General features: G+C 40.1%; 47 protein-coding genes (1 of these 47 running past the window's edge). 33 read left to right on the forward strand and 14 right to left on the reverse strand.

The annotated features are described in order from the left end of the window. Positions 1 to 303 precede the first annotated feature (303 nt). The 3 genes from P8O16_RS14230 to P8O16_RS14240 all read left to right on the forward strand — a co-directional run bounded on the left by P8O16_RS14230 (position 304) and on the right by P8O16_RS14240 (position 4,145). Positions 304 to 1,590 carry a folylpolyglutamate synthase/dihydrofolate synthase family protein gene (locus tag P8O16_RS14230; RefSeq protein WP_300316106.1) on the forward strand — a complete coding sequence of 429 codons (1,287 nt, stop codon included), beginning with the start codon at positions 304 to 306 and terminating at the stop codon, positions 1,588 to 1,590. After that, positions 1,591 to 2,250 (forward strand): tRNA (guanosine(46)-N7)-methyltransferase TrmB, encoded by a 660-nt coding sequence (gene trmB / locus P8O16_RS14235; RefSeq protein WP_300316107.1) that lies wholly within the window; start codon positions 1,591 to 1,593, stop codon positions 2,248 to 2,250. It begins immediately after the preceding gene. Positions 2,251 to 2,807: 557 nt separating this feature from the next. Next, a complete protein-coding gene (locus P8O16_RS14240) occupies positions 2,808 to 4,145 on the forward strand; it encodes a DUF6090 family protein (RefSeq protein ID WP_300316108.1) in 1,338 nt (445 codons plus the stop codon). A gap of 207 nt (positions 4,146 to 4,352) precedes the next feature. Here the strand turns inward: P8O16_RS14240 and P8O16_RS14245 are convergent, their stop codons facing one another. Then, on the reverse strand, positions 4,353 to 4,934 hold the full coding sequence (locus tag P8O16_RS14245) for a hypothetical protein (protein ID WP_300316109.1): 582 nt from the start codon (positions 4,932 to 4,934) through the stop codon (positions 4,353 to 4,355). Positions 4,935 to 5,313: 379 nt separating this feature from the next. On the opposite strand from P8O16_RS14245, the gene P8O16_RS14250 reads away from it, so the two are divergent. The 13 genes from P8O16_RS14250 to P8O16_RS14310 all read left to right on the forward strand — a co-directional run bounded on the left by P8O16_RS14250 (position 5,314) and on the right by P8O16_RS14310 (position 21,224). Next, positions 5,314 to 6,984, forward strand: coding sequence for a S41 family peptidase (locus tag P8O16_RS14250; protein ID WP_300316110.1), 1,671 nt, complete (start codon positions 5,314 to 5,316; stop codon positions 6,982 to 6,984). Between the two features lie 392 nt (positions 6,985 to 7,376). Then, positions 7,377 to 8,540, forward strand: a complete 1,164-nt coding sequence (locus tag P8O16_RS14255; RefSeq protein WP_300316111.1) for an alpha/beta hydrolase-fold protein — start codon at positions 7,377 to 7,379, stop codon at positions 8,538 to 8,540. Positions 8,541 to 9,127: 587 nt separating this feature from the next. Next, positions 9,128 to 10,456 carry a Zn-dependent hydrolase gene (locus P8O16_RS14260; protein WP_300316112.1) on the forward strand — a complete coding sequence of 443 codons (1,329 nt, stop codon included), beginning with the start codon at positions 9,128 to 9,130 and terminating at the stop codon, positions 10,454 to 10,456. Between the two features lie 273 nt (positions 10,457 to 10,729). Beyond that, entirely contained in the window at positions 10,730 to 12,136 is a 1,407-nt protein-coding gene (locus P8O16_RS14265; RefSeq protein WP_300316113.1) for a redoxin domain-containing protein, read from the forward strand. Positions 12,137 to 12,211: 75 nt separating this feature from the next. Further along, positions 12,212 to 12,586 (forward strand): hypothetical protein, encoded by a 375-nt coding sequence (locus tag P8O16_RS14270; RefSeq protein ID WP_300316114.1) that lies wholly within the window; start codon positions 12,212 to 12,214, stop codon positions 12,584 to 12,586. 115 nt (positions 12,587 to 12,701) lie between these two features. After that, positions 12,702 to 13,400 carry an NAD-dependent deacylase gene (locus P8O16_RS14275; protein ID WP_300316115.1) on the forward strand — a complete coding sequence of 233 codons (699 nt, stop codon included), beginning with the start codon at positions 12,702 to 12,704 and terminating at the stop codon, positions 13,398 to 13,400. Between the two features lie 464 nt (positions 13,401 to 13,864). Next, entirely contained in the window at positions 13,865 to 14,803 is a 939-nt protein-coding gene (locus P8O16_RS14280; RefSeq protein WP_300316116.1) for a DUF5996 family protein, read from the forward strand. Positions 14,804 to 14,811: 8 nt separating this feature from the next. Beyond that, positions 14,812 to 16,155 carry an NAD(P)-binding domain-containing protein gene (locus P8O16_RS14285; protein WP_300316117.1) on the forward strand — a complete coding sequence of 448 codons (1,344 nt, stop codon included), beginning with the start codon at positions 14,812 to 14,814 and terminating at the stop codon, positions 16,153 to 16,155. A 9-nt stretch (positions 16,156 to 16,164) separates the two neighbouring features. Continuing rightward, entirely contained in the window at positions 16,165 to 17,271 is a 1,107-nt protein-coding gene (locus P8O16_RS14290) for a serine hydrolase (protein WP_300316118.1), read from the forward strand. A 10-nt stretch (positions 17,272 to 17,281) separates the two neighbouring features. Then, positions 17,282 to 18,616: a YfcC family protein gene (locus P8O16_RS14295; protein WP_300316119.1), complete on the forward strand. Its 1,335-nt coding sequence runs from the start codon at positions 17,282 to 17,284 to the stop codon at positions 18,614 to 18,616. 16 nt (positions 18,617 to 18,632) lie between these two features. Then, positions 18,633 to 19,652, forward strand: coding sequence for an L-glyceraldehyde 3-phosphate reductase (gene mgrA, locus P8O16_RS14300; protein ID WP_300316120.1), 1,020 nt, complete (start codon positions 18,633 to 18,635; stop codon positions 19,650 to 19,652). Then, positions 19,649 to 20,845 (forward strand): MFS transporter, encoded by a 1,197-nt coding sequence (locus tag P8O16_RS14305; RefSeq protein ID WP_300316121.1) that lies wholly within the window; start codon positions 19,649 to 19,651, stop codon positions 20,843 to 20,845. Before mgrA ends, P8O16_RS14305 begins: the two co-directional genes overlap by 4 nt. Positions 20,846 to 20,882: 37 nt before the next feature. After that, positions 20,883 to 21,224 carry a zinc ribbon domain-containing protein YjdM gene (locus tag P8O16_RS14310; protein ID WP_300316122.1) on the forward strand — a complete coding sequence of 114 codons (342 nt, stop codon included), beginning with the start codon at positions 20,883 to 20,885 and terminating at the stop codon, positions 21,222 to 21,224. 52 nt (positions 21,225 to 21,276) lie between these two features. Here P8O16_RS14310 and P8O16_RS14315 read toward each other — a convergent pair whose 3' ends face one another. Continuing rightward, entirely contained in the window at positions 21,277 to 22,068 is a 792-nt protein-coding gene (locus P8O16_RS14315) for a hypothetical protein (RefSeq protein WP_300316123.1), read from the reverse strand. Positions 22,069 to 22,268: 200 nt separating this feature from the next. Here P8O16_RS14315 and P8O16_RS14320 point away from each other — a divergent pair, with 200 nt between their 5' ends. After that, positions 22,269 to 23,393 (forward strand): histidinol-phosphate transaminase, encoded by a 1,125-nt coding sequence (locus tag P8O16_RS14320; RefSeq protein WP_300316124.1) that lies wholly within the window; start codon positions 22,269 to 22,271, stop codon positions 23,391 to 23,393. Beyond that, positions 23,393 to 23,953, forward strand: coding sequence for a GNAT family protein (locus P8O16_RS14325; protein WP_300316125.1), 561 nt, complete (start codon positions 23,393 to 23,395; stop codon positions 23,951 to 23,953). Before P8O16_RS14320 ends, P8O16_RS14325 begins: the two co-directional genes overlap by 1 nt. On the opposite strand, the gene P8O16_RS14330 is transcribed toward P8O16_RS14325, so the two are convergent. Next, on the reverse strand, positions 23,950 to 25,170 hold the full coding sequence (locus P8O16_RS14330) for an Nramp family divalent metal transporter (RefSeq protein WP_300316126.1): 1,221 nt from the start codon (positions 25,168 to 25,170) through the stop codon (positions 23,950 to 23,952). The genes P8O16_RS14325 and P8O16_RS14330 overlap by 4 nt on opposite strands. A gap of 91 nt (positions 25,171 to 25,261) precedes the next feature. Here P8O16_RS14330 and P8O16_RS14335 point away from each other — a divergent pair, with 91 nt between their 5' ends. From P8O16_RS14335 to P8O16_RS14360, 6 genes are all read left to right on the forward strand, one after another. Beyond that, positions 25,262 to 26,281, forward strand: coding sequence for an alpha/beta hydrolase (locus tag P8O16_RS14335; RefSeq protein WP_300316127.1), 1,020 nt, complete (start codon positions 25,262 to 25,264; stop codon positions 26,279 to 26,281). Beyond that, positions 26,271 to 27,515 (forward strand): DNA recombination protein RmuC, encoded by a 1,245-nt coding sequence (locus tag P8O16_RS14340; RefSeq protein WP_300316128.1) that lies wholly within the window; start codon positions 26,271 to 26,273, stop codon positions 27,513 to 27,515. The genes P8O16_RS14335 and P8O16_RS14340 overlap by 11 nt, the downstream gene beginning before the upstream one ends. A 155-nt stretch (positions 27,516 to 27,670) precedes the next feature. Then, a complete protein-coding gene (gene trkA / locus P8O16_RS14345) occupies positions 27,671 to 29,017 on the forward strand; it encodes a Trk system potassium transporter TrkA (protein WP_300316129.1) in 1,347 nt (448 codons plus the stop codon). Between the two features lie 3 nt (positions 29,018 to 29,020). After that, complete coding sequence (locus P8O16_RS14350) at positions 29,021 to 30,469, forward strand: TrkH family potassium uptake protein (RefSeq protein ID WP_300316130.1); 1,449 nt, start codon at positions 29,021 to 29,023, stop codon at positions 30,467 to 30,469. A 111-nt stretch (positions 30,470 to 30,580) separates the two neighbouring features. Continuing rightward, complete coding sequence (locus P8O16_RS14355) at positions 30,581 to 32,056, forward strand: sulfatase (RefSeq protein WP_300316131.1); 1,476 nt, start codon at positions 30,581 to 30,583, stop codon at positions 32,054 to 32,056. A gap of 130 nt (positions 32,057 to 32,186) precedes the next feature. After that, positions 32,187 to 33,203 carry a hypothetical protein gene (locus tag P8O16_RS14360; RefSeq protein ID WP_300316132.1) on the forward strand — a complete coding sequence of 339 codons (1,017 nt, stop codon included), beginning with the start codon at positions 32,187 to 32,189 and terminating at the stop codon, positions 33,201 to 33,203. Between the two features lie 2 nt (positions 33,204 to 33,205). On the opposite strand, the gene P8O16_RS14365 is transcribed toward P8O16_RS14360, so the two are convergent. Both P8O16_RS14365 and P8O16_RS14370 read right to left on the reverse strand, forming a co-directional pair. Then, positions 33,206 to 35,665, reverse strand: a complete 2,460-nt coding sequence (locus tag P8O16_RS14365; RefSeq protein WP_300316133.1) for a ligase-associated DNA damage response DEXH box helicase — start codon at positions 35,663 to 35,665, stop codon at positions 33,206 to 33,208. Beyond that, positions 35,652 to 37,247 carry an ATP-dependent DNA ligase gene (locus P8O16_RS14370; RefSeq protein ID WP_300316134.1) on the reverse strand — a complete coding sequence of 532 codons (1,596 nt, stop codon included), beginning with the start codon at positions 37,245 to 37,247 and terminating at the stop codon, positions 35,652 to 35,654. Before P8O16_RS14370 ends, P8O16_RS14365 begins: the two co-directional genes overlap by 14 nt. Before the next feature lie 128 nt (positions 37,248 to 37,375). On the opposite strand from P8O16_RS14370, the gene P8O16_RS14375 reads away from it, so the two are divergent. After that, a complete protein-coding gene (locus tag P8O16_RS14375; RefSeq protein WP_300316135.1) occupies positions 37,376 to 37,888 on the forward strand; it encodes a hypothetical protein in 513 nt (170 codons plus the stop codon). A 68-nt stretch (positions 37,889 to 37,956) separates the two neighbouring features. On the opposite strand, the gene P8O16_RS14380 is transcribed toward P8O16_RS14375, so the two are convergent. Together P8O16_RS14380 and P8O16_RS14385 are read right to left on the reverse strand one after the other, a co-directional pair. Next, the gene (locus P8O16_RS14380) at positions 37,957 to 38,523 is read right to left on the reverse strand and encodes a hypothetical protein (RefSeq protein ID WP_300316136.1); all 567 of its coding nucleotides are present in this window, start codon (positions 38,521 to 38,523) and stop codon (positions 37,957 to 37,959) included. A 44-nt stretch (positions 38,524 to 38,567) separates the two neighbouring features. Then, the gene (locus P8O16_RS14385) at positions 38,568 to 40,874 is read right to left on the reverse strand and encodes a TonB-dependent receptor (RefSeq protein ID WP_300316137.1); all 2,307 of its coding nucleotides are present in this window, start codon (positions 40,872 to 40,874) and stop codon (positions 38,568 to 38,570) included. Positions 40,875 to 41,092: 218 nt separating this feature from the next. Between P8O16_RS14385 and P8O16_RS14390 the strand changes: the two genes are divergently transcribed. Further along, on the forward strand, positions 41,093 to 42,457 hold the full coding sequence (locus P8O16_RS14390; RefSeq protein WP_300316138.1) for an exonuclease domain-containing protein: 1,365 nt from the start codon (positions 41,093 to 41,095) through the stop codon (positions 42,455 to 42,457). Here P8O16_RS14390 and P8O16_RS14395 read toward each other — a convergent pair. Continuing rightward, positions 42,454 to 43,353 carry a neutral zinc metallopeptidase gene (locus tag P8O16_RS14395; RefSeq protein ID WP_300316139.1) on the reverse strand — a complete coding sequence of 300 codons (900 nt, stop codon included), beginning with the start codon at positions 43,351 to 43,353 and terminating at the stop codon, positions 42,454 to 42,456. The two genes, P8O16_RS14390 and P8O16_RS14395, sit on opposite strands and share 4 nt — an antisense overlap. A 98-nt stretch (positions 43,354 to 43,451) precedes the next feature. Here P8O16_RS14395 and P8O16_RS14400 point away from each other — a divergent pair, with 98 nt between their 5' ends. Beyond that, on the forward strand, positions 43,452 to 44,225 hold the full coding sequence (locus tag P8O16_RS14400) for a DUF1080 domain-containing protein (protein ID WP_300316140.1): 774 nt from the start codon (positions 43,452 to 43,454) through the stop codon (positions 44,223 to 44,225). A gap of 23 nt (positions 44,226 to 44,248) precedes the next feature. Here the strand turns inward: P8O16_RS14400 and P8O16_RS14405 are convergent, their stop codons facing one another. After that, a complete protein-coding gene (locus P8O16_RS14405) occupies positions 44,249 to 44,716 on the reverse strand; it encodes a histidine phosphatase family protein (RefSeq protein WP_300316141.1) in 468 nt (155 codons plus the stop codon). A 154-nt stretch (positions 44,717 to 44,870) separates the two neighbouring features. Here P8O16_RS14405 and topA point away from each other — a divergent pair, with 154 nt between their 5' ends. Both topA and P8O16_RS14415 read left to right on the forward strand, forming a co-directional pair. Continuing rightward, the gene (topA, locus tag P8O16_RS14410) at positions 44,871 to 47,195 is read left to right on the forward strand and encodes a type I DNA topoisomerase (protein ID WP_300316142.1); all 2,325 of its coding nucleotides are present in this window, start codon (positions 44,871 to 44,873) and stop codon (positions 47,193 to 47,195) included. Positions 47,196 to 47,248: 53 nt separating this feature from the next. After that, positions 47,249 to 48,370 (forward strand): carboxypeptidase-like regulatory domain-containing protein, encoded by a 1,122-nt coding sequence (locus tag P8O16_RS14415; protein WP_300316143.1) that lies wholly within the window; start codon positions 47,249 to 47,251, stop codon positions 48,368 to 48,370. A 47-nt stretch (positions 48,371 to 48,417) separates the two neighbouring features. On the opposite strand, the gene P8O16_RS14420 is transcribed toward P8O16_RS14415, so the two are convergent. Genes P8O16_RS14420 through P8O16_RS14435 form a run of 4 tightly spaced genes read right to left on the reverse strand, consistent with a single transcriptional unit; the run spans position 48,418 to position 52,312 of the window. Continuing rightward, on the reverse strand, positions 48,418 to 49,296 hold the full coding sequence (locus P8O16_RS14420; protein ID WP_300316144.1) for a 3-hydroxyacyl-CoA dehydrogenase: 879 nt from the start codon (positions 49,294 to 49,296) through the stop codon (positions 48,418 to 48,420). Between the two features lies 1 nt (position 49,297). Beyond that, positions 49,298 to 50,326 carry a phosphotransferase family protein gene (locus tag P8O16_RS14425; RefSeq protein WP_300316145.1) on the reverse strand — a complete coding sequence of 343 codons (1,029 nt, stop codon included), beginning with the start codon at positions 50,324 to 50,326 and terminating at the stop codon, positions 49,298 to 49,300. Between the two features lie 2 nt (positions 50,327 to 50,328). Continuing rightward, entirely contained in the window at positions 50,329 to 51,540 is a 1,212-nt protein-coding gene (locus tag P8O16_RS14430; protein ID WP_300316146.1) for an acyl-CoA dehydrogenase family protein, read from the reverse strand. A gap of 4 nt (positions 51,541 to 51,544) precedes the next feature. Next, complete coding sequence (locus P8O16_RS14435) at positions 51,545 to 52,312, reverse strand: SDR family NAD(P)-dependent oxidoreductase (protein ID WP_300316147.1); 768 nt, start codon at positions 52,310 to 52,312, stop codon at positions 51,545 to 51,547. A gap of 212 nt (positions 52,313 to 52,524) precedes the next feature. Here P8O16_RS14435 and P8O16_RS14440 point away from each other — a divergent pair, with 212 nt between their 5' ends. Both P8O16_RS14440 and P8O16_RS14445 read left to right on the forward strand, forming a co-directional pair. Then, positions 52,525 to 53,493, forward strand: coding sequence for a zinc-dependent alcohol dehydrogenase family protein (locus P8O16_RS14440; RefSeq protein WP_300316148.1), 969 nt, complete (start codon positions 52,525 to 52,527; stop codon positions 53,491 to 53,493). Positions 53,494 to 53,634: 141 nt separating this feature from the next. Beyond that, positions 53,635 to 54,057: a hypothetical protein gene (locus P8O16_RS14445; protein WP_075350979.1), complete on the forward strand. Its 423-nt coding sequence runs from the start codon at positions 53,635 to 53,637 to the stop codon at positions 54,055 to 54,057. A 132-nt stretch (positions 54,058 to 54,189) separates the two neighbouring features. Here the strand turns inward: P8O16_RS14445 and trpS are convergent, their stop codons facing one another. Further along, entirely contained in the window at positions 54,190 to 55,164 is a 975-nt protein-coding gene (trpS, locus tag P8O16_RS14450; protein ID WP_300316149.1) for a tryptophan--tRNA ligase, read from the reverse strand. Between the two features lie 70 nt (positions 55,165 to 55,234). Between trpS and P8O16_RS14455 the strand changes: the two genes are divergently transcribed. Then, complete coding sequence (locus P8O16_RS14455; RefSeq protein ID WP_300316150.1) at positions 55,235 to 56,326, forward strand: DUF1573 domain-containing protein; 1,092 nt, start codon at positions 55,235 to 55,237, stop codon at positions 56,324 to 56,326. A gap of 46 nt (positions 56,327 to 56,372) precedes the next feature. Continuing rightward, a protein-coding gene (locus P8O16_RS14460; protein WP_300316151.1) for a T9SS type A sorting domain-containing protein crosses the window boundary here: on the forward strand, positions 56,373 to 57,671 show its start. 4,116 nt of this gene lie beyond the right edge of the window; only the first 1,299 of its 5,415 coding nucleotides appear in the window; its start codon is at positions 56,373 to 56,375; its stop codon lies beyond the right edge, outside the window.

Below are 57,671 nucleotides of genomic sequence, written 5' to 3' on the forward strand. Positions count from 1 at the left end.
CTGTAAAGCCGCTCTTTCAGCCGATCACTCGTCTGAGGATCACTAAATAATTCTTCAAGTGTTCGTTTCTTTGTCATCTATTTGTAAAATTAGCAGACACACTTAACTGAACACTCTCACGCTACTCTCTAATTCCCCAATCCCCATATTAAATTATTCATTCTCCCAATCTCTTATTCTCTTACTCTCTTATTCTCTCACTCTACAACTTCCCATTCATTTTCTCCCTCGATTTTATTCAGCCAAAGTAATCATTCCTTAGCTTTACGTTATTAACTTTAATCCTAGATTACGCTTCTCAATATGAACTTTCAGGAAACTCTGGACTATCTGTTCAATTCTTTGCCCAACTTCCAGCGAGTGGGTGCTCCAGCTTACAAAAACGACCTCAACAATACTTTGGCACTATGTGCACATCTGGGCAATCCGGAACGCCAATTTAAATCGGTGCATGTCGCCGGTACGAATGGAAAAGGGAGTTCTTCGCATAGCATCGCGGCGATTTTGCAGTCTGCTGGCTACAAAACGGGACTTTACACCTCACCACACCTGAAATCTTTTACCGAGCGCATCAGAGTAGATGGAATTGATATTCCTGAAGAAGAAGTCGTCAAATTTGTAGCGGAAAATAAGTCCTTTTTGGAGGATCTGAAACCTAGTTTCTTTGAGATGACGGTTGCAATGGCATTTTGGTATTTTGCAAAAGTTCAAGTTGACATCGCAGTCATTGAAGTTGGGATGGGAGGGAGATTGGACAGTACAAATGTCATCACTCCTGAACTGAGTTTGATCACCAATATAGGCTATGACCATATGCAGTTTCTTGGAGATACCCTTGCCCTGATCTCCGGTGAAAAAGCAGGAATCATCAAGCCAAATGTCCCTGTGGTGATCAGCGAAACTCATCCGGAAACCCGAAAAGTCTTTTTAGAAAAAGCAGCTTCTGGTGAATCACCAATCACCTTTGCAGATCAGGTATGGTTAATTTCAAATTCTGAATTGATAGATGGAAAGGCAGATTTTTTTGCAAAAAAGCATGGGTATGAACTCTCCATTCAATTGGATCTGATCGGAGCCTATCAGCGCTTTAATCTTCCAGGGATTTTAGAATCCATCGAAACCCTCCGAAGCTTGGGTTGGAAAATCACCGATGAGCAGTTGAAAGCAGGCCTTTCCAATGTGACTGGGCTAACTCATTTAAAAGGGCGATGGCAAATCCTACAGGAAAATCCGTTGATGATTGCAGATACGGGACACAATGAACCGGGAATGAAGGAGGTTTTGAAGCAGCTAAAAACCTATTCTTTCAATCAACTTTGGATGGTTATCGGCATGGTACAGGACAAGGATATTCATAAAATCCTTGAGCTTTTTCCTAAAACAGCAAATTACATTTTTGTAAAAGCGCAAATTCCAAGAGCAATGCCTGCCGAAACCTTGGCAGAAACTGCTGCTACTTTTGGATTGAAAGGCGAAATCATCCCGGATATCAATGAAGCGATTGCCTTTGCTCGAAAAAAAGCGAAGTCAGATGACCTTATATTTATTGGAGGGAGTACTTTTGTGGTCGCAGAAATCGACGAGATCTAAATGAGCAGAAAGAAACTGGTTCGCTTCAAGGAAAATGAAGAAAACCCCAATGTAGTACAGCACGGAAAAGCAATTTTTGAAACGATCAAAGGAAATTGGAATGAAAGCCAATTTAAAAATGATCATCCACTAGTCGTAGAACTTGCCTGTGGAAGGGGAGAGTTTACCGTTGGCTTGGCTCGGAATTTTCCACATCAGAATTTTATCGGTGTCGATATCAAAGGCAGTCGAATCTGGAAAGGCAGCTCCATCGCCACTGCAGAGGGCATCAGCAATGTGGGTTTTCTTCGCACGCAGATCGAGTTGCTGGATGCTTCCTTCGCTCCGGATGAAATCTCTGAACTTTGGATCACCTTCCCGGATCCTTTTCCAAGAGACGGAGATGAGAAGCGTCGATTGACTTCCCCTCGATTTTTGGAAATGTATAAACCCCTTTTGAAAAAGGATGGAATCATTCATTTCAAGACCGACAATACCGGCTTATTTGATTACAGCTTGGAGCTTTTTCAAAGTAGACCCGATATCGAACTGATCGGCTTTACCCATGATTTCTACCAAAGTGAGTGGAAGGACGATCACTTCGGGATCCAAACCCGATATGAGAAAATGTTTTCCGAAAAAGGCGAAAAGATCAAGTACCTGAAGTGCCGATTTGTCTAGTCCTTTTTCAAATTGAATTGAACCACAAGGACACATAAAAAATATAGTTTCTTAAACCACCAAGGCCACGAAAGTTTTCACGGAGGGCGCAAAGGGGTCTTTTTAACAACATAAAAAGCATAGGAAACATAGTTTTTTAATTTTCAAAAAATTGAAAGATTTTAAAATTGAAAAATTACCCAAAGGTTAGACTTTGAAACCATCCCAGCGGGGCAAGATATCGGTTGCCGAAAAAGAAAGGAATATTTCCCTCCTCGAGGGATGTCAAGTTGGAAAGTGGATGCCCCACTATTCGGGATTTGCAATCCCGAACTCTTATCCTAGGATTTCCAATCCGTAACAGCGCAAGAGCCCCTCGTGTTGTCTAGAAAACATGTTAAAGGTGTAGTCTAAGTCCTCAACAATTGCCTTGAGTAAAACACCTACCTACACAACCAAATATATTATTTGATTTACTTCCCCTCTCCTGCCATAGTATCCTAAAGAGATAAATCTTAGATTGCATAAGGCCCTTGGCTTCCTCCGAGAGCATGGGAGCCAGAATTAGAAGAAAAGCCATGATTAACTTATTTCGAAAAATTCGATACGAATTGATGGAGAAAAATAAAATGGGAAAGCCTGTCTCTCAGGTAGGCAGGTATCTGAAATATGCTTTTGGTGAAATTTTACTGGTAGTAATCGGAATCCTGATCGCTATCCAAATCAACAATTCCAATCAAAAGCGGCTGGACCGGGAAGCCTTGGAAGGCTATCTCAACAGTATTGCCCAAAACATTGACAGCGATCTGAAAAAGGCCGAAAAGATCAATGAAATACGCCTGGAGCTTTTCCCCAGAATTACTTCTGTCACTAGGCGGATGGCTCCAGACTATTATCAAACCCTATCGGAAGTGTATGGACAGAACATCACTCCAGACTACCGCTATAGCGTGGAAAACCTGGATTTTATGTCCCGGGCCATCAGTGATGCCTGGACCAATATCTATTTGACCCCCGATTTAAGTGGATTTGAATACTTGAAGAACTCGGGTTTCCTGAGTCAACTTCAAGGCACAGACTTGGAGAAACTGCTGTCTAATTACTATAATTTATTGGAAGAACTCACCACCCAGGAGAATAATTACAATACGACCCTTCAGGGTTCATTTGAGCAATTCATCAATGCGGACTTGCCTGGTACTTATGCTTTCTTCAGTCCAGGTATTCGGGATTGGGAACAAGAGTTAGGAGGGCAGCTACCGGCGATGGTAGATGGGATTATTGAGCATCCTACGTTACGACCGGTCTATTTTTGGCCCTATAAACTTATTGTGAAATACGAAAACCTCATGATCAAAGGTCAAGCCTTGCATGAAATGCTAATCACAGGAGAAAAAGACTTTTCAGAGGAAATCAAGCAGCAGCTTGAACAGGTTTTTGATGAATATGGAGAAGCTCCTTATTCTAAAGTCATGAGAAATGGTATTATCACGGATTCCTACAATTATGCAGCAGCAAGTGCATTTAACAATCAGGGGGTGAACATACAGTTCTTGGGAACTCATATGGCTGTGCAGTTTGATTTGGAACCCTGGGCCGTCGCCTACTGGTTTGTGGGTGATGGCGTAGTAGACCCCAATCGTGTCAAAGATTTCTCAAAGTTTAAGACCCTTCGACTCAAGCTGCGAGGTGTCAAAGGTGGAGAAAAAATAGCGATCAGCCTGAAAGACAAATCTAACCCCACGGATGGGAGCGAAACCAAAGTTCCGCTGACTTTAACCAATGAATGGGAAACGTATGATATCCCGCTCGCTAGCTTTGCACCAACCCGGTTGGAGGAATTGTTCATAGTCACCTCCATTATCGTAGAAAATCAAGCCTGTACCATAGAGGTAGAGACGATTGAGTTTTTGTAGGGTCGGATAGCTACAAATGTTTGTTGGCCTATTATTTTGGTCAAGGATGAAAGCCAGTTAATCCCTATAAACAAACTCAAGTAAGAGAGGTGATTATTGGAATGAGCTAACTAATAGTCGGTGAGGAAATCCACAGTAGAGATCAGACAGAATACAAGAGTTTACAATGAGACAGCGACCAAAATTGGATTTTGAGAACGATGAGTGTTAGTTATTTTTTACTCTAAGCTGAATTTCATCAAAGTATATTTTGCCATAAAGGAGCGAAGGCATAAACAGATATACTTGTACTGATTGCGCATCCTTTGGGAAGCTTTCCAACCTTGCAGTTAGTGGCGTCCAATCAAAGTTGCCTCCAAATTTAATCTGATTGCTGGCAGAATAGTTGGCTCCACTACCGTCACTTTTTGTAAATACTTTAAAATAAATAAAAATATTACGGTCTGGCGTAAAGTTCCTGATTTCTTCCCCCTTGAGAAAAGCCGTCAGCTCTAAGCTGCTTCCAGGAGCTGGCATAGGTCCGGTATATTTTTGGGTCCAAGTGCCAGTACCACTCATCGTACTATCCTGATTTTCTATAAATAAAGATTGGTTTCCAGTGAAAAAAATCTCTTTGCTAACTCCCATGTTTGTACTGCCTGATTGATCCATCTGCCAAGGAAATATTGAGCCTCCAGCTGAGGATAGATTCGTATTTGCAATAAGTTGATATCCTAGTGGAAGGTATTCTTCAGATGAACAGCCCACCCAAAGAAGTGAAACAATAAAACCAATTAAAATTTGCTTCATGTCGAATGATCGTTTGATTTAATGCCTTGGTAATTCTTGCATTAAGCTTATTGATTTACCTAACGAACTAAAGATTCCCAATATTGGGAAGTAAGTCAGAATAATAAATGTAGGATTTGATAAAGTAAAATCTCAATAGTAGATCAAGCTCACTCTATTATGCTTTTTTGAAGCTTTCCCTTGATGATAATTAGGAAAAAAAGTTGGTTTCAATAGACTTTCCTAGTAAGAATTTTATGAAAAATTAGCAGATGTAGGTGTGCTAGGAATTGAGATTTAGGGGATCTTGCAGATGGAATGAAAGACTAGTAAAATTCATAAGTCCTCTCATCAAAAATTATCCAAACGCAAAATCCTCAATAGGAATCTAGTTCAAACCATGAAATATATTTTTTCTCTTATTCTCTGTTTTTATTTTACCAATGCCTTGAGTCAAATAAGTGAGTTTCAAAAGAGCGAACGCTTCATTCGAATTTGGGGAGTATTGAAATATCATCACCCGAAGATCAGTGATGGGAAATATGATTTTAATGAAGTGTTTTTAAAAGAATATCACAAGCTTCAAACAATAGAAACAAGCGAAGCTTTTGATAATGAAATGCTTGACTGGATCGGTGGTTTTGGCATAGACCAACTCGAATCCAAAAAAAAGCAAGTCTCAGACCAACTCTTTACTGCAAACTACAGAGACGAATGGATCAATGAATCCACATTTAGCCCTGAGCTTACCGATCTACTTCATCAACTTACTACTAACAGCAACTACCAAAATCACTACGCTAAAGCCAATAAATTAAGCAGCTCGGTGGATTTCAGCAATGATCTCCCGCTTAAGAATTTTGATGCTTCGTTAGAAGCACATCGACTCCTATTTCTTGCGTCCTTTTGGAATGCCATGAACTATTGGAATGTTAATAGTTACCTGACAGAAACCCCTTGGGATAAGGTTATCACGGATTTAATTCCAGAATTTAAACAAAGCGGAGAGACAAATTTTCAGCAAGCCAAAGAGCATTTGTTTAGCCTCCTGAATGATTCGCATTCGGATTATAGCACCAGTTATACACTCAATTCCATAAGCAATTTCCCGAATTTTGGAGGGCGAATCATCAATGACTCACTGGTGATCACTTCGGTATATCGTCAGGAATTTTTTGATATAGATTCCTTGGCAAAAGGTGATGTGATTTACGGAGTTAATGATACTACTCTGCATCAATATTATACCACCAAGTTCTCGAAAGTCATCAGTGCCTCGAATCAAAACTATTTAAGAAGCGCTATTGAAAAGACCTATTTATTGGCTTCAAATGAAGACTCAATCCTTGTCAATGTTTTGAAAAAGGACGGTCGAAACCTCAAGCAATACATTCAATTAAACCCCTTGGAATACCCTGCCGAAAGATATTCTCGCATGTGGCCTCCAGAGACGGAAGCTTGGAAAGAAGTAAATTCAGAAATCGGATACATCAATTTGAATAATATTGATAAGTCGCAATTGGAGGATGCATTTCTTCATTTTGAGAATTTCAAAGGCATCATTATCGATTTAAGAAACTATCCGAGAAATATTGATGCGAATGATATTGCTAAATACCTCTATCCAGAAAAAAGGATTTTCATGAAGGCATTGACCTCAGTAGAGCCATCCTATGGGGAGTTTATTTCAAGTACAGCTTTGGGTTTTATTAGCAATCCATTCGAGGCTGGAAAACGAAACAAATCCTATTTCAAGGGTAAAGTCATTTTGCTTGTAGATCGAGTGACTGCAAGTAAGGCGGAATGGATTGGGATGGCTATTCAGGCAACCCGCATCTGTACAACGGTTGGGGAACAGACTTTTGGTGCGGTGATGAATAGAAACCCAATACCTCTGCTTGATGGTAGCTCCATTGATTTCACCGGAGTTGGCGCGTTTTATCCATCTGGTGAGGGAGTACAGCGTAATGGACTAAAGCTGGATGTGGAAATAAAAGAAAGCGCAATAGGCTACAATAAAGACTTATATGTTGACACTGCGATCAAACTAATTTATGAAGAAGAAGACTAGTTTTAATCCCTCCTCAAATGTAGAACCCCAATCAGAGCATTTTAGAATCAAATCATTGCCATAGTTAAAAAAACGCTTTCCTAACTAAACAAAAATACATTTAAATGGGAGCTAGAATACAACTCATTTTCCCTGCTTTTTTCCTAAAAATCTGTAACTTATCCCTGAACCATACTCACTCCTCATGAGTGGACGGGCCTTTATTAAAAATACCGCTCTAACCAGTTTGGGGTTGACTGCATTTGGATGACCGGAATCTCAAGCGATTTCTTTTTCCCCTCAAATCACCCAAATCCTTGCCTTCCACTAGGATTAATCTGCAATCCACTCCTTTTAAAATAATTTCTTATTTTGGGCTATAGGGCTTTCCTCTTGTACAAATTCTATTCAAAATGAGTAAAAAAATCATTGCAGTTCTATTTTTCTTTTTTGGACTTTCCCAAGTAAAATCACAAGAGGTCGAACAGCTTACCATCGGCTCAAAACAGCTAATCCACTCTACTATTCTGGATGAAGACCGGGAATACTGGGTAAGCCTTCCAGACTCCTACAGCGACAAGGGGGCGAGCTACAAAAAATATCCTGTGCTAGTCCTACTTGATGGCAGTGCACATTTCAGAGCTATCAGCGGAATGGTTAACTACATGAGCAGCGGGGCAAATGGCAACCGAAAAATCCCCGAAATGATTGTAGTCGCCATTCAAAATGTAGATAGAAGGAGAGACTTTACGCCTGACAAAATCATCACAGTCCGAGCGAATAATTCTGGCGGAGGTGAGCGGTTTTTAAGCTTTCTCGAAGAGGAACTCCTACCTGAAATCGACCAGACCTACAGAACGGAACCTTATCGGATACTCTTTGGCCACTCCCTGGGCGGCTTACTTGCCACGCATGCCTATCTGAAAGAAAACACACTGTTTAATGCATTTCTTGCGATTGACCCAAGTTTTGGAACTTGGGATGCGGATACCATGGACCAAAAATTAGAAGCTGTTTCTTCAAAGTCATTTGAGCGTTTTATCTACATCGCCACTGCGAATTGGGGCAAAAGAAATTTCACGAATCGAGATCGTCATGTGCGATTTTACGAGGCAATGCATCGAAAAAGTGAGGGAGATTTTCATGCCGAACTTGAGTATTTCGAGCATGAAAACCATGGCTCAGTGCCTCCAATTGCATTTCACAATGGGATTTCAGCAATTTTTGAAGGTTATGGTATTTCCTCCCGGGATATAGAAAGCAAGGCTCAACTGGTGCAACAGTTTCAAACGATTTCCCAGCGACTTTCTTATGATTTCAATCCTCCCGAATATCTTGTTAATCAACTAGGCTATCAAATGATGCAAAGTAAAAATGAAATTGATAAGGTTAAAGCTCTGGATTTTTTTATCTTGAATACCGAGAACTACCCCAATTCATTTAATGCCTTCGATAGCTTAGGAGAGGCCTATGAATCTTTGGGGGAAAAAGAAAAAACAGTTGAAAACTATGCGAAATCTCTGGAACTCAACCCCGATAATGAACACGCCAGAATGAAGATTGAAACTTTAAAATAAAACACAGTAGGAGGAAAGTGGCGGAGAGACTTTTCGGTAGCCAAACAAATTCTAGATATAAGCATGGACCAGAATTTATGGTATCAGAACAGTTTAACTATAAAGCATAAAAAAATGATCAGCAAAAAAGACTTCATTCTAATTGGAATAGTTTCAATGTTACTTTCGGTGACGGGTTTTTTCCTTGACTTAAATGAACTAGTTCCGGATATCAGGACAAATATTTTTGAGATTTTAATGATGGCGAGCCTAATCTATTGTGCCATTTCCATCTTCTATTTCCCTATTAAGCTTTTGACAAATAAATTGAGCAAACAAAAATCCTAATTTTCGAAGAGGGAACTTGACTAGCAGTGTGCCAAGTTGACACCCCTTAAAAGCGCTTGATTTTCAGTTTTTAAGATAATTATCTGAAGTATAAATCTGCAATAACAGCTCCATTCCAAAATCCACGAACACTAGCTTACACCCAGATTAACTTTTAAGTAAAGAAGCCTCCGAGACATTTTTCTTCCGATAAAAAGACCTGAAAGCTGCTTGGAAATAGCTCGGGGTTGAGTAGTTTAAAAAATCAAAACCCACAGACCATGAGCAGAAGAGCCTTTATTAAAAAAACAGCCTTAACCGGATTAGGATTGACCGCATTTGGATGGCTGGACTCGCAGGCGATTTCTTTTTCCCAAAGCCTCCCAAAGGTAAATCGAAAGCGAATTGAGGATCGGATTCAGGCCCTTGCCAAATTTGGGCAGGATGAAAATGGACATGGCTATCGGGTGGCCTATACCCAAGGAGATATCGAAGGGCGAAAATGGTTTATGGATCTAATGCAAAAAGCCGGATTGAATCCGCGCATTGATGCTGGAGGAAATATCATCGGAAATCGAGCGGGCAAAAATCCAGCATTGAAGCCTATAGCTTTCGGATCACATATTGACATGGTTCCCGATGGGGGAAATTACGATGGAACTTTGGGTTCTCTCAGTGCCTTGGAAGCCATCGAAGTCCTGAATGAAAACAAGATTACCACCGAGCATCCTTTGGAGGTAATCGTTTTTGCCAATGAAGAAGGCGGACTGATCGGAAGTAAGGCGATGGTTGGGAAACTCTCCAAAGAAGGGCTGGAGCAAATCAGTCAAAGTGGTTTGGTGATGGCAGAAGGGATTCGAGCCATAGGAGGAGACCCTGAGGACATCGGGCTCGCCGAACGTAAGAAAGGCGACCTTCATGCCTGGCTGGAGTTGCATATTGAGCAAGGAGGGATTTTGGATAGTGAAAACCTGCAAATCGGTGTAGTAGAAGGGATTGTGGGGATTTTGGATTGTGAAATTACGGTAGAAGGATTTGCCAATCATGCTGGCACTACCCCAATGAAACTCCGGAAAGATGCTATGTTGGCCGCTTCCAAACTGACCGTAGCCGTGAATGAAGTCATCAACAGTTTTCCCGGAACCCAAGTGGGGACGGTGGGTAAAATAGAGGCTTTTCCCGGAGCCTATAATGTCGTTCCCGGCAAGGTGAATATGGGTTTAGAGATTCGGGATTTATCTTTTGAAAAAATTGAAATGCTCTTGGGAGAAATTCAAAAGCGAGCCCAAGCCATTGCCGAAGAAACTAAGACCAGCATTACTTTTAGAAGAGAGCCCAGTTTTAATCTACCCGCTTTGACGGATGCTTCGGTTCAGCTAAAAATCCAGGAAGCTGCAGTGGCCCTTGGTTTGAAAACCAAACACATGCAAAGCGGAGCGGGACATGACACCCAACAAATTTCCCTGATTGCTCCGGTGGGAATGATTTTCGTCCCAAGTGTCGGAGGAATCAGCCATTCACCCAATGAATTTACCAAAGCCGAAGACATGGAGAATGGAGCCAATGTGCTTTTGCATACCATTTTGGCATTAGATCAGCAGGGAGAATAAACAGCAAAGTCAAAGGAGATATTTGAAATGGATTGATAAAGGAAGCACAACTAGCCTTTATAATTAAATAAAAATATTATGAATATCCGCAATTAAACCAGTTGGGTAATTTTGTTTGTTTTTTGGACTGGAAGAGGGATGACCGAAGACCGAAGTTTGCCAAAACCGAACTTCAAGTAGACTTTTAGACCGTTAAATCAAGTTTCTGGTAACAAAGCGGATAATCATAAAAAATATTTTGTTATTATGGGTTTCCACTAACCTTCTAATGCCTTGTTTCGATCCTTGTTAGCATTTTTGTTTTTGACTGTTATCTCATTTTCCATTCAAGCTCAGTCAGGCTATGACATTGAAGTCAGCATTTCGGATTACGATGAACCTGAAATTTACTTGGCTTACTATTACGGGGATAAAACATATATCAAAGACACTACATACCGCACCGAAGAGGGAACCTATATTTTTTCCGGGGAAGAGTCTTTACCAGTAGGGGTTTACATGGTGGCCCTTCCACCCAATAATTCTTTTTTTGAACTCCTGATTGATGAAGAGCAACAATTCAGTGTTTCCAGTCAATACTCCGATCTAATAGGCACTCTAGAGATTCATGGAGATGCTCCTGATAACAAACAATTTTATGAGTATATGCAATTCCTAAATGAAAAGCGAGTTGAAAGTAGTTCCCTACAGGCCATAGTGGAAGATGAAAGTACACCTAAAACTAGTCTGGGTAAAAGTGCTGCGAGAATAGAGCTGACAAAACTTAACGAAGAGGTGGAGGCCTATCAGCAGGATTTGCTCAATTCAAATCCCAAAAGTTTTACTTCTACCATCATTAAATCGGGACTACCATTAAACGAACCGGATTTTGAAGGAGAAAATGCGGAGACCCTCCGCTGGCGCTGGTATCAAAAACATTTCTTCGATAATATTGATTTGGGTGATCCCCGATTACTGCGATCCCCGGTTCTTTTTAATCGAGTGGATTATTTCATTAATAAACTCCAAATACAGCATCCCGATACCATTTCCAAAGCGATCGATTGGGTGCTCACACAAATGGAGCCTGCTCCCGAAACTTATAAATACTATACAGTCCATTTTGTAAATACCTATGCCCAATCCAAAATGATGGGAATGGATGCGGTATATGTCCATCTGATCAATAAATACTATGCCACAGGCAAGGCAGATTGGGCCGAACAGGAAATGCTTGAAAAAATGCTGACCTCTGCTGCAAAAATAGAACCCTTGCTTATAGGAAATGAAGCGCCCAATGCGATCTGGAGGAAACAGGATGGCTCGATCCTTCGGCTCCACGATGTCGAATCTCCCTTAACGCTTCTATTATTTTGGAGGTATGATTGCAGCTCATGTATAGCGGAAACAGCTGCGCTGCAAGAAGTTTACGAGTCTTATAAAAACAAGGGGCTTTCCATTATTGCAGTTTGTACAAAGACTGGAGATGAAGTTTCAGCATGCTGGGAGTATGCAAATCAAAAGGGATATACAGATTGGATTCATGTGGCAGATGCTAATAATGAATTTGGTGGAATGGATTCATATGACGTCAGATCCACTCCTTTAGTCTACTTACTGAACGATCAAAAAGAAATAGTTGCAAAAAAGATCTCTGTTGATCAACTCTCGCAAGTTTTAGATCAAATGACGGGTAACTAACACCTATTTCGAGAGTCCAAAAGCTACAACAATACGAATAGCTTGTCGATTGAAAAGCGAAAAGAATAAAAATTCATGAATGAGCTATTAGACACTTTTGATGAAACAAAAGTATTTGAAGGTTTGCTCCCCTATTATCTGGAAAAGAGATCGATAACTCATTCAGAAAAAGAAGCGTTGCTGAACTATTCTGCTGTGAATTTTGGCTTATTAGGACTGATCGGCTTATTAACTCATAACATGCCTAGAATTCTATTAGGCAAACTGTGCTACGACCCTTTTATCAAGGAAAAGTGTCATGGAATCAAACACTCTTTACAAGATTTAGAAGCCACTGCGGATATTTATTTGGAGGTCGAACATTCAGAAGCGGATGAGTATGTATTTAGAAATGTAATGCTAAAATATCCCAGAAACCTTTTAGACGACCAGGGTAATTTCCTTGAATAGAAACCTAATCGTTTGACTCGCTACTCTTACCATTTCTACAGGAATATCCAAACCCATATCTATGGGGTTAACTCTAAAAATAATTCTTTTCCTATGAATCCCTTACTTTAACGTTATGAATCAGAAAAAGCGCTTGGTAGTATTAAGTGGGGCAGGGGTTTCTGCCGAGAGTGGGATTCAGACCTTTCGGGATTCGGGTGGACTCTGGGAAGGCCATGATGTGATGGAAGTGGCTTCACCTGAAGGTTGGAGGCGAAATCAAGCACTTGTACAGGATTTCTACAATCAGCGGAGAAAGCAAGCTCGGGAATGTCTTCCTAATTCAGCGCATCAGATATTGGCCGAGTTAGAGGAATATTTTGAAGTTGCGATTATCACCCAAAATGTTGATGATCTACATGAGCGGGCGGGTTCTACCCAGGTGCTCCACTTGCATGGTGAGCTGAGTAAAGCCCGGAGTTCGGTGGATCCGAGGTTAGTTTATGACTTGGAGCATTGGGAGATTAAGGCAGGGGAGTTATGCGAAAAAGGATCTCAGCTTCGGCCTCATATCGTATGGTTTGGAGAGGAAGTTCCCATGATGATTCCGGCAATTAATCTGGCCAAAAAAGCGGATTTCTTTTTGGTGATCGGGACTTCACTTCAAGTTTATCCTGCAGCTGGATTGGTGGATTATGTACCAAATCATGCGGAGGTATTTGTGGTGGACCCGAAGGTTTCTGAGTTAAGGATGAAGAGTAAAGTAAGGCTTTTTGAGGATGTGGCTACGGTGGGCATGAAAAAAGTGAAGGAGTTGTTGATGGGGAGCTTGTGAGGTTTTTATCTGATAGGATTTTATTACTGCCAAGGACATTATGGAAATTATTCTAAAATTGAAAAATTGGAAGATTTAAAAATTATCTAAATGTTGACCTAGAACTAGTGCCAAAGGCACCAAACCATTCATGAGCATGGGTGGAGCTTGCGGAACCCATGGTAAAGATAAATCTCACATTATTCTCTCCCGCGCAGGATTTCAGTTTGGAAAATGAATGCAGGTGCGGGAGGCTGGGAACGAATCTTTCTTCCAGAGATTTTAGGTTTTTAGTTTGTTTAGATACAAACCTGGACGGATTCATCTAATGCCCAATCTCCATTCTCTCAATCTCTAATCTCCTAGTCTCTTATTCTCCTAATTCCGAATCCCCAATCCCTAATCTCAAATCTCCAACCCTCATTCTCATAATATTATTTTTCTCGTCGTATAAATACCATAAATTGGAGTTCTAATTTTTAGCTATGGCAAATAAGAAAAATACTTGGCCTGTACTTCAGTTTGATGAGCTGAAGGATACGATTTATCTCTTGCATCATTGGACTCAAATCATTGGAAAAGTTCGCTTGAAAAAGTCCTCCTGGCAAAATCACTCCTGGCATGTCACGTTGTATGTGGATTCTCAAGGATTGACCACTGGGCTCGTTCCTTATGAAAATGGGGCTTTTGAAATACGATTGGATTTTATCCATCACGAAGTGAGGATTAAAACCACTAATGGTACGCAGGATCGATTTTCATTGGCCGGACAGACGGTGGCTAGCTTTTATCAGCAATTGATGGAGAAGTTGAATTTCCTTGGGATTCAGGTTAAGATTCATGCGCTTCCCAATGAAATGCCCAATCCAATCCCTTTTGCCAAAAACAATAAGAAATTCATTTATCAGGCAAATGCTGCTCAGAAAATCTGGAAAGCATTGGTTCATGTCAATAAGGAGTTTAATTTATTTAGATCCAAATTCACTGGGAAGAGTAGCCCCGTTCACTTTTTTTGGGGTTCCTTTGATTTGGCATATACGCGGTTTTCAGGTAAAAAAGCACCTGTTTTTGAAGCAGATGTTCCTAATATCCCAAAGGCAGTGATGCAGGAATCCTATTCCCATGAAGTTTTCAGTGTTGGCTTTTGGCTGGGAAATGAGTCCTTTCCAACTCCCTCATTTTATGCCTATTGCTATCCTAATTATCCTGAATTTAAAAAAGAGTCAGTTCAGCCAAAAGAGGCTTATTGGAGTGACGACATGGGAGAGTTTTTACTTTCTTATGAGGTAGTACAGAAGTCTTCAAATGCGGAGGATACACTTCGATCCTTTTTGCAAAGTGCATACGAAGCGGCAACTAAAGTTGGAAATTGGGATCGGGAGAGTTTAGATTGCGATTTCTCCTATTTTGACCAGAAAAAATGAATTATTGAATGAAGCTAAAAATTGCTGTAATCGGAGCGGGCCCCTCTGGAATAACCGCATTAAAAAATCTCGTTGACCAAGGTTTGGATGTGAAAGCTTTTGATAGAAACTCTGAAGTGGGAGGAAATTGGATCTATTCTGAGAATGAAAGTCACTCCAGTGTTTTTGAGACTACTCATATTATTTCTTCCAAGACGCTATCGCAATACGAAGATTTTACCTTTGACGACTTCGATCCTGCAGTATCTGATTACCCTTCTCATGATGAGTTGCGACGTTATTTTCAGGCTTATGCAAGAAAATTCAACCTTTATCCATTCATCCAATTTGAGACCTTGATTACCCACTGCGAATGGAAAAGTCCAGAAGCTTGGGAGGTGACTTTTGAGAAAAATGGAGTCTCCAAAACCGAAACCTTTACCCACCTGGTGGTTTGTAACGGGCATCACTGGAAGCCCAGATTTCCGGATTACCCAGGAGAGTTTTCAGGGGAGTTTATTCATTCACATAATTTTAAGAAAGCTGCGCCATTTGCGGGAAAGAAAGTTTTGGTGATCGGAGGGGGGAACTCTGCCTGTGACGTAGCAGTGGAGACCAGTCGGGTTTCGAAACTGACGGCGATTTCCTGGAGACGTGGGTATCGGATTGTACCCAAATTCTTTTTTGGAAAACCTTCTGATGTGGTGGCAGAGCAGACCAAATGGCTTCCGGTGAAAGTGAGGTCTTTTTTTAATCAGTTGCTTTTGAAGATCATGCTCGGCGACAATAAACTCTATGGACTTCGACCCGTCACAGAGCCATTTGGATCTACACATCCCACCATAAACGACGAGCTACTTCTTAAAATCAGACATGGTAAAGTCAAGCCGAGATTGGATATCAAGCGATTTGAGGATAAGAAAGTGGTTTTCGAAGATGGGAAAGCCGAAGAATTTGATTCCATTGTTGCCTGCACGGGTTATTGGTTGAGTCATCCATTTTTCAATCGTGACTTTATTAATTATTCCGAAGGACCTGTTCCACTTTGGTTGAAGATGTTTCATCCCACTGTTTCGAATGTTTATTTTATCGGCATGTTTCAGCCGCTGGGATGCATTTGGCCAGGCGCAGAGCTTCAGAGCAAATTGATGGCTCAGGAAATAATCGGCAAATGGAAGCGACCTGAGAATATTCAAGAGCTTTGTGAAAAAGAAGTTGCAAACCCGCATTATAAGCAAATTGATACCCCAAGGCATACCATTACGGTAGATTTTCACCTTTTTGTAAAAGAATTGAAAAAGCAACTGCCGAAAAAATACGTGTCGAAAATGGTCGTGGCGAAGTCTCAAGAAAAGGAACTGAATCATTCTTAAAATGAACTGATGGCCAAAAAAATCAAACTTGTTCTGTTCTTTTTGATCTTTTGGGTGGCGGTGTTTTTAGCTTGGGAGTGGTGGAATAGTTTCCCGAAAGTAAATCTTGTGAAGTTCGCTCCAGAGGAAGGTCTGAAAGGAAAACTTGATTCTATCCTTTTTCAAGCCATAAATGAATATAGGCTTCCGGGTGTTTCGGTGGCCTTGGTGAAAGATGGAAAAGTGGTTTACCTCAACGCGCTTGGCTATCAAAATTTAGAGACTAAAGAAGTCCTCACCGATACCAGTTCCATTCCAGTAGTTTCCGTTTCTAAAATTTTCACTGCTCTCACGCTTGCAAATACTGCTCTTTCTATAGAAAAAAAGACTTCAGATACTCTTCAGGATTCACTTTTTCAACAATTTCCATCACTTAGTTTTCATCAACTTCTGGAGCATAAATCGGGGTTGGAAGCCAACCGATCTTTTGGTTCGCTTTTGTTTGGAAAACGAAATCCCAGCCTGGACGAGTGGGGCACTGAATATCTTGAAAAAACAGATTTCAACGAATCATATAATCACCCAATAGTCTATTCAGATTTGAATTATGATTTATTAGGCTTTTGGCTGGAGAAAAGTAGGGAAGGTGAATTTCAGGATCAAGCCGCAGCGCAAATATTTGAACCCGCAGGAATGGATCAAAGTCGTTTTATCAAATTTGATGATTGGGATTCTGTAGCCATCTCAGGATATCAGGGTACTTTTCTTTGGAAACGACTGGAAGAAAAACAGTTGAAACTTCAGGTTTATCCTTCTCCATCAACAGGACTTCTGACCAGTACTCAGGACATGAGCTTGGCATTAATTCATTTGCTTCGTGGTGATATGGGGAATTTTCAGGAAGAGCTTGAATGGCTCGATGATCCCAAAAACTCAAAATTATTAGGGTTTCAAAAAATCAGAATATTGGATTCAGACTGGATCGGACATTTTGGTGGACAGGCTGGTTACAGTTCCTTTTTCTTTCTTTCAAAAAATGAGAATACAGGAATCTTCTTATTTTTCAATCTGAAAGACCCCGAGGAGTATCGACTTGAACTTTCAAAGAAACTATTGATCCAACTTTTGCAAAAATGATTTTTGATCTATGAAGCTATCCTTTCCGCATCCCATAATCATCCTGTTGACTTTCATATTTATAGCTGGTTTTTCTACTTATTTCATTCAGTCCGGAAGTTTTGAGCGGGTTTTGGACAAAGCGACAGGAAGAGAAGTTGTCGTGCCCGGGAGTTTTATGGAAATTGAAGATGTCAATGTCGGACTGTTTGATATACTGCTTTCCATTCCTGCGGGGATTATAGCCCGTGCTGATGTAGTGGTTTTGATTCTGCTTTTGGGAGGAGCATTTTTTGTGATTGAGAAAACAGGTGCACTTCAAGTGGGGATCGAATCCTTGATTTATCAATTTAGAAACCGCCCTTATTGGCTTTTTTATCTTCTGGGATTTATCTGTTCCATCTGCGGAGGGGTATTTTACATGTCCGAAGAATTCATTGGGTTGATTCCCATATTCGTCTTATTAGCAAGGAAGACACATTATGATTTGCGAGCGATTCTTTCGATCGGAGTAGGTTCTGCCATTATTGGGGCTGCATTTTCCCCTTTTAATCCTTTTGGATCCATGCTTGCCATGAAAATTGCGCAGGTAGATCCCTCTGTGGAAGTGGTCTATCGAATGATCTTTTTCGTGCTAGCTGTGGCAACTTGGATTACGTTTCATGCCAGATTTGGAAAATTAAAAGTTGCTGATGGTTCTTCGGTAGAGATCAAAAAAGTAGCTGTTTCTATGGAACATCGCATTATTTTAGGCTTGACGCTTACTGGTATTTGCTTGATGGTTTGGGGAGTTGCAGTCCAAGGTTGGGATTACAATCAAATGGGAGTGATGTTTTTCGTGATTGGTTTTTTCTGTGGTTTGATAGGAGGTCTGGGTTTGAATGGAACTGCCAGGACTTTTTCAGCTGGATTTTCAGAAATGATTTTTGCCGGAGTCATTATAGGATTGGCACAAGCTATTTTTTTAATCTTGGATCAGGGGAAGGCGATTGATCCGATTATCTATGCCTTGCTCCAGCCTTTGGAAACCCTTCCGAATCAAGTTGCATCAGTCGGACTCTTTATAGCTCAAGCGCTTATACATATTCCGGTACCAAGTACTTCAGGGCAAGCGGTGCTGACGATGCCTTTGGTGACTCCTTTGACAGATTTATTGGGGATGTCCCGGGAAATTGCAGTCTTGACTTATCAATATTCTGCTACTTTGATGGATATGATGACCCCAACAAACGGAACAATTTTAGCGATTTTAGCTGCCGCAAATATAAAATTCAACAATTGGATAGCCTATATCTGGAAATCTTGGCTCTTAATTATGGGGATTGGTTTGTTGTCAGTTATAATCGCTTTATTTTCGATTTCTTAAACCAAAAACCGAAAACATGGATATTAACGATCATAACCCATTACTTCCTTATCAACCTGCAGCGGATCGCTATCATCAGATGAATTATCGTCGTTGCGGACATAGTGGGCTTCAACTGCCTGAAATTTCATTGGGTCTTTGGCATAATTTCGGCCATAATGCAGATTTTACGCTAGGGAGAAAAATCTTGAGAAGAGCATTCGACTTGGGAATTTGTCATTTTGATTTGGCTAATAATTACGGTCCTCCTTTTGGTTCGGCTGAGGAGAATTTTGGTAGAATCCTTAAAAAGGATTTTTCAGGCTTACGGGATGAATTATTGATTTCATCTAAAGCAGGTTGGGATATGTGGCCTGGGCCTTATGGAAATTTTGGTTCCAAGAAATATTTGGTTGCCAGTTGCGATCAGAGTCTTAAGCGGATGGGGCTCGAGTATGTAGACATATTTTATCACCACCGACCTGATCCAGATACTCCGTTAGAAGAAACGATGGCCGCTTTGGATTTGCTGGTTAGACAAGGAAAAGCCCTTTACGTTGGCATTTCACAGTATTCTGCTGAAGATACTCAAAGAGCCTATGACATTCTGAACCAAATGGGAACACCTTTATTGATTCATCAGCCGCGCTATTCGATGATCGATAGATGGGTAGAGAATGGATTGATGGATGTATTGGGAAATAATGGGGTAGGGAGTATAGCATTCTCACCACTGGAGCAAGGAATGCTGACTGATAAATATCTGAAGGGGATTCCTAAAGATTCACGTGCAGCGAAAGATGGTCGCTATTTGAAAGCTGACCAGATTGGTGGAGAAAAACTGGAGATGATTAGATCACTCAATGAGGTCGCTAAAACCAGAGGGCAGAGTCTTGCTCAAATGGCTATTGCTTGGCTGTTGAAAGATCCTCGAATCACTTCAGTATTGGTTGGAGTATCTAAGCCCGAGCAATTGGATGATAATGTAGAAGCAGTTAAAAATACCAAATTCTCAGAAGCTGAGATGACCCAGATTAAGAAAATCTTAGGCATTTGAAAGCTAGCTTAAATTCGCGGAGTGCCCTGATTTTGATTGTTATATCTCAATTTCTGGGCACTTCGCTTTGGTTTGCTGGTAATGCAGCAGCACCCGAGCTTGGGGTACTTCTAGGAAAGGGAGCGATCGTTCCCTGGATTACCTCTGCTGTGCAGTTGGGTTTCATAGCTGGAACTTTGATTTTTGCTTTTCTGAGCATTCCTGATCGATTTCCACCAGCTAAAGTCTTTCTATTTTCAGCGTTTCTTGCTTCATTTTTTAATATTCTTATCACGCTATTACCCCTCGACCTGGTGATCATATTAATCTGTCGGTTTTTGGTTGGCTTTTTTCTCGCAGGGATTTATCCAGTAGGGATGAAGATAGCAGCCGATTATTTTGAAAAAGGTCTCGGTGCGGCATTAGGGTTTTTGGTTGGTGCATTGGCCCTAGGGACAGCTTTTCCCTATTTAATAAAGGGCTTGAATTTGAGTTTCGATTGGAAGATCACCTTTTATGTGACCTCTTTATTGACCCTCCTGGGAGGTCTTATTATTGGTTTTTTTGTTCCTAGCGGACCCTACCGAAAATCCAATTTGGCGTTCGATTTAGGATTGCTCCCAAAACTTTCTAAAATAAACGGGCTAAAAAGTGCTGCCTCCGGTTATTTTGGACATATGTGGGAGATGTACACGTTTTGGGCCTTCCTTCCATTAGTGATTGTTTATTTGAAAGGTTCGGAAGTCTCCGGTTCGTATGAGAGCTTACTGACATTTTTTGTGATTGCGGCAGGCGCGATATCCTGTGCGGTGGGAGGACTGCTTTCTAATAGATTTGGAAGTCGAGCAGTCGCAACCACAGCGTTAATAGGCTCTGGCATCTGTTGCTTGACTTTGATTTTGGTGCAGGGAGCAACTCCTGAAGTTTGGATTTCACTGTTGATTTTGTGGGGAATATTAATCACTGCTGATTCACCGCAGTTTTCGACTTTAGTAGCTCAAAGTGTGATTCCTGAATACAGAGGTACAGCCTTGACTTTGGTCAACTCGTTGGGCTTCTTTATTTCAGTGGTCAGCATTCAGTTTGCGCAGCTTTTATTGAACTGGTTTTCCATTATTGAGGTCCTTGCTTTTTTAGTGATAGGACCAGTATTGGGCTTGGGTTTATTTCGTTTCTTTTTCCAAAAAGCACAGTTATTAGCTAAATCTCATTGATGTTGGCTTCCGTTTTTAATTCTATTTACTTTGCCGCATGGAAAATTTAGAACCTTGCCCTGCCTGTAAATCTCCCTATACCTATGAAATGGATGGGAAACTAGTATGTCCTGAATGCGGATTTGAGTGGGAATCAGCATCAACTGAAGAAATTCAAGAAGAGGGACTTGTGGTAAAAGATGCCAATGGTACGATTCTTTCCGATGGTGACGCAGTGGTGATCGTAAAGGATCTACCGGTGAAAGGGGCTCCGAAACCTATCAAGGCCGGTACAAAAGTAAAAAGCATCAGACTGGTGGAAGGTGATCATAATATTGACTGCAAGATTGATGGCTTCGGTTCGATGGCATTGAAGTCTGAGTTTGTCAAGAAGGCATAAAAAAAGGAGGCTACTGTCTCTAGCCTCCCAGTTCGTAGCAAAATTTACCGAACTACCTAACTACGTTTTCTAATGTTGCTAAGTAAACCCATTTCTGGTCTCTACTGTTTAATCCCTCATTAACAGCTTTTCGTTGTGCTTCTGTTTGGTTCATATCCTCATAAGCCTGTGAGTTGAAAAACTGCATGTAATCTTTATACATATTAACTGTCAAGTGGGTTGATTTTGCCTCAGATCCGAGCGGTAGAGCGGTTCTCATAAAACTCCAATGCCCCATTAAACCTTGTTCGATTCGCTTCTGATGTATGGGTTTAAATACTTCAGATTCAGCTTTTTCATAAGCGTCAAATTTCCCTTCATTTGCCTTCATCAAATCAAATGATGCCAAAACACCAGGCTTGACTTGGAAATTATCATTTGTCTCGGCAATTTCCCGCATATAAAGTCGCATAGGCATATCTCGCATTGCTAAAGATTCTTCAAAGATTTTTCTTACCTGACTTTCATTCAAATGAGGGTACGCGATTTTAGTGTATTCGATCATCGATTCCTCGTTTAAACCATCCATCATTTTCACGGGATCATCGTAATGCGTCACCATGATGTATTGAAAATCAGCTCGGTCTCCTCCTGATTGAAGGGACCAAAAATCCCATCCGGTGATTTTTTTGTCGTTTAGCGCCTGCCTGTATACTTTTTCCATTAAATCTTTGAATTCGATGTAGTCGAAGATTTGATCATTTTCTACTTTAATGAATTCAAACACCGTAAACTGAGTTTTTTGGGCTAAAAGGATATTCGCCCAAAACACTCCACAAACCAATAAAATAATTAACTTTTTCATAGAAAATTGGGTTTAGAATTATTCGTGCTTTCGATTAATTTAAAAAAATATTTTGTTAATAATGTTAAATAGAAAAGATAATTTTATTTTATATGATAAAATCAGAATATTACAAAATTTAAAAATGTTGTGCCGAAAATGTAATTTTTTTAAAATACTTGAGCAAACATTAGTATTTTAACAATCAAATTGAGCAAACTATGAACGGACTATCAAGAAGATCATGGCTAAAAAAAGCTTCACTAGGAAGTGGATTAGCGATGTTGGGCACGACTGGTGTGGTGACTTCACTCACGGCAGAAGAAATTAAAAAATACAATCCTAGGCCCATGGATGGCCCAATCCGATTGGGATCAAATGAAAACCCCTATGGACCATCAGAATCTATGCGTTCTGCAATGACCAAAGGATTTGATAATGGATGTAGATATCCATGGGGTTTCAATAGGGATTTAGTAAAAATGATTGCTGAAAAAGAAGGCGTTCCTGAAGACCATATCGTGTTGGTAGCCGGATCTACAGAAGGCTTAAAAATTGCTGGGATTACATTCGGAGGGGGAGGAGAGATCATCTCTTGCTCACCAACCTTTCTTTCGATGATGTCCTATGCCGAACTTTGGGGTACAGAAATTAATTGGGTCCCTTTAAATAAAGATCTTGATTTTGACCTAGAGGAGATAGAGAAGCGGGTATCCTATAAGACAAAGATGGTTTTTCTATGTAATCCGAATAATCCTACTGGAAAACTACTCCCTGCTGATCAAGTCGTTGATTTTTGCAAAACTGTAAGCAAAAATGCCGTTGTCTTTTCGGATGAAGCATATTACGATTACATCACTGAGCCTAATTACCCTTCTATGGTGGAGCTGGTAAAGCAAGGATATGATGTGGTGGTTTCAAGAACCTTCTCGAAGGTTTACGGATTGGCTGGAATCCGAATGGGTTATTTGGTTGCAAAACCTGAGTTGGCTAAAATGCTTTCAGATCGTGTAGTTGCCAATACGAATATTATGGCGATAGAAGCAAGTAAAGCTGCTTTAATGGATGAGGATTTCTATAAATTTTCACTTCAAAAAACTAAAGAAGCCAAGTCAATGATTACCCAGACTTTGGATGATTTGAAATTACCATACTTAGATTCTCATGCCAATTTTATCTTTTTCCAATCAGGAAGAGATATTAAGGAATTAAATAAAACCATGTTTGACAAAGGCTTTATTATTGGGAGGCCATTTGAGCCATTGAATGACTGGTGCAGGATTTCCACAGGAACACTTGAGGAAGTAGCCCTATATAATAAAGCAATTCAAGAAGTGCTAGGTTGATGTTAAATCCCAATTTAACTTTAGAAAATGATCACATCCTGCTCAGACCAATCTCTGAGCAGGATTTTTCTTTGTTGCAATCTCTGGCTGATGACCCAAGCTTGTGGATTTATTTTACCCAGGATTTAAGCTTGGAGTCAGATTTTTTGAAATGGGTAGAACAGGCTATGAGGGCTGATCGATTACAGTTTGTTGTGATTGAAAAGTCTGGTAATACCATAGTAGGAAGCACAGCTTTTGGAAATTATTCCCCCGCTGACAAAAGAATAGAAATAGGATGGACTTGGCTTGGAAAAGCATTTCATGGCTCAGGGATCAATCTTCAAATGAAGCTGTTGATGGTTCAATATTGCTTTGAAGTGTTAAATCTCAAAAGGGTAGAAGTAAAGACAGATGTATTGAATCTGCCTGCCAGAAAGGCTTTGACCAACATGGGATTTGTGGAAGAGGGAGTTCTTCGGTCACATACTCAAATGACTCACAATAGAAGAAGAGATACGATTTATTACAGTCTTTTGGATACTGAATTCGATGATTTTCTAAAAAGAAATGAATGTTAACCCAGAACAGTCCAGATACTTTTTAAACCGAGCAGAAGCGTAATAAGCCATATTATAGCAGCGGTCAAAGTTTGGAAAAGATTGTTTTTAAAGTCACCTAAAATTGATCGCTGAGCAGCTATATAGATTATCCAGCCGCTGATTAGAGGCAGCAAAACACCATTTGCCAATTGAGCTAAAGTGATTAGTTCAATTGGTTTGATTCCCAGTGAGGAAAAAATAATCCCCAATCCAACAATCAAACTCATTGCGATCCGCATTGGTCTGGATTTGATTTCTTGACTCCAATTCAAAACCCCGCAAATCACTAAAGCTCCTGCGAGTGGTGCTGTAATTGAAGAAGTTAATCCTGCCGCCAAAAGTCCAAATCCCATCAGGTATTTAGCGTAGCTTCCAAAAACCGGTTCCAAACCTTTTGAGACATCAATCGCATTACTGATTTCTCCACTGACATTTGCCGCCCCAACCATCAAGATTGCCATGGAAACTAATCCACCCAGAATAATCGAGATTCCAATGTCCTTCCTCATCCAAGAGAGTTGAGTTGGATCTTTCCATCGATTTTTTGCAAGACTAGCATATAAAAAAAGATTGTACGGAACTACAGTCGTACCTATCAATGCCACAATTGTGGTCAGTTCTGCTGCATTGATTGATGGGATAAAGCCTTTGAAAACCAAGCTCCAGTCTGGTTTAGTAAGGAAAGCGGTGATGATAAATGCAAAAGACATGAAAATAACCAGACTAACTAAAACTCTTTCTAAAGTTTTGTATGTGCCTAACCATAAAAGAGCCAATGCAAAAATTCCTAATAAAAAATTTCCGGATTGTAAGCTTACTTCTCCAATTTGAAATACCGGTGATTCCCAAAATATCTGTAATCCAAGATTGCTTCCGGAAATATTTCCAGATTCATAGGCTGCATTACCTAGTCCTATTGCCAAAAGAACCAATCCTATGCTTAGAAACTTCAAAATAGGATGCTGTTTTTGACTTTGGATGAGCTGTCCGAGGTCAAGACGGGTTACGATTCCGATTCTTCCGGAGATTTCCTGTAAAACCACCGTAGCTACAACTGATAGCAAAAGTGCCCAAATCAATGTGAAACCAAAGTTTACTCCAGCTAATGTACAGACGGTCACAGTTCCCGGGCCTATAAATGCTGCAGCGATGATTGGACCAGGTCCAAGATTTTTCAGAAAAGATTTTAGCTTCAAGGGTTTCTTTTTTGCCAAAATAGGTATTTAGGGCAGATTTTTTGTAGTTTTTGAGTTGAGGTAGGTGTATTTTCTTTACCTATTGCACTATATGAATTGGACTAGACGAATCTTCAAAACTATAGCAGTTATCATCCTGTCTTGTATTTTCTTTCTCATGCTGATCTATCGGAGTGATATTCCCGTCGATGAAATAGAGAAAAAATACCAGACTCCCCAATCCCACTTTGTGGAGGTAGATGGTGTTAATGTTCATGTTCGATTTATGGGAGAAGGGGTTCCAATTGTATTGCTTCATGGAAGTTTTGCTTCACTTCATACTTGGGAAGCTTGGCAGGAGGATCTCAGCCCTTATTTTATGACTATTTCGTTGGATTTCCCAGGTCATGGACTTACCGGCCCAGATCCCGAAAAACGCTACAGTATTCGGGATTATAGCCAACTCGTGATTCGATTGATGGAAAAATTAAATCTGGAAAAATACCATCTGGCTGGTAACTCGATGGGTGGTGCGGTTGCTTTGCAAATAGCTTCAACCCATCCGGATCGAATAATCAGTTTAAATCTAATTGATGCCTCAGGAGCTCCGTCAATTCCTGTGAGAGATCTGCCTGACTCTACGATTCGATCAAATTCGAGCGGCGGGGCTTTGATTTTTCGTGTTGCGAGGAATCCGATTTTTTCAAAACTGCTTTTAAAGTGTACTCCAAAATTCCTTTTTGCCATGAATATGAAGCAGGTTTATGGAGATGAATCAAAGATTAATGAGCAGACCTTGGAGCGATATTATGAGCTGATGCTCCGTGAGGGAAATCGAAAAGCAACTTTGGATCGATTGACTGGCCCCCGAGATTCTGACGTTGATTTTTCAAGATTGACCATGCCTACGCTGATTCTTTGGGGGGAAAAGGATTCTTGGATTCCAGTGAGACAAGGGTATATTTTGGAAAAAGCTATTCCAGGATCCAATTTGATTATTTTCCCTGGGGCAGGCCATGTTCCAATGGAAGAAATTCCGACGGAATCTGTCGCTGAATATCTTTCGTTTTTAGGTGTGGAGATTCGCAAGGACTATCTTGAAGCTCCAAATTTTGTGACTTATGCCGATTGAAATTCTCCTTTACCTTGTAATTGGATTACAACTTGTATTACTTCTATTTCTGATTTTCCGGAGGAAATCCGGAAATGAAAAGGAGCTTTTAGTGCAGGAGTTAGCCCGGATGTCAAAAGAACTGGATTCAGCTTTGGCCCAAACCAGAAAAGAGTCCAATGAAAACCTGACTAACCAATTTCAGCTTGTTTTTAATTTCCTTCGTGCGAGCTCAAAAGATCAAAATGAGGCTTTAAAATCATTTGGTGAGGTTTTTAGACAGAATGTACAGGATTTTAATAATCTTCAGCGGGAAAAGTTTTCTGAGCTCAACCGTCGTCAGGAGGAATTGATGAAAAGTACTGAGCTGAGATTGGAGAAAATTAGGGAAACCGTTGATGAAAAGCTTCAAAAGACATTGGAAACCCGATTAGGGCAATCTTTTGAGATGGTAAGCAACCAGCTGCAAGCCGTTCAAAAAGGGCTAGGAGAGATGCAGAGTCTTGCAAATGGGGTAGGGGATCTAAAGCGCGTATTAACCAATGTGAAAAGTCGAGGAGTTTTGGGTGAATACCAGCTTCAGGCAATTTTGGAGAACCTACTAAGTCCGGATCAATTTATTGTCAACGCCTCTGTAGGCAATGGAAGTCGGGAGCGAGTGGAGTTTGCAGTCAAAATGCCCGGTCAAGACGATTCAGTATTGCTGCCGATCGATGCCAAGTTTCCTCAAGAATCCTATCTCAGACTGGTTGATGCTTATGAAATTGCTTCTAAAACCACCATTGATGCTAGCCGTGCGGAGTTATTCAAAGCAGTTCGAAAGGCCGCAGCTGATATACAATCCAAATATATTCATCCGCCTTACACCACAGATTTTGCGATTCTTTTTCTTCCCGTGGAAAGTTTATATGCAGAAATTCTGCGTGAGCCGGGTCTTGCTCAAGAGATTCAAACGACCTATAAAGTAATCGTGACTGGCCCAACCACATTATCTGCGATTTTGAATAGTCTCCAAATGGGTTTCAGAACCCTGGCGATCCAAAAGAGAAGTTCTGAAGTATGGCAAGTACTTGGAGCTGTAAAAACAGAATTCGGGAAATTTGGGGAATTGATTGAACGAACGCAGAAAAAATTAGGAGAAGCAAATTCAGAATTAGACAAATTGGTGGGAGCCAGAACCAGGGCGATTCAGCGCAAATTAAAAGATATTCAGGAATTACCTGAAAAAGCCTCTTCGACACTTTTGGATGAATAAAAACTAAAACTCTCTAAATTTTCATAAAAAAAGGAGTTAGAAAGGGATATTTTTGATTGAATAGGTGAATCTGTGCAAAAGAAATTGCTTGAATTCTGATTCCCAACGTGAAAGATATTATTTTTGCAGCATCTAAAATCACCTGAACTACCTCTATGGGGATGAATATAGTGATTGCTGGAGCTGGAGATATGGGTTACCATCTGGCGACACAATTAAGTTACGATAATAAGGATATCATCTTGATCGATACAGATCGCGAAGTCCTAGATTATGTTTCCTCCAAACTTGATGTTTTGACTGTGCAAGGAGATGCAACTTCATTTGAAGTTCTCCAACGTGCAAATGTCGAAAATGCAAGTATGGTTTTGGCTGTTACGACTTCCGAAAAAACCAATATCGTTACTGCACTTCTTGCTAAGCAATTAGGTGCGAAACGTGTGATGGCGAGAGTGAGGAATCACTCCTATCTGGAGGCGGATAATCTTGCCTACTTCAATAATCTTGGAATAGATAATTTAATTTCTCCCACCATGCTCTGTAGCAGGGAGATTTATAACATGATCGAAAACTCAAGTTTTACGGAGATTTTTGATTTTGGAGGTGGAAAATTAAATATCGTTGGGGTAACACTTGATCAGAGTAATCCTCTTGTTAATCAGCGGATTATGGATACAAAGTCGAATCCGATTTTTGAAGATATCCGGATCATTGCGATTCTAAGAGATCAAAAGACCATTATCCCAAGGGGAAGTACGATCATCCGAAACATGGATCACGTTTTCTTTGTGTCTAACAAGAAAAACACAGAAAACATTTTGGAGATTCTCGGGCAAAAGAAAGTAGAAGTCAAGAACATCATGATTATTGGTGGTGATGACATGGCTCTGACTACTGCCTTGAGACTGGAAGGGAAATACCGAGTCACTCTGGTCAACAAAGACAAAGAAAGGTGTAAGTGGCTGGCTGAAAATCTGAAAAATAGTCTTGTTATCAATGGGGATTATAAAAACATTGAATTGCTGATTGAAGAAGGATTGGAACAAATGGATGCTTTTTTGGCATTGACTGAATCTTCGGAGACCAACATCATTACCAGTCTTTCTGCAAAAAATCACGGGGTTTATAAAACCATCGCCCACGTAGATACGCGTGAATACATTCATATTTCCCATAGTATTGGAGTCGATTCATTGATAAATAAAAAACTGGTAGCAGCGAATGAGATTTCAAGATATCTCAAGAAAGGCTCAGTTGATGCTGTATCTGGAATTTATGGGGTTGATGCTGAGTTTATCCAATATTCGATCTGTAAGAATAACCGGGTGATCAAAAACCCACTTCGGGATCTTCATTTTCCGGATTCTGCGATCATAGCAGGTGTAATTCGCGGTGAGGAAGTATTGATTCCAGATGGAGACTTCCAGTTAGCCTTAAATGACAAAGCAATTGTTTTTGCTCTTCCAGACGCCAAGACTGCATTGGAGAAAATTTTTCATTAAGGCATGATCCATTTTAAAGCAATCGGTAAAATCATGGGAGCACTCTTGGTGCTCATTGCACTTTTGATGCTCCCTGGGATTGGTTTCTCAATCCATTATGGAGAGGATCCTTGGCCGGTTTTGACGTCCTCAGTCATTGCCATGATCATTGGGGTTGTATTATTTCTTTCATTTTCGAAACAAGATCAAAATATCCGGAAGCGAGAAGGATACCTTATTGTGGCAATTAGCTGGCTATTCATGGCTGGTTTTGGGATGCTTCCATATATTTTGAGTAAGGAGATTACCGGTTTTGCGGATGCATTATTTGAAACGATGTCCGGCCTCACAACTACAGGAGCATCCATTTTAACTGATATTGAGGCCATGCCGAAGGGATTACTTTTTTGGCGGAGTATGACTCAGTGGATAGGTGGTTTGGGGATCATCGTGCTTACTGTCGCTATTTTCCCACTTTTGGGAATTGGAGGTATTGAGCTTTTTGTTGCAGAATCTCCAGGACCTACTTCGGATAAAGTTCATCCGAGAATCTCCGAGACAGCGAAGCGCTTATGGTATGTATATGTAGGGTTGACAATCGCTGCAATGCTCCTTTACTGGGCTGGAGGAATGACCTTTTTTGATGCAATCAATCATGCATTGACTACACTTGCAACCGGTGGGTTTTCTACCAAAAATAATAGTTTGGCTTTCTATGATTCTGCTTTTATCCAATACACGGCAATCTTTTTCATGTTTCTTGCAGGCACGAACTTTACCGTTATTTACTTTGGGCTAGTTGGTAAATTTAAAATAGTTCTTCAAAGTGATGAATTTAAAACCTATGCATTTTCCTTAATAGCGATAGCCTTAGTGCTTTACTATCCTATCATGGCCAGTGGTGGAGTCTCAAATGAATTAGCTTTCAGAAAGTCCTTATTTCAAGTCGTTTCTATTATTACCACTACTGGATTTGTCACGGATGATTACACCCAATATGGTGAGGGGGTGACATTCATTTGCTTTATGCTTTTGTTTATTGGAGGCTCTGCGGGTTCCACTGCAGGGGGAATAAAGTTTGTGAGACATCTGACTTTTATTAAAAATTCATGGCTGGAATTCAAGCGATTAGTTCACCCTAGAGCAATCGTTCCTTTAATGATAAATGGAGATCGGGTAACCGGAAGAATCATTACTCATATCATGAATTTCCTTTTGATCTATCTACTGACTTTCGTAATGGGATCATTGGTGCTCTCTATTATGGGATATGATCTGATGACTTCTTTTGGAGCAGTGGCAACCAGCTTGGGGAATGTAGGTCCTGGAATTGGTAAAGTCGGGCCTGTTGACAATTTTGCATTCTTTTCGCCGGGAGCTAAAATTTTCCTTTCCCTGATAATGCTTTTGGGAAGACTTGAATTATTCACGATTCTGATTCTTTTTACACCGTTTTTCTGGAGAGCGAATTAATTTCTCTTTATAGGCTTATCTTAAATTCATTGTCTCCATCCTGAAATCAGGATGGAGCATGATGATTTTTTTCTGATTTTCATTGAAATAGGGTTTATTCTTGTTTGAAAAATGAAAACACACGCATTATTTATCCTTGCCCTTTTCACTGTTTTTTTTGCTTGCTCCCAAAAGCAAGATTCTCAAATTGAGTTGGATTCTGAACACCCACCAAAGCCAAATCTGGTTTTTATTCTCGCTGACCAATGGAGAGCTGAGGCAACGGGATATGCTGGTAATCCTGATGTGATCACTCCTAATTTGGATAGACTTGCATCAGAAAGCCTGATTTTTGAAAATGCTATCACAGTTATGGCGGTCTGTGCGCCTTGGAGAGCCAGTTTCCTTACCGGGCAATTTCCATTAACTCATGGCGTATTTTACAATGATAAACCTCTTTCTACAGATGCTATATCTCTGGGAAAAATCTTTAAGAATGCGGGCTATCAGACTGGTTATATCGGTAAATGGCATCTCAATGGGCATGTCCGTGGTACTGATCCATTTAGTGGACGCAATCAACCTGTACCCAAAGAACGGAGACAAGGTTTTGATTACTGGAAAGTCAGGGAGGTAACTCATGATTACAATAATTCCTTTTATTTTGATGAGAATGATCAAAAGCAATTTTGGACAGGGTATGATGCATTTGCCCAAACCGATAGTGCCATCAGCTATATTCAAAGAAATAAAGACAACCCATTTGTATTGGTGATGTCTTGGGGGCCGCCGCACGATCCTTATCCTACAGCTCCACAGGAATTTAAGGATCGCTATGATTGGAAAAAAATTAAACTCAGGCCCAATGTCCCACTTGCCTTGCAGGATAGTGCCAAGCGAGTAATTGCAAATTACTATGCTCATATCACGGCTTTGGATTCTGCCTTGGGAAGATTATTGGACGAAATTGATCAGGCTGACTTAGCAGAAAATACCATTTTCGTCTTTACCTCAGAACACGGAGATATGTTGCTTTCCAAAGGAGCTTTAAAAAAACAACGTCCTTATGATGAGTCAATTAAGGTTCCATTGTTAATACGTTTCCCTTCCAAACTCGGTACTTCCTCAAGGAATATATCGAATCCAATCAATACGCCTGATTTGCTTCCAACTCTTTTGGGTTTAAGCGGAATAGCTATTCCTGAAACCGTAGAAGGAAAGGATTTTTCACGAAATTTGATTTCCGGAAACGATATTGAAAATGAAGCGGCTTTAATCATGCTTCCAGTGCCATTTCATGAGTGGCAGTTTCAGAATGGAGGAAGGGAGTTTCGGGGGATAAGGACCAATCGCTATACATATGTCAAAGACCTAAAAGGTCCTTGGCTTTTATATGACAATCAAATTGACCCTTATCAAATGGATAATCTTGTTGAAAATCCAAAATTTGATTCTTTACAAAAGGCAATGGAAAAGATACTTGGGCGAAAGTTGACAGAACGAAAAGATGAATTTCTTCCCGCAGATGAGTATATGACAAAGTGGAACTATCTCTATGATCGCACTGATAGCATTCGACCGGCTAATTATTTGGATGTAAACCGGTAGCAAATTTTAATGAAACTCCCGAAGAAGAGATATAGACGCAAAAAGGGTGCAATTTTTCTCTTTTATTAATTCCTGAATTAGTAAAGAAATAAAAATTTAATGTAATTTTAGTTAAATGATTTTTCTGAATATGAAACGAAAATTATTTTTCCTTCTTTTTGTATTATCGAGCTGTTCACTCGATGGTGATTCAGAAAAAAGAATTTCTGAAAGTACAGACTGGGAGATTCTCGAGACTGATTCTCCATTTCTGGTGAATGTTAAGGACTTTGATTTTTTGACGGATAAAGTTGGGTTTTCTTTTGGGAATTATGTTTTGAAAACTACAGATGGAGGAAAGTCATTCGATGCAATCACTTCTTTTTTTCAGCCTGATCTTTATTCGAGCTTTTCTGCTTTCGATGAGAATCATATTTGGTATGGTCTTGATCAAGTAAATTCTTTAGGCGAAAAGACAATGAAGCTTTTCAAAACTGAGGATCGAGGCATGAATTGGGTAGAATCACCGTTGGGAAATTTGATTTTAACTGAATTAAGTTTCACGTCAAAAAATGAAGGATTTGCCTTGGGATTTTACTGGAAAAATGAACAATGGCTGTATCAATTATTCAAGACCTCCGATGCTGGTAAAACTTGGATACCAAATCTTGAGGTAGATTTAACGGGAATCGCTGCTCAAAAAATTCTCTGGAAGACTAAAGATCTTGGCTTCATATTGTCTTTCTCCGGAGCAGAATATCGTACAATTGATGGTGGCAATTCTTGGGATAAATTTACTTCGGGTACTCCGGGAATATCCGGTGGATTTTATCCCGTAGCACAGAATCGATATTTTGATATTCAGTTTAATCAAACTTTGATTGTAGAAGGGCTAAATCAAACCCCAAAGGAACTAAGTCCGAAAAGGGTTTTTGTATTAACTACAGATGAGAATAAGGGATCAGGAATTCTTCTCAATGAAGGCTGTCTCTTTAATGGTCCATGTTCCAATACATTCGTCACGACTATGGATGGCGGACTCAATTGGACGAAACATCAAGAGGTAGCTTACTCTTCTTTTGCAAATAATTATCAAGAGGTAAAACCAGGATTAGTTGTTTTTTACCAGCAGGATACCGAAAATTTTATCTGGATTAAGGCAAAATAGGCTTAATCCAAAATCGAAAACTGCGCCTGAATCTTTGCAACTCGGTCTTCAATACTTTCAGAGGAAATAGACGTCCTGTTCAATCGATCCACCATAATCGGGAATGAAAATGGTGTGAACTGAACTGGATGACGCACATCAATTTTTTGTTGATTCAGCTTTTCCATTGCCAGAATAAATTTATCCTGCTCCACTTGACTGTTTAACGCCTCCTGATGTGCTTGTTTAAGCAAAAGGTTATCTGGATCATAGGTTTCAAATACTTGAAATAGGAGGCTTGAATTGGCTTGAATATGCTTAAAAGTGGTAGGTTTTCCTGGATAACCTTGAAAAACCAGACCGGAAATACTCGCGATCTCCCTGAATTTCCTTCTAGTCATCTCACTTTCATTCACACAGTGCATTAAATCTTCCCGCAGATTTTGCATCGAAAAGAGATCTTCCTCCAGCAACTCTTCAATAGGAATCGGACTGTCTGACAAGATTTCAAATCCATAATCATTCATGGCCATATTAAGTGAAACCGGGTAGCTGACACTGATGCGGTAGGCGATCAAAGCACTCATCAATTCATGCATCATCAATCCCTCAAAAGGATAAAAAAAGAGGTGATAACCTTGTGAAGACCTGTGCGACTCGATTAAAAAAGTATCTCGGTTTGGAACAATCGATAATCGCTTTTGTAAATCTAAAATCGGTAAAACCTTTCTGATCTCTTCTGAATCACAAATGCCCTGATTGTAAGCTTCCAAAAGTTCTCGAATCTTTTCCGCAAGTTTAGAAGAGAGTGACATTCGAGCGCCCATCCAACTGACCACATTGCTGGTTTTTTTCTCAGATACTTTCACATAAGCATTCATATCCTTTACCTGAAGCAATTCCAAACTTCTCCCCGCAAAAAAGAATCGATCGCCTAATTTCATTTTTGAAATAAAATACTCTTCAACTGTCCCTAGAAAGGTTCCGTTTTTGAAGCGAATTTTTAGCATTGCATCCGAAACGATAGTTCCCATTGAAAGTCGATGTTTCATCGCAATCCTTTTATTGGTTACACGGTATTTACCATCTTCGTCCAAGTTCACTTTTAGAAAATCCTCATAGCTTCCCAGAGAATTGCCTCCTTTGGTGATAAAATCAAGCATCCAATTCATCTCCTCTTTAGTGAGGTTTGAAAAAGTCCGGGTTCTTTTCGCAACTTCAAATGCATGATCTGCAACAAAACCTTCTCCTACAGCCAATGTCACCAAAAATTGAATAAATACGTCATAGGTTAAAACAGGAGGGTATTGAGATTCCATTTCTCCTTTTTCTATCGCATCGCGAAGCGCAGCAGCTTCAATCAGTTCTAGAGCATTAGTCGGAACAAAAAATATCTCAGACGGCAAGCCAGGCTGGTGACCAGCCCTTCCCGCACGCTGGATAAACCTTGAAACCCCTTTTGGGCTACCGATTTGAATCACACGATCGACAGGTCTAAAATCGACTCCCAAATCCAAACTTGAGGTACAAACGACCAGTTTCAACCGGCCTTCATGAAGGGATTGTTCTACCCAAGAGCGCACAGACATATCGAGCGATCCATGATGCATCGCAATCCAACCGGCCCATTCGGGTTTAGCTTCAAGGATTTTTTGATACCAAATCTCTGTCTGAGAGCGCGTGTTAGTGAATAGAAGTACCGTTTTTCCTGATTCAATGATTGGAATGACTTTTTCCAGCATTCGAATTCCAAGGTGGCCAGCCCAAGGATATTTTTCGATTTCCTCTGGAAAAACTGAATGGAGGATAATCTCTTTTTCAATTTCGGCTTTGACAATATGAACAGGAAGGTCATTCCCGAGAAGTGTTTTTGCAGCTTCTTCAATATTCCCCAAAGTTGCAGAAACAGCCCAACGTCGGAAGTTTGTGGGACAGATAGATTGAATGTATTCCAAAGCCAATTGTACCTGTACACCGCGTTTGTTACCGACGAGTTCGTGCCACTCATCTACGACGATGGTTTGAATGTTGGAGAAAAGCTTGAGATGATCCTTTTGAGAGATTAGAATATGAAGTGTTTCAGGAGTAGTTATCAGGCACTCAGGGGGCCTTCTTTTCAGAGCAGCTCTGGTCTTTGCGTCTGTGTCCCCATTTCGCACTGCGACGGTCCAAGGTAAGCCAATGACTGTACAGACTTCCTGCATTGCAAGCTGAATATCTTGGGCCAAAGCTCTCAGTGGCGTCACCCAAATGAGTTGAATCCCGTTATTTTGGGGCTTTTTCCAAGTCGTTGGATTATTTTGAATGTATTCTAAAATCACTGGAAACCAAAGTGCAAAGGTTTTTCCAGAACCCGTTGGTGCATTGAGCAAGCCGGATTTACCATCCAGAAAATCATTCCAAGTCTGAATTTGAAAAGGAAAAGGTTTCCAGCCTTTTTCTTCGAAATAAGTAAGACCGATTTTAAGTCTATTTTCCTCCATACAACTTCAAAAGATCTTTCAGATCAGCTAAAGAATTGGCCTCTTCTTTGGGTTTGTCTTTTCTCCACCGCGAAATTCGGGGAAATCTTAATGCGATCCCACTTTTGTGACGAGGACTGTCTTGGATTCCCTCAAATGCAATTTCAAATACCAATTCCGGATTCACCGTTCGAACCGGTCCAAATCGTTCCTTGGTGTTTTTCTTGACAAATGCATCGACTTCCTTCATTTCAGCATCGTTCAGTCCTGAGTAAGCTTTGGCAAATGGAACTAGGAGATCACCATCCCAAACAGCAAATGTATAATCACTGTAAAGATCGGCTCGTCTTCCATGCCCTTTTTGAGCATAAAGCATCACGCCATCTATTGTCAAAGGGTCAATTTTCCATTTCCACCAACTTCCTCTTTTTCTTCCGGTTTCATAGTATGAATCCTTCCGCTTAAGCATAAAACCTTCTACGAAATAGTTTCTGGATTCTTCTCTGAGCATCGAGTACTCCTCCCAACTGTTTGCTTTGACAGGAGTCGACAATTCAAAATTTGGATGTTCAATGAATTTAAATAAAGATTCAAGTTTTATTCGCCTTTCCTCTAAAGGTTGATTACGGATATCTTTTCCTTCAAACTCCAATAAATCATATACTAAAAGGCTTACAGGAGCTTCTATAAGAATTTTTTTACTGACATTTTTCCTGCCAATTCGAGTTTGAAGCAGATTGAAGGGAAGGGGACTTCCATTTGCGAAGCATAAAATCTCACCATCCAAAACGGTTCCATCAGGCAAACTATTACCTAGATCAGCCAACTCTGGAAACTTATCGGTTACTAATTCTTCCCCACGGCTCCAGATAAATGTTTCCCCATTTCTTCGAATCAATTGCCCCCGAATCCCATCCCATTTCCATTCTACCTGCCAATTATCAGGCGCATCAAGTGCTTCGACTTCTTTTTCCAGGGCATGTGCCAAAAAGAAAGGATATGGTTTTGATAAATCCTCTTGTGCCGAATCTGAATCAAATAGCTTTTCAAAGCTGGTTGATATCGGATCCCAATTCCCCATCAAGGCATGGGCTACAAAAGATTTTTCTTTCTTAAGGTGAATTGCTAGGGCTCTCGAAATCAGATTTTGACTGACTCCGATTCTAAAGCCTCCGGTCAGAATTTTGTTGAAAATAAAGCATTCCTCTTTGGTTAATTTATTCCAAGAATCCTGAATCATCCATTTTTTCTCTTCCTCAGAAAGATCCTTGAGTTCAATCAGCCTATGGATCCAATCATCTAATCCGATTTCCTCTTTCGATTTTGGGTGGGGTAGAAGAAGAGCTATTGTTTCTGCTAGGTCGCCCACCGCCTGATAGGATTCATCAAAAAGCCATTCGGGGATTTCCGATAGTTCTATACACCATTCACGCAACTGACGAGTAGTCACTTGGCGCTTAGGTCTTCGATGTGTAAATAGTGCAATCGCCCAAACTTTATCCTCATCCCTCGCATTTGAAAAAAATGTTTCCAAAGCGGCCAACTTATCATTGGTTTTGTTGCTTTGGTCAAGTTCGGTGATTAGCTGCGAGAAGTGTTTCATAGATTTTCAAATTCCCCACTTCCGAAATTGGAAGGATAGCGGGGGATAAATTGAAAAGATTTATATTTAATGTAACCTTGAGGAACAGAAACAGAATTTTGTCCGTTTAGAAGTTAAACACTAGAAATATGAGAAAGTTAATCTTTGGATTTGTGATTTTGCTTGGATTTACGGCTTGCACCGATTCTGATCCTGTTGAACTTACAAACAATAAAATTGAATATCAGCTATTTCAGTCCAGTGACTTCAATTATTCCGGGACTTTGGAAATAATTGAAATGGTTGATGGAAGATTGGAATTTAATATAAAATTGTTGGGTGCAACGGGTAATGAGGCTACCAGCTTCCCCACTCACTTGCATTTCGGAAACTACGAGCAACCAGAAGCAGTCATAGCAGCTGTTCTTCAGCCAGTAAACTCAGCAACACTCAGCAGCAAAACTGTTTTGAGTGAATTGTCAGACGGTACTAAGTTGGATTTTGAAAAAATGAAAACCTTTGACGGCCATGTTAAAATCCATTTAGCAGCTGATGGTCCTGAATATCAGGTTATATTAGTATCAGGAAATGTAGGGATGAATCAAACAAATGCAGAAGGTTTCGACCGTTCTAAAATTGCTGTTTGTGGAAATTCTTACTAAGACAGAATAGATTTAAAAAATTAAAGGCAACCAATTGGTTGCCTTTTTTTGTGGATTTGAGTTGTTGATTAATTCAGAATCAGAGGGAAAGTAATATCAAGGTCACTTTCTCCTCCCGCTTGTACAAAATTCTCGAAGCTAGGATTGGTTGCTCCTGGGAAGTTTTTGTCCAAATCATGTCTAAGTACAATTCTCATATTGGCAGTATTGAATCCCGGGCTGGCAGCTACAGTCACAATACCTTGCACTCCAATTAATTCACCAGAAAGGTCATCATATTGGTAAGTTAAAACCGGTGAACCTACGAAAGCTGTACCTAAAAAGAAGAATTGATGCTCATCAGCTTCCTCTAAAATTTCCTCAGTGATGTCCTCATTCTCAATGGAATTTCTAACTTCTATGTTGAGTTGATAAGTTTTTCCTTTAGTCAAAGTTACATCATCAATGGTGGGGGTAGCACCGACTTCTATTCCCTGTGGATCCGATGCGCTAAAAGTAGTCACAGCTCCTACAAGATTTCCTGTGGCATCTAATTCTTGGAAGTTCAGAATCACATCAGTAATTACTTCTCCGTCGTTTTCAATTACAGGATCATCACTTTCACAAGCAGTAAATGACAAAGCTAGTAAAGCCATTGTGTAGACTAGATTTTTTTTTGAATTGAACATAGTTGTATTTATTAGAATTGATAGTTGATTTTCAATAGAATATTTCTTCCCATATCATCTGTGAAGTATCTAAACCGGTTCATGTACTCTTTATAGGATGTGTTGAATACATTTTGGACTTGTATACCAAGATTTAGCTTATTGGAATGAACTTGAACTTGTTTTTGATAAGCCAAATTAAACAGTGCATATGCCGGAGGTGCTGGTGCAATGTCAAAGTCTGGCTCTCGAGTTTGTTGAGCTACCAAAATATTGCTTAAGGTCACCTTATTCATTTTTCCATTTCCGGAGTCAAAATCATAGGCAAATCCCCAATCCATTCGATCTGAAGGAATAAATGGGAAATAATTATTCTCGTCAGTATTCTTTGCCCTGATTATAGAGCCTTTTGCATAAGCACTTATTTTTTCTGTAAACTCATAACTTCCTGCAAAATCAAACCCGTAGAAAAACGCATTTGCCTGAAGATATTCATACACATTGAATGTGCCTCTTAAGCTTACCACAGTTTCACCTGTTGGATTAAGGTAAATGTAGTTGTTGATTTGATTGGCGTATCCAGTTACTTCCAAATGGAGGTTGTTATGATCATATTCAAATTCATTCACCCATTTGAATGATTTTTCGGAATTCAATTCCGAATCTCCGATTTCAACTGCGGCTGCACCATGGTGAAGTCCTTGACTGAATAATTCATTCACATTTGGAGGTCTCCAAGCCGATCCTAGGTTAGAGCTAAATGATAATCTTGGATTAATTTGGAAAAGGCCACCGATGAATGCAGAGAAATTTTGATAATTCAGGTCAGCTTCCTGAAGTTCATTTTGAATAAATCTCGCAGTCTGAACATTCCTGAGGTCATATCGAAGTCCTGCTTCAACCTCTAAAGGTCCTTTTGAATATTTTTCCATCAAATAGAATCCCACATTCACCATGTCATAGTTTGGAATCAACGGAGTTACTCCAGTGCCTGGGACATTTGAATTGGCTTGTTGAATCAGATTTACCCCCCATGTCCCACTGAATTCATTTCGATGGGTGTGGTCAACAAAAAGGTCAAACGTATTGGTATACAGCTTTAGATCTAAACTTGGCTTATCATTCAGATCACCTCTTCTTCTATCATATTCTTCTCTAAGATTAAGCTGAAAACCATATTGGGCATTTAGTTTCCAGTTTTCTGAAAGGTGATAATGAGATTTTAACTTTGCCAAATGGTGGGAAACGACTTGCTTGGGATTGTTAATCTCATATGTGAAATCAGCATTGGTAAAAGGCCGACCATTTTGAATGATTTCTTCGAGATCACTTAAGTTTCCAGTATGCGCATCTCTTAGGATTCCTATCGAAGTATTGAAAAAACTGTAATAGGTTTCAACTCCCAATTTTGTACTGGAATATCCCAAAGCCCCGGAAAAATTAAGTTCGCTCATTCCTGTATTATCCTGGTAATAATCAGGTGATTTCACGTTTCCTGCACGTTTGGCGGATGCTTGAACGCGATAACCTAAACCATTTATTTTTCCAGATCCCCCACTATGGGTGATTGAAATATTCCCCATTTTACTATTTGTACCTCCAAGGAGATTTAATTCTGTTTTTCGAGATTTCTTGGTAGCCAAAGGAGCGGGATTTACTAAAATGACGCCACCCATTGCCTCAGGGCCATATCTTACTGTTTCTGCTCCTTTCACAACAGTGATTTCATCTGCAAGAAAAGGATCAATTTCCGGTGCGTGCTCAGCTCCCCATTGTTGCCCTTCCAGTCTGATTCCATTATTTAAAATCATGATTCGGTTGCTGTGCATTCCATGAATAACAGGCTTAGAAATTGTATTCCCTGTAGAAAAAGTAGTCACCCCGGCAATTCGCTTTAAACTTTCACCCAGATTTTCACCTCGTGCGGCAAGAAGTTCATCTCCATATAAAGCAGTCAGGGCAGTAGTAGTCTGAACAGCATCTCGATGTCCATGAATCTCTACACCAACCAGATCAAGGGATTCTTCTTCCATTCTATAGGTTTTGTTGAATGAATTAGAATTGAGTGATATGGTGTCTAAGATTTCTTTGTGACCAAGGAATTGAATTTTTATAGTGTAGTTACCCGGACATAAATTTCTGATAACGAAGTTTCCATCCTGGTCTGTGATTTCTCCTCGCTCCACTTCATTGATCCAGATGTAGGCAGATTCTATAGGTTCATTATTTTCCAAATGAATTACCTTCCCGCGAATCCCAAGATTGCAGTTCTGAGCCATTCCCTGAGAAAGGGATAGGACAAAAATGAAAAGGACAAATACCTGTTTGATGAAGTTCACGAAGCAAAAATAGGATTCAATATTTCTTTATACCAATAAAAATGAAACAAAGTTGCAAAAAGGGATAAACGGTTTAAAATTTGAATCAGAAAATAAAATCCCTCTCGAAATAATCGAGGTAAATCATACTACTTCTCCCTTTAAGCTTAGTCTGCTATTGTTCCGACATTCGATGACAAATAAATATATATAAACAGATGAATCGTTTAATTTGAACCATGGAATATGCGATTGTCGATATAGAGACTGCTGGAGGAAATCCAAAAGGAGGGGGGATTACAGAAATTGCGGTGGTAATTCATGATGGAGAAAAAATCATTCAGGAATACCAAACCCTCTTGAATCCGGAGATGGTGATACCCACATATATTACCGGATTGACTGGAATCGATGATTTTATGGTTCGGCACGAACCAAAGTTTCAGGATATTCAGGCTGAATTATGGGAATTATTGAAGGATCGGGTCTTCATTGCCCATTCAGTAAATTTCGACTTTGGTTTTATCCGTGAGGCATTTTTAAAGGAGGGAAAAGATCTCAAATCTCCAAAACTTTGCACGGTGAGGTTAAGTAGAAAAGTGTTTCCAGGCTTGAAATCTTACAGTTTGGGTAGGATTTGTGAAAATCAAAAAATCCCTATTACAGCAAGGCATCGGGCTATGGGGGATGCTATGGCTACCGCTATTCTTTTTGATCGTATGATCAAGCAGGCTCCCGACATTGTGCTACAATCTTTGAAGAAAAATTCTGGAGAGACATTTCTTCCTCCAAATTTTCCGAATTCAAAATTCAAAGAAATCCCAGACCAGTGTGGGATCTATTACATGTTAAATGAAAAAGGGAAAGTGATTTACGTGGGTAAGGCTGTTAACATCAGGGAACGGTTTAAAAATCATTTTTCTGGAAATGTATTGCCTCACCTGAAACAAAAATTAAAAGCTGAAGTGGTGGACTTACAATGGAAATTGAGTGGAACTGAATTTTTGGCTTTATTGATGGAGGTTTTGGAAATCAAGCGATTATGGCCAGAATATAATTCCGCTTTGAAACTTCCGAAAACGATGTGGGGGCTTTTTCACTATGAAGATGGAAGTGGGTATGGTCGGTTCCAAATCTCGAAAGTGACCAGACATCTTCAGCCTGTAGAATCTTTTTTTTCCTTGGAGGAAGCGACCCTTTTTCTGAAAGAAGCGATGGTGAATTTCCAGCTTTGTCCCAAACTGAGCGGTTTAAGAAAAGTCAGTTGCAGCCAAGAAAGTGAACAACAATGTAGCGGAGCTTGTAAAAATGAGGAAGATCATGTGTCCTATAATCAGAAAGTCAACTCCTTTCTAAACCAAATCAAAATCAGCCAAAAAGAGATTTTATTGGAATTTGAAGGCAGGGAAAAATCAGAAAAAGCGTATTGCGTATTTGACAGGGGAGTACTCACTAAATTTGGTTTTATAAAAGATCTGGATGAAAAAGGGGATTTGATTTCCAGGCTAGAGAGCGTCCCTAGAATTCCAGAGACATATTATATCCTAAGGCAATTTTTCCCAAAATTTCAAGCTGATCAAATCCGAATACTGGAATCGATCTAGAGATCGGCCGCACTAAATGTGTCTCCTTGTTTCAAATCTCCCGTATCAAACCCTTTTCTAAACCACTTCATGCGCTGAGCAGAAGTGCCATGGGTGAAAGAGTCAGGCACCACTCTTCCGGTTGATTGTTTTTGGAGTCTATCGTCTCCTATGGCATTTGCCGCATTCAAAGCTTCTTCGAGGTCCCCTCGCTCAAGCCAGCCACTGAGTTGCTGGCTGTGATGAGCCCAGACACCCGCCAGAAAATCTGCTTGAAGCTCTAGCTTTACAGAATATTGATTGTATTCTTTTTGACTCACTTGCCCTCGAAGGCGATCCATTTCCTCGGTGATTCCCAGAATTTTTTGAATATGGTGTCCTACTTCGTGAGCGATTACATAGGCTTGTGCAAAATCTCCCGGAGCATTTAATCTTTGTTCCATTTCTTCAAAAAAGCTCAAATCGATGTAAAGCTTTTCATCTCCTGGACAATAGAAAGGTCCTGTTGCAGCTGATGCGTTTCCGCAGGCAGAAGAGACGGATCCTGTAAATAATACCAAGGTTGGTTCTCTATAATTATCAATCAATCGATTCCAGATCACCTCAGTATCACCCAAAATTGTGGCACTGAATTCTGCCAGTTCATCTTCTTCAGCTGTTGGAGTATAATTGGTTTCCGTGGTGAAACTTTGAGCTCCTCCACCTAAAATACTTCCTATAAAGGTCAGCGGATTCGTTCCTGTGGCGAAAGAAAAAACAGCAATGATTCCGACGATTATTAATCCAGTCTTGGAAAATAAAAGCTTGACCAGATATCCCAGCATCATTGGATTTAATCCTCCGCCTCCCATACCTCCTGAAGATTTACCCCTACGGTCCTCTACATTTGAGCTTTGTTTTTTACCTTCCCATTTCATGTAATAAATGATTTTATTTCATTTAAAATTAACCAAATTGAAATTTGATATTTCTATGTAAGTTCAAATTCCACAAATAAAACCAAAACCCAATACCTATGAAAGCCAAATTTTCTTCTTTGTTGATCCTAGCATCGATGTCATTTCTTACTCTCTCGAGCTTACAAGCTCAGACTGGAGTAGGTCAAAAGCCCGAGAAAGGGGCAAAAGTTTATCTGGATGGATCTAAAAAGTCTCTTGAAAAAAACTGGATTTACTGGGAAGGTCCAAGATTCTCGGCAGAGATGCCTATAAAATGGCCAGAAGTAACCGACCCGGTAGATGGCGGAAAAGCCATTTCAAGTATTGACCCGGCCGGTGCTGGGGGAAAATACGGAGCCGCTGACATAGTGACCAAAGATGAGTTTAAAGATTTTCGCGCTCATGTTGAGTTCCTGATTATGGAGGAAGGTGGAAATAGTGGGGTTTACCTTCAAAATAGATACGAAGTACAGATTCTAGATGGAGACTATGGTCTTCATGGGATGGCGGCTCTGATTAATGAGCATTTGCCAACTTCGGAAGAATATAATGGAGTCGGAAAATGGAATGCTTATGACATCGTTTTTAGAGCAGCCCGTTTTGAGGATGGAAAACTAGTTGAAAAACCTCGTGCAACTGTTTATTTCAATGGTGTAAAAATCCATGAGGACAAAGAGATTTCACAGGTTTGGGGTGGACCCAATTCTGGACTGGATGGAGGTAATGACGGTGGAAAAGGAATTACCGATAGACCAGGTGGATTGAAACTTCAGGCTGAAGGACATGATGTACGCTATCGAAATATCTGGATCAAAAAGCTTGATTTGACAAGTCCGGATACAGATTTTTAAATTTTCAGGGACTCCGGGAAATATTATTCTAAAATTTCCCGGAGCGTTCCCGTTGAGTGTCCAATCATGTTCCACTCTTGGACTTCTAGATTAATTATAGCCATCATTCCGGGTTGAAGTCCTAAATAAGCTGAGCCTGTAATATTGGAAAGTAAAAGACTGATCGTTGGATTATGACCAACCAAAAGACAAGTGTCAACATCTTTTGGTGTTTTTTCCAATAATGAAATCAGTGTATTCAAATCTCCTTGATAGATTTTTTTTGTGGTCTGCGAGTTCTTGATTACAATCGATTTTTCAATTAATTCAGCGGTCTCCTGAGTTCGTTGAGCTTCGGAGCAAAACATGAAATCCAGAGATACTCCTTTGGATTTTAGCGTTTGTCCTAGTCTAAAAACTTTTTCTCTCCCTCTAGATGTGAGTTGTCTTTCGAAATCCAAACCTTGAGAAAAACTTGCTTCGCCGTGCCTCAATAAGAATAACTGTTTCATTTATTGTGTCTTTTAACTTGAGAAATCTTGATTTATAGTTCAAAAATCCTTCCAAATAAAGGGAGATAAAAAGGATTAATTTGGACGAGAAAACAATGCCCTCTATTTTTAGCACATCGAATAAGGGGATGAACCCTTTAAAAAATCAATTTTTATGTCAAAAAACCTTGTTATCGTCGAGTCACCTGCAAAAGCAAAAACTATTGAAGGTTACCTCGGCAAAGATTATAAAGTAGCTTCCAGCTACGGTCATGTGCGTGATCTTCCAAAAGGAGATAAAGCTATTGATATTAAAAACAGGTTTAATCCGACATATGAAGTCACTGCGGACAAAAAAGAGGTAATCAAAAATCTCAAAAATTTAGTCAAAGATGCAGAGACAATCTATCTGGCGAGTGACGACGACCGTGAGGGGGAAGCCATTTCCTGGCATTTGAAAGAGGTGTTGAAGCTGAAGGATGAAAATACAAAGCGGATTGTTTTTCGGGAGATTACTAAAAATGCGATCACTAAAGCAATCGAAAATCCGAGATCTATCGATTATGATTTGGTAAATGCCCAACAAGCTCGAAGAATTTTAGACCGATTGGTTGGCTTTGAACTTTCCCCTATACTTTGGAAAAAGATTAAAACTGGTCTATCTGCTGGGCGTGTGCAGTCCGTAGCTGTGCGCTTAATCGTGGAAAGAGAACGAGAAATCGAGCAGCATAAATCAAAGTCAAGCTTTCGAATCACTGCAATTTTCGAGGTAGAAGGAAAAACTTTTCAGGCGGAATTGCCTAAAAAATTTGAAACTAAAGCTGAGGCGGAAGAATTTCTAAAAAATTGTTTGTCTGCTGAGTTTTCAGTCGAAAACCTGGAGAAAAAACCTACTAAAAAGACACCAGCAGCACCTTTTACGACATCAACTCTACAGCAAGAAGCAAGTAGAAAGCTATATTTCTCTGTGGCACAAACGATGTCTGTAGCTCAAAAGCTTTATGAAGCGGGAAAAATAACCTACATGAGAACGGATAGTGTAAACTTATCCGATGATGCGATGAGTTCTGCAAAAAATGCCATCGTCAATTCTTTTGGAGAGCAATATCACAAGTCACGAAAATTTACCACCAAGTCAGAAGGAGCACAGGAAGCTCACGAAGCTATTCGACCTACAGACTTTTCAAGTTTTGAAGTGACAGGTGAGCGAAACGAACAGCGATTGTATGAGTTGATTTGGAAGCGAGCTATCGCTTCTCAAATGGCTGATGCAGCTTTGGAAAAAACCACGATTACCATAAAGATCTCCAATGCAGATCAAAAATTGATTGCAACCGGTGAAGTAATCAAGTTTGACGGTTTCCTAAAAGTATACTTAGAAGATACAGATGACGAACCTGAAGAAGACGAAGCAAATGGAAAGGCTCTTCTGCCTCCTTTGACTATTGGTCAATCTTTAAGTTTGCAAGAAATGAAAGGGCGTGAGTCATTTACAAGACCTGCACCAAGATATACAGAAGCTTCTTTGGTAAAGAAATTGGAAGAATTAGGCATTGGTAGACCTTCAACTTATGCACCTACTATTTCTACTATTCAGAGAAGGGAATATGTGATCAAAGAGTCCAGAGATGGCGTTCCTAGAAAATATGTAGAAATGATTATTTCTGACGGTAAATTCTCTGATGCTACCAAAACTGAGACCACTGGAGCGGAGAAACAAAAACTTTTCCCTACGAATATTGCTATGGTAGTGAACGACTTTCTGGTTGAGCACTTCCCGAATGTGATTGATTTTAGCTTTACAGCAAGAGTTGAAAAAGAGTTTGATGATATTGCTTCAGGAGGTCAGGTTTGGCAGGATATGTTGGAATCCTTCTATGGGAAATTTCATCAAAGTGTATCTGATACGGAGCAGGTTTCCAGGCAGGATATCAATTCCAGCCGTGAAATTGGAGTCCATCCGGTGAGTGGGAAGCCAATCATTGCTAGACTGGGAAAATTCGGGCCTTTGGTTCAAATAGGAGACAGTGAGGATGAAGAGAAGCAATTTGCAAGCTTGAAAAAAGGTCAATTCATCGAGAATATAACGCTTGAAGATGCCCTGGAATTATTCAAGCTTCCTCGCGATGTTGGTCATTTTGAGGATAAAAAGATTGTTGCGGCTATTGGAAGATTTGGACCATATATCAGACACGATGGAGCGTTTGTTTCTTTGGGAAAAGAACTTGATCCTTTGAGTATCACTGAAGAGGAGGCGATACAACTCATTAAAGATAAAAGAGAAGCAGATGCTAAAAAGCATATCAAGTCCTTTGATGAAGACCCTGAAATTCAGATTTTGAATGGTCGATGGGGGCCGTATATTAAGAAGGGAAAAGACAATTTCAAGATTCCAAAAGGAAAAGAAGCGGAGAGCTTAACCTACGCTGAGACCATCGAAATTATTGAAAATCAGCCTGAAGTGAAGAAAAAAGGAAGGTTTGCTAAAAAGAAGAGCTAATTCATCCCTACAATAATTAGTAGTGAGAGCTAATTTGATTTAATACTATTCCTGTGAAGACAAGACAAATTCAGACATTAACCAAGACTGTTTTTTTCTTGTCTTTTCTTTTTTTAGGAAGTTCAGTTTTTGGACAGCGGGTCTTTAAGGGGTCCGTGGTCGATGCTTCCCGAAATGAACCCATTCCTTACGCAACCATCTTTTTGACCAATACGACCTTCGGTATCACAGCCGATGAGGAGGGGAAGTTTTCTATGGAAATCCCCAAAGGTAATTACGATGTGATCGTCCGGATGCTAGGATTTGAGTCTTTGACTTTTGCTTTGAATTCAGCTGAGTTAAAACCTCAAGGTTATAAAATTATGCTTTTGCCTCTCGAGGATGAATTGGATTTGATTGAAGTTGAGGAAGAACGAGACCCAGCTTGGTATAGGAATCTTGAAATTTTTAAAATGTATTTTCTTGGATCCTCTATAAACGCAAAAAAATCTATTATTCAGAATGAGAAAGATCTTCGATTAGATGATCAATCCCAACCGGGAATACTAAATGTGAAAGCGGCTGATGTTTTGAAAATCAAAAATCCAAATCTTGGGTACCAACTTGAATATGTTTTGACTGATTTTAGTTTTGACCGAAGGAGAGGATATATTTTTTATGGAGGTAATCCACTATTTATTCAGGATACCTCGGCACAAAAGGGAAAGGTGAAAAACATAGAAAAAAACCGGGAAGAGGCTTATCGGGGAAGTTTGCAACATTTTATCCGTGCGCTGTATCGAGGTAAAGTTGCTGAGGAGGGATTTGAAATCCGGAGACTAGATCGGATTCCCAAGGATGGTGGTTTTCTGGATCAGTTGAACAGCCAAGTATTGGACGAAGAATCGTTAATGACTCGGGGAGAGGATGGAAAAGTGACGATCAGCTACGATTTCCATTTGCATATTCTTTACAAACTTGAAAAGGAATCCAGTGAATATGCTGGTATAATGAATGGTAAAAAGGCTATCAATCAAACTTCTATAATGAAGCTTGAAGTGGATTCGCTTGAGCTATATGAAAATGGGGGCTATGCAAATCCTTTTGGCATCATGGTGGAGGGCTACATGGCATGGGAGCGAGTGGCCGATCTTCTACCATTGGATTATAAAGAAAAAAGCGATCAGAAGCCTTAGACTTCCTTTCGCTTTTTCAATTTGTTGTTGATGGATTTACAGGTCTTTTATTTGGCAAAGTTTGGATCTCGATAACTGGGATTAGGATACTTATAGAATCCCTCACCTGTTTTTTCACCCAATTTCCCTTGGTCGATGTAAGTTTTTAAAAGTTTCGCAAAAGCCTGAGATGCAGCATCCGGCATATTATGAGTGACATGCCAAGCTGTCTCGAGTCCTATGCTATCCAAAATCCCAAATGGACCCATTGGCATATGGAAATTTACCATCCAAGATTTATCAATATCCTCAATTTCCGCTACATCACGAGTCTTTAATTTACCTGCTGCACCAATCAAAGCCATTAACATGGTATTGAAAATATATCCCGGATTTTCTTTTTTGACCAAAACCGGAACTTGATTCAGTTTTCTTCCCAGGACTTCCAGCAAAGGGATCAAGTCAGGATCTGTACCAGGATGAGGCATGATATCTACTATCCTCGAATAAAACACATCATGAAAGTGAAAAGCACAGAATTTAGCCGGTCTTCCTGAATCTTTGGAAAACATGGATGGAAGCAAGTAGGAGGTGTTGGTAGTGAAAATGGTCTTTTCAGGTGCGATTTCTCCAAATTGCTTCCATACTTTTTTCTTAAGTTCTGGATTCTCAGTGACACTTTCATTAATGAAATCAGCATCTTCAACTGCCTCTAATGGATCCAATGTAAATGTGATTCGCTTTAATGCCATTTCTCCCGCTTCCTCAGAAAGCTCCCCTGCTTTATCCAATTGTCGGAGGATCTTTTCCATTGTTTTGAGGGAAAAGTCCAGACTCTTCTGTTGAATGTCATATACAGATACCTGATAGCCGGAAATAGCTGATTGTAAGGCAACTCTTGATCCGAGCGTTCCTGCTCCAAGAATGCAAATTTTATTTATGTTCATTTTAAATTTTTTGAGTTTCTAAACTTTTGATGGCCATTTTTCCTGACGCTTCAACTACTTGTATCAATCCTGCAAATCGGGGGTCGCTTGCATTTCCTTGCTTGAATCTTTTGTAGATCTGCTGTGCAATCACGGCTACTTTCACGATTCCGAAAATGTAATAAAACAGCATTTCACTCATGTCGAGCTTACTTTTTTGGCCGTAATATTGAATTACTTCTGACCGAGTCATATTTCCAGGAAGATGGGAAATGTTAAAGAGTTTCAAGGCTTCAGGATCTGATGCTTCACACCAATATGCCAGGGTAGTTCCTAAGTCCATCAAAGGATCTCCCACAGTAGCCATTTCCCAATCCAAGACAGCCTTTATCTCTTTGATATTTTCTGGATTAAGGACAAGGTTGTCGTATTTAAAATCATTGTGAATGAATCCGGTATTTTCACTTTTAGGGATTTCTGACTGAAGCCACTCGATCGCCCGCTCAAGTTCAGGAAGTTCATTTGTCTTTGCTCGGAAATACCGTTCACTCCATCCCTCGACCTGTCTTTGCACATAGCCTGTAGGTTTCCCTAAGTTGATCAGGCCAGAATTTACAAGTTCCAGTTGATGCAATTCAAGGAGACAATCGATAGCCGACTGAGATAGGGAATGAAATTCCTCTGGTGATATGGATATCCCTTGAGGAACCTTATTTCTAAGAATAAATCCCTCTACGTGTTCCATGACAAAAAAGGGGGCTTGAAAAATATCCACATCTTCACAAAACAATACTGGTTTTGGAGCTTTGGGGTATCCCGCTTTTTGAAGGGCTTTTAGAACACTGATCTCCCTGCCCATATCATGCGCTTTGCTTATTTTTTCTCCGAAAGGAGCTCTGCGGATTACAAAGGTCTTTTCTGGAGTCTGAAATTTAAATGTAAGATTAGAGTAACCTCCCTTGAATTGTGTGATTCCGGAAACATCTCCTTTAACATCCAATTTTTGATTCAGGTAGTCTACTAAGTTTTTGAAATCTAATGATTCGGCCATAATTACTTTTTCTGAGCTAAATAAGACTTCAAGATGCTTCGAGCTAGTGAAGCCTTATGAACCTCATCTGGTCCATCATAGATTCTTGCTCCTCGCTCATGGCGATACCAAAATGAAAGTAAGGTGTCATCAGTGATTCCAAGTGCTCCATGGACCTGTATGGATCGATCGATGACTTTCATCAGGACGTCTGCGACAAAAAATTTTATTGTAGAAATATCTTCCCTTACCGCTTTGGCACCTTTAAGCTGCATCTGCTGGGCTGTATCCATCACCATCAATCTGCTTGCTTTGATCTCAGCTCGGCTTTCGGCAATCCAGTTTTGGATGGTCTGTTTTTCGGCAAGTGGCTTTCCAAGATCCAATTCACGTGATAAAGCTCGTTTACACATCATATCAAATGCACGTTCACAGATTCCAATCCATCTCATACAATGATGAATCCTTCCCGGTCCCAATCGTTCCTGTGCCAAAGCAAAACCTTGTCCTTCTTCCCCAATCAAATTTTCAACGGGGACCAAGCAATCTTCAAATTTGACTTCAGCATGAGATAGGTAATCCTCTCCGGCTTCCCCCATGATTGGGATATTTCTAACAAAGCGATACCCGGGAGAATCTAGAGGAACGATTATCATACTGGCCCGCTGGTATTTTGACTCTGCTTCAGGATTAGTAACAGCCATTACGATTGTAAATGCTGCGCCATCTGCTGCGGTGGTAAACCATTTGTGACCATTAATCCGGTAATGATCCCCTTCCCGGATGGCGGTGGTACCCATATTTACCGGATTACTCCCAGCAAATGCCGGCTCAGTCATGGCAAAGCAGCTTCTGATTTTTCCTTCTTGAAGTGGCTTAAGATATTTTTCTTTTTGAAGCTCCGAACCAAAAAGATGCAGCAATTCCATATTTCCAATATCCGGAGCATTGCAGTTGAATACATAATGCCCAAGTGGACTATGACCTAAAATTTCTGATACTTGAGCAAATTGAACCAAATCCAATCCTAATCCTCCTTCTTCAGGCGAAAGGTGAGGAGCGAAAAGCCCTTCTGATTTGGCTTTTTCACGAAGCTCATTCAGATAGGGTAAATATTCTCGGAATGGCCCTTGCACAATTGCAAGATCCTTTGGATATAAATAAGTTTTGACAAAATCCCGGTAGCGATCCAGCAAAATTGATAGATCTCCGGTGAAGTTATTTTGGGTTTGCATGATATTAGATTGTAAATCCCCCGTCGGCAGTAAACACAGCCCCAGTAGAATAAGATGATGCCGTAGAGGCTAGAAAAAGTGCCATAGCGCCGATTTCTTCACTCGTGCCAGAACGCTTGATAGATAATTGCTTCATTAGCATGGACATGATTTTTTCATTGGACCAAAGCGCTTCCGAAAATTTAGTTTCAATCAAGCCTGGACAAATGACATTAACTCTGATTTTTGATTCTCCCCATTCCTTTGCAAATACTTTTGTCAAAGAAATTAATGCAGCCTTACTGACTGAGTAGATTCCAAGACCCTGCTCCGGTGAGATTCCACCAATGGAGCTGATATTGATGACTGAAGCCGAAGAGGACTTCCGTAAATGTGGAAAGCAAAGTCGGCAAAGTTCAAATGGAGCTTTCAGATTGACATCCATGATTTTATCAAAAGCTTCTAGACTTGTCTCATGGATAGGTCCAAATACAGGATTTGAAGCAGCATTATTTACCAAAATATCCAACTGACCATAGGTAGCAATGGTTTTTTCTACCAAAAGCGGAAGCTCGTCCATATTTCCAACATTACAGGCGATTCCAGTTGCTTCATAGCCTTTTGACTTCAGTTGATTTGCCATTTCATCAAGAGTGTCTTGTTTGCGACTACTCAGAACCACTTTTGCACCTGCAGCAGCAAATATCTCTGCAATGCTGAATCCGATTCCTTTACTGGCACCTGTAATCAGTGCTACTTTTCCATCCAGAGAAAAAACTGATGATAAATCCATAATTCGAAGGTTTTATTAAGTACTCAAGATATAAAAAAATAGAAAAGAGACAGGGCAAAAACAGAATATATCGATAGTTTTAACAAGAATTTAATTAGAAAAAACTAAAACTATATAAACCCATGAAATCGAGCATGACTCAAAAGTCACACACTGGGGTGATAATATTCTGCGAGATTCCATATGGCATTTAAAAAACAAATTATAATCATATGAAAGAGGTAATTTTTGAAACCTGTGGAATGCCACTGGAAGTATTGAAACTAGTCGAAAGCGAAATCCCTGAACCTAAAGGACATGAGGTTCAAATCAAAGTCATCGCCAGAAATATCAATCCTTCTGATATCATGTTTGTTCGGGGGATGTATGGCATTACACCCAAATTGCCGAGCAGTGCTGGATTTGAGGCTAGTGGAGTGGTCACTAAATCTGATGATGCAGGAAAAGTCCCTGTTGGGACACGAGTAATGTTTACTGCTATCGGTACTTGGCGAGAATATCTTTGTATTCCTGCAAACTTGGTGATTCCTGTCCCTCAAGGTATGTCGGATGAAGTAGCATGTCAGGCTTTTGTCAATCCTATGACAGCTTTTGGTATGATCGAGAAAAGTGGACTGAAATCAGGTGATTGGCTTTTAATCACAGCGGGAGCTTCAGCTTTTGGAAAATTTGCAATTCAAATGGCTAAGGCTAAAGGAATTATGGTTGCCTGTACTGTACGTCAGGATTCTCAAAAGGATTACTTGAAGGAATTGGGAGCTGATCTGGTCATTAACACTGAAAAAGAGAAACTACAAAAAATGATTGCTGAGCAAACTGGAGAAGGAGTTTCTGTAGTTTTTGATGCGGTAGGAGGGGTTTTGGGTGCCAAAGCATTAGCATCCTTGAAATCTGGAGGTAGAATGATGGTTTTTGGATTGCTCAGTTTGGAAAATATCCCATTAAATAGTGGTCTTTTGATTTTTAAAAATATCACAGTCGAAGGATTCTGGCTTTCCACTTGGATGGAAAGTATGACAGACTCTGAACGGAAAACAGTATTTAAATCTGTTTTTGGATTTTTGCTAGCATCTGACTCTAAGGTTGATGTAGGAGAGACCTTTCCGCTGGAGAAATTTAAAGAAGCAATAGTGGCTTACGAAACTCAAGGGAGGAACGGAAAGATTTTGCTGATGAGTTAATCGTTTTACTGGTTCTATTTAAAGGTTTCTAAAGCCAGTTTCCAAACATAGAATTTACATTGAAGACCAGATTTATCTAAAATTATTCTTTGAAAACAGAGGGATTGCCCATCTTTGCAATCCGAATAAAAAAAAATACGAATGGACTGGAATACGCTTGACAAAGCCCTCACAGAGATTGTAGAAAAAAGAAACCAGCTGGCAGCCATGGATTATAGCCATGAAAGCTATGATGATTTAGAAGAGGAGATTCATGATTTGGAAGATGATTTCAATGAAAAATATGAGGATGTTCTTGAGGATCAGTTGGAGAAAATTCAGGAAAAATTGAAGTCTGATACGGATGTATTGCTTCCTACTGCTTACGTAGCAAACGTCTACAAGCCATTGCTACCCGATGCAAACGGAATCGTGAGTTATGAGGTCAGCGGACACCAAGGTGTACCCATCGAGTCGGAGCAGTTTGATAAGCAGGATGTCCGAATCGTATTGATTCCAAATCCTGCACGATTTGTTATGCTTATTAATGGCAGACAGTTAAAAGATCTTTGGAGGAGTAGATAAGAACTAGAGCTTATATCCCATAAAAAAACCCAGTTATTTACTGGGTTTTTTTATGGGGTTTACGGATTTGAAGTCTTTTGTGAGAGATAGACAAAGTTCAAAGCATAAATAAATTGACGAGTAATATCTTGTTTAAGCGAATCCCAATTTTTCTCTAACCTTTTGCAATAATACCATTCCGGTTGCTTTTGCTTTCTCCTCACCTGCAGCAAGTTTTCGTTCGATTTCCTCTGGATTATTCATAAAGAAATCAAATGTTTTCCGCTCATCCGCATACTTTTCAAGGATCAATTCCATAAATTCCTTTTTAGCGTGTCCGTATCCATAATTACCTCCTTCGTAATTCTTTCGCATTTGTGCAGTTTGATCTGGGGAGGCGATTAGGCTATAAAGCTTGAATACATTGCAGGTATCAGGATCTTTAGGTTCCTCTAACTCTTTGCTATCGGTGATGATGCTGTTTACGTTTTTCTTTAGGGCTTTTTCCGGAAGGAAAATATCGATGTAGTTATTATAGGACTTACTCATCTTTTGCCCATCGGTACCAGGAATGGTTTTTACTTCTTCAGAAATTCGGGGTTCAGGAAGAGTTAGGATTTCTTCGCCTATTTGATGATTGAATGCAGATGCGATGTCACGGCACATTTCCAGATGCTGCAATTGATCTTTTCCGACAGGCACCAAATCGGCCGAATACAGCAAAATATCCGCTGACATCAATACTGGGTAGGTGAATAAACCTGCATTTACATCTGAGAGTCGCTCTGATTTGTCCTTGAAGCTGTGCGCATTGGCAAGCATAGGAAAAGGAGTGAAGCAACTCAAATACCAAGTCAATTCGGCTACTTCAGGTCTTCTGGATTGTCGGTAAAAAACCGTCTTTTCGATATCCAAGCCAAAAGCCAACCATGCGGCCGCAACTGCCAAGGTATTCTCCTTGCGTAGCGCTCCATTTTTGGAACTCGTCAAGGAATGGAAATCGGCAATAAAGATGAAAGACTCCTCGTTATTCTGCTTGATCAATTCAATTGCCGGAACGATCGCTCCTAGGATATTTCCCAAGTGAGGTCTCCCGCTACTTTGAATGCCTGTAAGTACTCTTGCCATTGGTCTAATTTTGGCGCAAAATAAGTAAATCGGGCTACAAAACGGTTGAAATTATGTGTTAATTGCTAGCATGTTCAGAATTCAAAAAGCAATCTTTCTATTTCTTTTATTTTCCTTTTCTGCGCAAATTATTCAGGCTCAGGAAACTGTAATCCCCAGATTGATCTGGAAAGTCAATAAAGTGGATCTAGGAAGTTTGCTAGAGGAAGAAGGAGCAAAGATTGCTGAGTTTGAATTTACGCATACTCAGGATTCGCTTTTTTACATCGACCAAGTGATCACCGATTGTGGCTGTACAACTGTGGATTATTCCAAAGATACGTTGAGTGTCGGTGGAACGGGTAAACTTTTAGTTTCCTTTGATCCAAGTTCCACTGCTGGATTTTTCTCAAGAATGATAGTTGTCAAAGGAAACCTCATAGGAAGTCAAGATACTTTATATATCGAGGGAACTTCGATTCCCTTCCCCGAAAATCCGGTTCTTGCCTATCCCCGTAAAGAAGGGACTTTGGGTTTCCGATTACCTAAAGTAAACCTAGGGGAAGTTTTGACCAATGGACCAAAGGTGAAGCAAGTGGAGATTTACAATTTTGGTACAGAACCAATACAGCGAAAGGATTTGATCTACTCAGGTCCTGAGTATATTAAGGTTTTTCAGCAAGAAGAGATGATTTATCCCAATCAGCGCGGTTTATTGGATGTGGTCTATGATGCCGTGATCAAGGAAGAATTGGGATTCTCGGAAGATCAAGTGCTTCTTACCTGGGCAGGAGAAAAAGCAGCCCGTTTGGATGTGATTGCAAATGTGTTTGAGTATTTCCCACCTCTTTCAAAGGATCAATTGAATCAAGTTCCACAGCTTTCCATTTCTCCATCTGAAATTGATTTGAAAGAAATCAGTGCAAATTCGATTCAAAATAAATCAGTGACTTTGACCAACAAAGGGAGGGAAGTGCTGGAAATTCGCAAAATTCAGGGGAATTGTGACTGTTTGGTTTTGGAAATATCCAAGACTACTATCAATCCCGGAGAGTCGATAGATTTAAAAATTACTTTTGATCCCAAAGGTAGAAAGGGAATTGATCAGCGAAATATCTACATTTTCAGTACAGATCCGCTAAACTCTGTGCAGTTGTTAATACTCAAAAGCAGGGTGGAATAATTTCATTTTTGTACATTTGAGAAAATTGGATTCTAAATCTTACCAAATGAAAAGATCCCTTTTTCTCGTTCTTCTATTAGCCACTGGTTTGTTTTTTAGTGCGGCTACTTATTTTGAGGTTAACCCTTATAGAGTCTATCCTTATCTACAAGTCTATGATCAGGGCAAAATCCAAATAACTTGGTTTAGTAACACTTTAGCAACAAGTGAGATTACTATTAAAAACCCAGCAGGTGAGGTTATTTTTTCAAAAAATGTCACTGGTGAAGAAGTCCCAGAGATTTTTTATACAGATGCGGAGAAAAATCAAACTATTTCAGGCTTGGAAAAAGGGTCTTGGCTGCAGTCAGATCAAGCTTTTCGTTATCAAGTCCAAATGACTTTGCCCCCAGGTACAAATGTGTCTTATCAGGTTTCTTTAGGAGGATCTTCATTTGAGTCATCTTTTAAGACTCCAAAAGATAAAAACGACTGGGATAAGATCCGATTTATAGCACTGGCGGATTCTGAAACAGAACCAAGAGGAAGGGTTACAAATCGGGAGTGGTATCCAGGTATGCCATTAATTCGACCATTTACTATTCCTCAGCTGTGGAAAGATAAGTTCGGTTTTACTACACTTGAAGGTTTTGAGATTCCTAATTACATGCTTACCGAGCAAAAAGGCTATGCTGAAAATCTGAAAATCATTAATTCCAGGGATATTGACTTTATGGTCATGCCAGGAGATTTGGTTCAAGGCGGAGGATATCAGCCAGGCTGGGATGAGTTTTTCCGACATAATGCGGGGGAGTTTGATAAGGGATTTAGCACCTATCCCGTGATTCCTTCTTTTGGAAATTGGGAAAATTATGGTGCTATAAATGGTGGCTATGGCGATATGCCTGGAGGCCAATTTGCACCGGTTGTATCAAGAAGTAGATACCAAGCTTACTTCAAAACTCCAGTCAGTGATCCGCTTCAAAAGCATGGTCAGAGTTATTATCGATCTGACTACGGGCCAATCACTATCCTAACTGTAGATTCCAGTAATGGTACACCCGACCAGTTTGCATCCGATTTTGATGGAGTGACAAAGTTGACGGGAAAGGAGTTTACAGTGCCGGGAACAGATACTCAGGAGAATTATACGGAGGCAACTTATAAGGCTAGAGGAGGAAATGACCTTAGCAGTTTTGGTCCTGGTTCAGATCAATATGCTTGGCTTGAAGCAAATCTAAAGGATGCAAAGGATTCAGGACAACTGATTTTTATACAATACCATCATATATCATTCAGCTCAGGTGAACATGGAGTTCCTTTAAACCATGAATTGAGTGTGGGACAAGTGGGAACTCCAATGCAG

The organism is Algoriphagus sp. (genome assembly GCF_029254265.1).
In the GTDB taxonomy this organism is placed as follows: domain Bacteria; phylum Bacteroidota; class Bacteroidia; order Cytophagales; family Cyclobacteriaceae; genus Algoriphagus.

Excerpts from the sequence above, each read along its gene's own strand:
- P8O16_RS14230 (WP_300316106.1), top strand. The coding sequence starts at position 304 with ATGAACTTTCAGGAAACTCTGGACTATCTGTTCAATTCTTTGCCCAAC.
- trmB (WP_300316107.1), top strand. The coding sequence starts at position 1,591 with ATGAGCAGAAAGAAACTGGTTCGCTTCAAGGAAAATGAAGAAAACCCC.
- P8O16_RS14240 (WP_300316108.1), top strand. The coding sequence starts at position 2,808 with ATGATTAACTTATTTCGAAAAATTCGATACGAATTGATGGAGAAAAAT.
- P8O16_RS14245 (WP_300316109.1), bottom strand. The coding sequence starts at position 4,934 with ATGAAGCAAATTTTAATTGGTTTTATTGTTTCACTTCTTTGGGTGGGC.
- P8O16_RS14250 (WP_300316110.1), top strand. The coding sequence starts at position 5,314 with ATGAAATATATTTTTTCTCTTATTCTCTGTTTTTATTTTACCAATGCC.
- P8O16_RS14255 (WP_300316111.1), top strand. The coding sequence starts at position 7,377 with ATGAGTAAAAAAATCATTGCAGTTCTATTTTTCTTTTTTGGACTTTCC.
- P8O16_RS14260 (WP_300316112.1), top strand. The coding sequence starts at position 9,128 with ATGAGCAGAAGAGCCTTTATTAAAAAAACAGCCTTAACCGGATTAGGA.
- P8O16_RS14270 (WP_300316114.1), top strand. The coding sequence starts at position 12,212 with ATGAATGAGCTATTAGACACTTTTGATGAAACAAAAGTATTTGAAGGT.
- P8O16_RS14275 (WP_300316115.1), top strand. The coding sequence starts at position 12,702 with ATGAATCAGAAAAAGCGCTTGGTAGTATTAAGTGGGGCAGGGGTTTCT.
- P8O16_RS14280 (WP_300316116.1), top strand. The coding sequence starts at position 13,865 with ATGGCAAATAAGAAAAATACTTGGCCTGTACTTCAGTTTGATGAGCTG.
- P8O16_RS14285 (WP_300316117.1), top strand. The coding sequence starts at position 14,812 with ATGAAGCTAAAAATTGCTGTAATCGGAGCGGGCCCCTCTGGAATAACC.
- P8O16_RS14290 (WP_300316118.1), top strand. The coding sequence starts at position 16,165 with ATGGCCAAAAAAATCAAACTTGTTCTGTTCTTTTTGATCTTTTGGGTG.
- P8O16_RS14295 (WP_300316119.1), top strand. The coding sequence starts at position 17,282 with ATGAAGCTATCCTTTCCGCATCCCATAATCATCCTGTTGACTTTCATA.
- mgrA (WP_300316120.1), top strand. The coding sequence starts at position 18,633 with ATGGATATTAACGATCATAACCCATTACTTCCTTATCAACCTGCAGCG.
- P8O16_RS14310 (WP_300316122.1), top strand. The coding sequence starts at position 20,883 with ATGGAAAATTTAGAACCTTGCCCTGCCTGTAAATCTCCCTATACCTAT.
- P8O16_RS14315 (WP_300316123.1), bottom strand. The coding sequence starts at position 22,068 with ATGAAAAAGTTAATTATTTTATTGGTTTGTGGAGTGTTTTGGGCGAAT.
- P8O16_RS14320 (WP_300316124.1), top strand. The coding sequence starts at position 22,269 with ATGAACGGACTATCAAGAAGATCATGGCTAAAAAAAGCTTCACTAGGA.
- P8O16_RS14325 (WP_300316125.1), top strand. The coding sequence starts at position 23,393 with ATGTTAAATCCCAATTTAACTTTAGAAAATGATCACATCCTGCTCAGA.
- P8O16_RS14335 (WP_300316127.1), top strand. The coding sequence starts at position 25,262 with ATGAATTGGACTAGACGAATCTTCAAAACTATAGCAGTTATCATCCTG.
- P8O16_RS14340 (WP_300316128.1), top strand. The coding sequence starts at position 26,271 with ATGCCGATTGAAATTCTCCTTTACCTTGTAATTGGATTACAACTTGTA.
- trkA (WP_300316129.1), top strand. The coding sequence starts at position 27,671 with ATGGGGATGAATATAGTGATTGCTGGAGCTGGAGATATGGGTTACCAT.
- P8O16_RS14350 (WP_300316130.1), top strand. The coding sequence starts at position 29,021 with ATGATCCATTTTAAAGCAATCGGTAAAATCATGGGAGCACTCTTGGTG.
- P8O16_RS14355 (WP_300316131.1), top strand. The coding sequence starts at position 30,581 with ATGAAAACACACGCATTATTTATCCTTGCCCTTTTCACTGTTTTTTTT.
- P8O16_RS14360 (WP_300316132.1), top strand. The coding sequence starts at position 32,187 with ATGAAACGAAAATTATTTTTCCTTCTTTTTGTATTATCGAGCTGTTCA.
- P8O16_RS14365 (WP_300316133.1), bottom strand. The coding sequence starts at position 35,665 with ATGGAGGAAAATAGACTTAAAATCGGTCTTACTTATTTCGAAGAAAAA.
- P8O16_RS14370 (WP_300316134.1), bottom strand. The coding sequence starts at position 37,247 with ATGAAACACTTCTCGCAGCTAATCACCGAACTTGACCAAAGCAACAAA.
- P8O16_RS14375 (WP_300316135.1), top strand. The coding sequence starts at position 37,376 with ATGAGAAAGTTAATCTTTGGATTTGTGATTTTGCTTGGATTTACGGCT.
- P8O16_RS14380 (WP_300316136.1), bottom strand. The coding sequence starts at position 38,523 with ATGGCTTTACTAGCTTTGTCATTTACTGCTTGTGAAAGTGATGATCCT.
- P8O16_RS14390 (WP_300316138.1), top strand. The coding sequence starts at position 41,093 with ATGGAATATGCGATTGTCGATATAGAGACTGCTGGAGGAAATCCAAAA.
- P8O16_RS14395 (WP_300316139.1), bottom strand. The coding sequence starts at position 43,353 with ATGAAATGGGAAGGTAAAAAACAAAGCTCAAATGTAGAGGACCGTAGG.
- P8O16_RS14400 (WP_300316140.1), top strand. The coding sequence starts at position 43,452 with ATGAAAGCCAAATTTTCTTCTTTGTTGATCCTAGCATCGATGTCATTT.
- P8O16_RS14405 (WP_300316141.1), bottom strand. The coding sequence starts at position 44,716 with ATGAAACAGTTATTCTTATTGAGGCACGGCGAAGCAAGTTTTTCTCAA.
- topA (WP_300316142.1), top strand. The coding sequence starts at position 44,871 with ATGTCAAAAAACCTTGTTATCGTCGAGTCACCTGCAAAAGCAAAAACT.
- P8O16_RS14420 (WP_300316144.1), bottom strand. The coding sequence starts at position 49,296 with ATGAACATAAATAAAATTTGCATTCTTGGAGCAGGAACGCTCGGATCA.
- P8O16_RS14425 (WP_300316145.1), bottom strand. The coding sequence starts at position 50,326 with ATGGCCGAATCATTAGATTTCAAAAACTTAGTAGACTACCTGAATCAA.
- P8O16_RS14430 (WP_300316146.1), bottom strand. The coding sequence starts at position 51,540 with ATGCAAACCCAAAATAACTTCACCGGAGATCTATCAATTTTGCTGGAT.
- P8O16_RS14435 (WP_300316147.1), bottom strand. The coding sequence starts at position 52,312 with ATGGATTTATCATCAGTTTTTTCTCTGGATGGAAAAGTAGCACTGATT.
- P8O16_RS14440 (WP_300316148.1), top strand. The coding sequence starts at position 52,525 with ATGAAAGAGGTAATTTTTGAAACCTGTGGAATGCCACTGGAAGTATTG.
- P8O16_RS14445 (WP_075350979.1), top strand. The coding sequence starts at position 53,635 with ATGGACTGGAATACGCTTGACAAAGCCCTCACAGAGATTGTAGAAAAA.
- trpS (WP_300316149.1), bottom strand. The coding sequence starts at position 55,164 with ATGGCAAGAGTACTTACAGGCATTCAAAGTAGCGGGAGACCTCACTTG.
- P8O16_RS14455 (WP_300316150.1), top strand. The coding sequence starts at position 55,235 with ATGTTCAGAATTCAAAAAGCAATCTTTCTATTTCTTTTATTTTCCTTT.